The organism is Ekhidna sp., assembly GCF_040220215.1.
Taxonomy (GTDB): Bacteria; Bacteroidota; Bacteroidia; order Cytophagales; family Cyclobacteriaceae; genus Ekhidna.
The window spans coordinates 115,343-173,013 of sequence record NZ_JAVJTR010000009.1 but is presented as its reverse complement, the minus strand read 5'-3'; the positions used below and the strand labels follow the sequence as shown (position 1 = coordinate 173,013).

Here is a 57,671-nt window from a genome sequence, read left to right as displayed (position 1 = left end):
GATTTACGTCACCCGCCTGATGAATCTCAGCTCACCGAATGGCAATTGTCACAATTCCTTGTGGCACTGACGCCTAACTTGGCTTTATATCAAAAAATGTTAGATTATGGAAACGATTAGAACAGTAGAACAGCTTGTAAAAGCTTTAAGCTCATGTGAGGATAGTGGCAGCTATATATTAGATGTAATGAGCAATGTGAAAATTCCCAGATCAGAGTTTGAAAAATACTATTCATGGAGTGACGAGAAACAAGCAAGAAATGTGCTGGCACGAAATGATGATTTTGAGGTGCTACTGGTCTGCTGGGAAAAAGGCCAGTCCTCACCTATTCATGACTTCAATGCACAGGAGGCATGGATTCATCCGATTGAAGGAGTTCTTCGGGAAGAACGATTCAAAATCAATGTAGATGACGATCGCCTGGAAAAAGTAAGTAATATGCTTTTGGGGAACGATGAGTTTTCATACATGAATCAAATCGGTATTCATCGGTATTCCAATGCCAACAAAGCCCGTTCCGTTAGCTTAAACATCTATCGTAAACCAGTCGCTGAGTGGCATGTGTATGACGAAGGGAGTTCTAATAGTACCATGATGGAGACCTGGGAAAACAAGAACTACAATTTACTTGGACAGGAGGCTTAGCAGTCTCCTTTTTTTGCCTCAAAAGTCCTTTCTAAGCGATTTTCGAAGCATGAGCATCACAGGAATAAATACCCAAAGCAGCAGCACACCAACTGAAATGAGCATTCCTGAGCTGGTGCCAAAAAACTTCTGAAACAATGCGCCTGTATATCCAAGAAGTGCTGAGATCTCTAGTTTGAGTAAAATCATAATTCGACTTAAATCAATCGGATTAAAAAGTGATGCACCCAATGCAAATTTATCTAGCGGATAATCCCCAAAGACAATCAATGAGATCATGAAAAGTCCATCATAGATCACGGCAAAGAACAGCCACATCAAAATGGCATAGCCGAATCCTTTGATTTTGTTGGAGTTGCCTAAACCTATATTCAGGGATAAAGCCACGAAAATGAACGTGAGAAATGTGCCAGACGCAAGCAGTGTGATAAAGTTGCCAACCGCATCTGATTGAGTGATCCCATACATTAGAAAGGGTATGCCTAGCCCGATAATTAAACTCATGGAGAGTGAGAGTGACAGGCCCAGGTATTGTCCAAGAAAAATGGTGGAACGCTTCACGGGTTGTGAGAGCAGCAACTCCGTAAACTCACGGGAGTTATAGAAATACATAATACCGAAAATGGTTCCAATCATCGGTGTGAGCACTACAATGATATTCATCAAGGTGATGGTTGCTTTAGACAGGTCTGAATTAAGGAATAGTAATACGAACCCCAACAGCATGTAAAAAGCCAGGTACACGTAGCTCCACCTGCTCCGCATTAAATCGTAAAAGCTGTATTTTAATATTTTGATCATCGTATTCGTATTAAGCTCGAGACGGATAGCATTTAGTTCTAGCCATTTCTTTATCATTCAATTCTCTAATGATTATGTGTGCCATTAGTCACAAGCATTGCTGCGATTGCGTGTTCCAAATCTTTTTCATTCGTCTGCTTCTGCATCTCTTTCAGAGTTCCCTGAAAATGAATCTTCCCATCTAATAGAAAGATGATCTCTTCGGCCACCTCCTCTACCAAACTCATGATGTGCGTAGTGATTAGTATCGTTTTTCCTTTTTCTCGCTCTTCTTCAATCAGCTTCTTTAACTCTATGAGGGCCACCGGATCCAGTCCGGCTGTAGGTTCATCCATGATGCAGATGTTCGCATCGAACATGAAAGCCAGTACAATATTCACCTTCTGTCTCGTACCCCCGGAAAGGTCTGACAGTTTCTTATCCAGAAATTTCTCCAAACCAAATCGTTCAATTAACTCTCCCTCTCTACCCTTTCGATTTCGTATATCCAAAATCATCTTGATAAGTTCGTTGACCGTCAGGTTCTCCGGAAAACGAGCAATCTGTGGTAGATAGGCAATGTCTTTGCGGTATTCCCAGCTTTTGTAAATCGTTTGATCATTTACTTTCAGCTCTCCACTGTTTGGTATCACCATTCCTAATATGGTTTTAAGCATAGTGGTCTTGCCGGATCCATTGTGCCCAAGAACCGCGAAAACACCTGGGCGATTGATTGAAAAGCCCACACCTTTCAATACCTCTAATTTGCCAAAGTTTTTATGTAGATCTGTTACTTGAATCATTTGAATGCTTTCATTGCCGGTACTTGATCCACCAGGTTGTCAGGGGTAAAAACAGGTGAAACCTTTTCGGAAAAATTCATGATATCTACAAAAAGGCTTCTGAGTAAAATGATGGTTTCAGGGGTTTTATTCACAATGTAAGAAAATAGCTTCACCGGTCGATACGGTACATCTCCCACACCATCTTTATCTAGATCGTATCCGGTATAATCTCCCCAGTAATTTCCATCAAACGTGTTATCATTCATCTTAGAGTTATAGGAAACATCAAAAGAGTTTCCTTTGAAATCATTTCCTGTGATCCGATTGGTGTAGCAACCTCCGGATACCTTAATCGCCCACCCATTTTTATTAAATACATTACCGACATAATTAATCCGGCTGGTACCATCAATAAAAACAGCCGTCGTGTTTTCGGTGAATTCATTATTCAGCACTTCAGCATCGTATATTTCTTTTAATAGCAGTCCATAACTCGCCGGTCCCCAGTTGTTAATAAAGACATTGCTTTTCATGATAATAAACTTGGAAAACATGACTGCAACCCCTGCTCCATTGTGTTCAAATCGATTGCTGATGTAATCATCATTATTGGAAAACATGAAGTGTAATCCATATCGAACATTGTCATGAGCGTAGTTTTCCTCAATAATGCTTTGATCCACAAACTCCAGGTAAATGCCATCCCTCATTCTGTAAACTTCATTGTTATGGATTTGAAGGTTGGAGCAATGCCATGCGTGAATGCCATTTCCTGCTTCATCCTCTTTCACATTCTCTCCATACACCAGATTATTTCTGATAATACCTAGACTTGATTTCTCTATTAGCAATCCGAAAAAGGGATCGATTACTGTGCAATTTTCAATGAGAAAGGAATTGGCTCGGTAAGCGTAGATCGCAGCATAGTCTTTCGTGTAGCTTTTACCGGCATTGATAATTTTCAGCCCGGAAATGGTTATGCTGTCAGCTAGTAACTTCAATACATAGCTTTTACTCTGACCATTCAATATGGCACCCTTTTCACCAATCAAGGTTAAGGGCTTTGTTATTTCAAGATCGATTACCGGATAAACACCACTTTTTACTATTAGAGTATCGTGTGGCTCAGCGAGGTTTACTGCTTGTTGCAAATTATTGGTATCGCAGCTCGGACAAACCATTGTTTGTCCGCTAGACTGCAGAAAAATCAAAGTAAAAAATAAAATAAGCAGTAATCTCATCTAACTCAATCAACTTCAAATTCTACTTTTAAAGAATTCCAATCCAGGGCGGTCCCGGATACATCCTGCACCGTCTTGTTTCGTTTATCCTCACTTTCAAATGCCGTTAGGAATTCACCCATAGGACTGGGGATTTCCTGAGATATTAAATAAGCAGCACCCGAGGCATCTGTCAATACGCCGGGATTGGCATAATCAGCAACGAGGTAGTGTTGAACCTCCGGATGTTCCCATTCCTTCAGATCATTGAGCATGCACTCAATGGCATCATACTTAAAAGCCTTACCGGTTTTTGTGACCAATTGTGCTGCATGTTGCTTATCCACAATGGTCATTTTGCAGAAAACACATGCGTCCTGTCCATAATTTATGGGTTTTGGACCCGTACTACAGGATATAATGAAGAGTGACAACAGCATTGCATTTATTAATCTCATAGTGCTCATGTTTTAGAAACTAATCTGGCTTTTCGACCCAGGAAAAAAGATACCAAACTCAGGAACATACCAAGCCCTAGTAATATGCCGCCTGTCCGTGGATATGAAAAGGCATCAAAATTTAATAGCTTTTTATGCCCCAGTAGTGGAGGGTTATACTGCATCGGTGTACCATCCGGATTGACAAGTTTTAGTATTGCATTTGGATCCAAATCGGTTCCATAATCCACCAACCATAAATTAAAATCGTAAATACCAAGTGCCCCAAGTATGCTCATCATTACAAACCATACTAGAAACAAGAACGGAGATATTTTTCCAATTAAACCCAGGATGCCAATAAGGATCCCAAGACCGGCCATTAACCATACTACTTTCGGAAACACGGAGAACTCCCACATATCATCAGGTTTTGGCAGTGTTTTCATGCCGATGTAGTGATTGAGTCCATCAATGTTTTGAATATCGAACTCACTCTCCCCCTTCAATCCATTTACATGAATGTCAATTCCAAGTGGCTCAGGGTATTGAGGAGCTCCAAGCCGGATGTTCCACATCGGGAAAACAAATAATCCCAATAGCATTATGCTACCTATGATCATTATAATACCAGCGCGTTTCATTTGTTTAACATGTTTTAAATGAGAAATTTGAATAAAACTGTAAGACTGAATCAATCATCAGTCTTACAGCTTTCATTTTAGATGTCGTCACCGTCCAGGGTATAACTCAACTCGATGTTTGAGTTTGCAGGTGATACTCTAATGTATCCTTGCATCTCCTGATGAAGTGCAGAGCAGAAGTCTGTGCAGTAGAATGGCCACACTCCAACTCTTTCTGGTTCCCAAAGTGAAGTTTTGGTCTGACCAGGCATTACAAGTATTTCAGATGTCCTCTGTCCAATCATGGAGAATCCATGGGGAACATCGAAATCCTGCTCATGGTTAGTGATATGGAAGTACACTTTGTCACCCACTTTGATACCTTCGATATTATCAGGCGTAAAGTGACTTCTGATGGTGGACATATAGATATGTACTTCTTTACCATCTCTCTCTACCCTGGCTTCTGCCGGACTCTTAATAGCATATGGGTGATTGTTCTCATCGATACGGTAGATTTTCTTAGAGTTCTTAACCAAAAGTTCTGCATCACATCCAGCAGCATAGTGCGGCTCTCCGTGCGTAGGGAAATCGTAAAGCAGCTCCATTTTCTCTCCTGAGATATCATAAATCTGTGCTGAGTGCTCCATTTCAGGACCTGTAGGTAAATAGCGATCCTTCGTGATCTTGTTCATAGCTACCAGGTACTTACCATGCGGTTTTCTTGAGTTACCGCCTGGGATCATCAAGTGACCTACAGAGTAATAAGTTGGCTTTCTATCCACTACTTCCCAGGTTCCAAGCTTCCACTTTACTACCTCTGAGGAGATAAAGAAAGTAGTGTATGCATTCCCTTTTCCATCAAACTCGGTGTGCAATGGGCCTAAGCCACCACTCTGTACGCTACCTGCCAATACATCGTCATAGTTCAAAATCGGAATACCATATGCATCGCCATCAAATTTCTCCGCATCAATAGCAGCCAACATTTTGTCAAATGAATGAACCGTAATGTTTGCTGAAAGCTTGCCAGATCCAATAATATACTCTCCATTTGGATCTACATCACATCCATGAGGTGATTTAGGAGTTGGTAGGAAGTATATAGCTCCTGGCACATCAGTAGGATTAACTGTAAGCACCTCGTTCTTCATCGTAGAAGTAGCTGTATGCGTAGATTCATCGTACACATTGTGGGCAAATTTGGCAGGCATTTTAGTTCCACCTCCATTGTTCACATATTCTTCGATTTTCTTCCAGTTAATCGCAGCAATGAAGTCCTTGTCATTCTGTGATGCATTGACTTCAAGCAGTGAATTTGCCTCTTCAGTGTTGTAAGTGGAGAAGAAGAACCAACCATGTGATTTACCTCTGCCAGGGTGCGACAGGTCATAGTTGAAACCAGGCATCAACAACTGAAACTTGATATCCATATGTCCATGCTCTTGATCAACTGCGATAAATGTCAGTGCTCCTTTGAAATTTGCCTTGTATTCACTGATTGGCATATCCTTTTGAGGTACAGGCACGGAAAAGCGTGTTCCGGCTACTACATATTCAGTGTTTTCAGTAATGAAAGAAGAACTGTGATTACCGGCACTGTTAGGTACTTCGATGATCTCCTCTGTCTCAAAGGTGGTCAAACTGATTCTTGCAATACGCGGAGTATTATTTCCATTAGCAAAAATCCATCTTCCATCCAGTTCACCATTCGTTTGGGAAATATCAGGGTGGTGAAGATCATCCCATGGAATGAAACCAAACGAAGTATTTAACATAGGTTTGGTTTCTTCCGAATAACCATAACCTGACGTTGGGAATTGAGAGAATACAGGTATCTCTTTAAATAATCTTCCAGAAGGAAGGCCATAAACTGTCAAGTTACCGCTGTAACCACCAGAGAGGAAAGCATACTGCTCATCTCTTTCACCTGGTGCCACGTAAACTTTTTCAGCAATGTTGCTGCGAAGCGCACCATTACCTCCTCTATCCCCTGCCTGACCACAAGAAAACAAGAAGGCAAGAGCGCTTATGAATAATGTATTTTTAATAATTGTATTTTTCATTTTAGTTGGTGTTTAAGGTAAAATCACTTTTTCGATGACATGAATAATTCCATTTGATGCTGGTACCGTCCCGACTATTTTGGCACCTCCAACGCTCACATCATCTCCATCAACAGTCACCTCCAGATAATCACCGGTAGCCATATAAATCTTTCTTCCCTTCCTAGCTTCTCTTTTAAGAGCGTCTATATCGTAAGAACCGGGTGCAGCGTGACGAGTGATTATCGTAGCAAGATCTCCCTTGTTTTCAGGCTTCAAAAGGTTGTCTAATGTGCCTTCAGGTAGTGCGTCGAACGCTTCATTGACAGGAGCAAACACGGTTAGTGGTCCGGCATTGACAAGCACATGCTCAATTTGAGCAGCCTGAACTGCCGCGACTAACGTGCTGTGAGGCTCTGAAGATATCGCTACCTGCAGAATATTCGGATCTGATACTTCGTCTACAACAGAAGCTTGCCCCATCGGATGGCTATCGGTCCCCGTAGAAGCCTCCGAAGAAGAATCACCCTCTTTCTGAGGATTACATGACCATATCAGTGCACAAAGCACCAATAGGGTCAAGGAGTTTAAAATTTTAACTTTCATAATATTAAAGGTTTGGTTATAAGGTTCTGAAGTACTCCAGGATATCGCGAGCCTGTTCTTCAGTCATGTTTTGATTAGCCATGGCAGCACCATTAAACTCGACTAAAAGGTCCTTGGCACATCTGTCCTGCTCCACCATTAGTTGAGGATCAAGGATCATATTCATGATCCATTCAGGACTTCTTCGTTGCATGATTCCTTTTGGTGAAGGACCAATAAAGCGCTTATCTACCTTATGGCAGGCGCTGCAGTTGGTATTGAAAAGTGTTTTCCCTCTCTCAACCATTTCCTGATCAATGGTCTCCGGAAGTGGTAAATCCTTAATTGGCCCTACCCCTTTGTTATCTAGCGTGATACGTTCACTGGCCGGGACATTACTTTCAGCTTCAGTAGGCTCCATTTTAGATTGCTCCTTGATCTGATCAATTTTGCTTTTTCCGCCTCCCCCACCGCTACACGCAGTGAACATCAGGGCTGACAGAAATGCGATTGCATATATACCTTTCATAATCTTGTTGGTTTGAAATTTGATTCGAAGGTATTAGGAGTCGATACTGTGTGGTATGATTAGTGTCAGCTCTGAATATGATCTTTGTTTTGATAGTTGCTTTAACAACATTAAACAGCCTTACTGAACTGTGGAGTACGATTTGATCGACATAAACGGGCATCCAATGCACTACAAATTATCCGGATTACTTCTCGCCCCATTGGCAGCACCTTCATGCCTGTTTCACCATATTCAATTAAATCTTCACCCTCCAATTGATCCAGTAAATCGTAGTTTAAGGAGATGCAATATTCCATGAATTCAGACTCATGCCAGGCAGTTTCAAAATCACACATCAGGTTAAGTATATGCTTCCTGAAAAAGAGATCCTGTTTCGTATGAATGTGGCCTTTGATGATCGGCAACTCTCCCTTCTCCAATAGCTCGTAATACTTTGGAATGCTTTTTTCATTTTGTGCAAACCCAGACCAGCTATCGCTGATGGAACTCACCCCTAATCCAATCAACAACTTGCTGGTAAATGGCGTGTATCCCATGAAGTTTCTATGAAGTTCTCCGTTTTTACGTGCCTCCAATAACTCATCCCCGGGCAATACATAGTGATCCATGCCCACTTCTTCATAGCCAGCTCTCGTAAAAGCCTCCTTACCAAGCAGCATAAATTTCCACTTATTGTCCTCGTCGGGCAGATGCTGCTCATACGATTTCTGTGCGGGTCGCATTGCGGGGACATGCGCATAACTGTAATAGGCAATACGTTCCGGCTTCAATGCGATGATTTGATCCAATGTATTTTGGACGGACTCAATGGTCTGCCCAGGCAAACCATAAACCACATCATAGTTTACTGAGGAATATCCTATCTCACGTGCCTTCTCAGTGATCGCTTTTACTTGCTCAAATGACTGCATACGGTTGATTAGCTTCTGTACATTCAGGTCAAAATCCTGTATACCAAAGCTCACCCGATCAAAACCAAGCTGATGTAAGGTCTCCAGATGTTTGGCTGTGGTGTTGGCCGGGTGCCCTTCGAACGACATCTGAAATTCTTTGGAGAGTGTAGCCTTTTCAATGATTCCCGAAAGCAATCGATTGAGGTTTTCCGGAGCGAAGAAAGTTGGTGTCCCGCCACCCAGATGAATTTCTCTAATCAATGGTTTTTCAGGAAGTCTTTCCAAATACAACTCCCACTCCATCAATAAATGATCAATGTATGGTTCTTCTACCTGATGGTTTTTAGTGATCCTGGTATTGCAGGCACAATACGTACACAAGCTCTCACAAAAGGGCAAGTGAATATAGATGCTCACCTCTTTGCTACTCTCCCAGAACGCAGATTGTAGGGTCTTTTCATAGCCTTCAATCGTGAAGCTATCCGGCTCCCAGAATGGCACGGTTGGGTAGCTTGTATATCTCGGAACAGGTTGGTTATATTTCTTCAGGTCTTGCATAAATCAAAATTTGACCCAAAGCTAGAGACGTGAAAAAGGGTTTGGTTTGATGAATGGAAGGGTCGAATATGATTTATATCAGGACCCATCCCTAACCCTTCTCAGAGAGGAGAATTAGAGTCCACAAACCGTAATTAATCCAGCTGCATTGGCTTGAACCATTTGATTGAACTGGGGGAAAGTTGATAAGAGACCTCTCATGATGAGGATAGATCCGGAGATGATGGCAATGACAGGTATGGCCCTAGGTATTAGAGCATTCAATCGCCGCGAAAATACACTTCCAGCAAATGAAAGAGTTATCAGTGCAGGTAGTGTTCCAAGTCCGAATAGCACCATGAACGAAGCTCCTTCAAGAGGGTTTCCTATAGCGACTGCACCCGCAGCAGCGACATAAGTCAATCCACAAGGAAAAAAGCCATTGGCGATTCCACTCAAAAACCAACGCTTTCGCATGGAAAGGTTCTTCGAGAGGAATGACTTCAAAAAATGATAAAATTTTGACTCGTAGTAAAAGCGCTCCAGCTGATGCCGAATTGATGGAATTCCGTAAAGGACAATCAAGCCAAAGCCCAGAACAAATGCTAAAATTTGCTGAAGCTGGAAAAGAGCTACCGTAGCTCCAATGAGTCCTAAAATCAGGCCAATCAAAACATAAGTGAGAATTCTACCCGAATGGTACATCACAAAACCTGTCTTAGATTGCCTGGGGCCCATAAAGGCCATCATCACCGGACCACACATGCTCACACAGTGCAAGCTCCCAAACAAGCCGATGATGAATGCCCCAATCATTGGATGTAAATGCTGGATTGCTGATAAAAATCTTCTTCTCCTGTCTGCCAGGTAATGTTGACTCGATAACTACCGGCTATCAATTCTGACCGATCGATCTTTTGTATCTGACTGTCTGATAAATCAATATCAAACGTACGATCAAACATCTTCCTCGACGGGTGATAGAAATGGATTGTCCCTGTTGTCCCCTTATCAGGGAAAGTCAGGTGTACTTCTCCGCCTTTTTGGCTAACCAATACCTCCTTTCCTTCCTCAGAAGCATTGGAAAGTCTGTTTAGTTTTTGCTGGTAATTGATTTCCTGTGCATAATAGTCTTCGGCGACCAGATCAAAGTCCTCCTGAAATGCCTTGACCACCATGTAGCCAATGAACCCTGCAAAGAGCACAAACGCTACTACTATTTTATTTCCCCAGTTCATATTTTCTTATTTAAAAACCGTCATTCTGAGTCTCAACGAACCGCAGGTTCCTGAGACGAAAGAATCTCCCCGATCAAGGGGACTCTTTCGGTTCCCTCAGAGTGACGATTCGGTTTTTGTATTTGAAATTTTGGTTCAAAACATCCCCCTCCTTCAGCACACCCGGCGCACCCCCGAAACGTCGGACCGTCGAAGCGTCGAACCGCTTCAAAGGGGGAATTGTTCCGATCAAAATCCTCAATTATTCATTATCAATTCTCAATTGTCTAGTTCGTTGGTCCCAAAAATTTAGTCTCAACCGTCTCCACCAGCTCATCACCTGAATACACCCCAATGGTTGCCATAGTGCTCATTTTCTCAATGTCTTTCGGATCCATGATGATGAAAAAAGCGCCCTCACCTATCCCCTGCTCTACTAAATCGATAGCACCTCCGATCATTTCTATTCTACCATTTGGTTCAATAAGCTCAAAGCGCACATCCATAGCGTCATTGGTTTTGTTCACCATTTTCACCTGGTACAGGTTCGTGATCATACCGTCTTCCCTTTCTTGGTATAGGATTCCGGGGGTTCTCAAAATGGTTGTTTCAAAATCAGAACGCACTAGCAATAATGTAATCAGCACACCAACCAAAAGGATAAGAACTCCCGAATAGGCTTTCATCCGCGCTGTGAAATGAAATGGCTTTTTCTCTACTATGTTTTCTTCAGAGGCGTATCGAACCAGCCCTCGTGGCTTGCCTATTCGATCCATGATTGAATCACATGCGTCGATGCATGCCGTACAGTTCACGCATTCCAGCTGTGTGCCGTTGCGAATATCAATGCCAGTCGGGCATACGTACTCACACTGATTGCAATCGATGCAATCACCTTTATCAACTGACTCACGGTCTTCTCCTTTCCTAAACTTACCCCGCTGCTCACCTCGTACATGGTCATAGGCCACTACCACACTTTGCTTGTCCAACAATACGCCCTGCAGTCTTCCGTATGGGCATATAGTCGTACAAACCTGCTCTCGCATCTGACTAAAAACACCATAGAATAGTCCCGTAAATACGAACATTGCGATGAAGCCAGCAGTGTTCTCAGCAGGTCCCTCATCGATAATGTTCCAAACCTCATCCACTCCTACCATATAGGCCATGAAGGTGTGCATAATCAGCACACTAACCATGATGAAAAGTGCGTGTTTTATTGACTTTTTAACAAGCTTCTCTCTATCCCATGGTTGTTTATCCAGTTTTCGCTGAGCCATGTAATCCCCCTCAATCCAGTACTCTATCTTTCGAAAAACTCCCTCCATGAAAATGGTCTGCGGACAAATCCATCCACAGAAAATACGACCGAATACTACAGTGAAGAGAATGATAAATACCAGTGAGGCCAGCATGCCAATCACAAACAGAAAGAAATCCTGCGGCCAGAATACCTGTCCGAAAATGATGAACTTTCTTTCAAAAACATTAAAGAGTAGAAAAGGCTGACCATCTATTTTAATAAATGGTGCACCAAATAGTAGCAATAGCAGGAGATAACTGACTAACGATCGATAGTTGGTGAACTTACCCCGCGGTTTTTTGGGGTACACCCACACACGTTTCCCCTCTTTATCCACCGTGGATAGGTGATCTCGAAACGTTTCCTCAGCGCTCTCCTGCTCCTGATATATGTCTTTAACATTGTCCATCAACAGCACTCACCTTCTTCCAGGTCTGCTTTATCATCTACATAATCCGGATTGGAAGTCGGATCACCTTCTGATTCCAAACCTTCATTGCTTCGTTCAATTAGTTCACCCTGAGGCTCTTTAGGATTATCGGCAGGTTGTCCTTCCATCATATAGATGTAGCTGGCCACTTGTTGCATTTTCTTTGGAGAAAGTTGCGTCTCCCATGCAATCATGCCCTTGGACGGAACACCGTATTTGATAGTTTTGAAGATTGAAGGCATATCCCCTCCATGTAGCCAATATTTATCCGTAAAGTTGGGACCAACACCACCACCACCATCTGCCGCATGGCAGACGGAACAGTTTTGTTCGTAAATAGCCTTACCTGCATCCAGGTCTGCTGATTCAATGGAAAGGGTCACGTTGCTTTCATCAACCAGATTGTCAAGGGAAGCGAGATATGCTTTAAGGTCCTCTTCGGCCTGAATCATTTCAGTTTGAAATTCCTCCTCCTGAGTAGGTCCTGTTCCCAGCACTTCATAATTGATCAAATAAACGACCGCAAAAACGATGGAGATGTAAAAACCATACAACCACCAGGGTGGTAGTTTATTATCCAATTCTCGAATGCCATCGTACTCATGGCTGGTTGCCACTTCGTGTTCTTTGGAGACCGGCACAGAGGCATTCATTCTATTCCAGAACTTTCTCCAGAAACCCACCTGTTCTTCCCCTTCTTTAGCCGGAATTAATTCCTTCTCCTCTTCCACTATGCCCATTTCGGCACGTTTAAGTCGAAGTACAGCCTTTAATGCCATCAGGAGGATGAACATGGCTGAAACCACAACTACGCATATTAAGACAATGAGTGCAAGAATGATCTCCAACTTATATAGCTCAAAAAAGCTTTGCTGCCCAGCATCCTGTCCGAAAGAAAGACCGGGCAGAGCTGCCATTACAGTCATAAGTAAATACTTAAGCACCTTCATGATCGGTATCGTTTGAGTCCAAAGGAATATTTGAAATGTCATTGAAAAGCTTCTTGTCTACTTTCAAAACATAAATTATCAATGCGATAAAAAAGACAAAGAAGATGACGAAGGAGATCACGGGATAGATCTCTATCCCTGCGATGGTCTCCATATGATGTTTGATAAATTTCAGCATAGTTGTACGTTTTTAGTTCCCTTCAGCTACTCCTTCCACATTCTTAATATCAGTGCCCAACCGTTGCAGGTAGGCAATCAGTGCGATGATTTCAGCATCACTGCTCATTTTTATTCCTTCCAGCTCCAGTCCTTTGGAAATCAATGCAGCCTGATTTTCGGCATCTGCCACCGCCTGTTGATCAAAACCCTCTGGATACGGAACTCCAAGTGTCTGCATGGCTCGAATCTTAGCCGGTGTTAGTTCTTTATCCCACTCCTGTTCATAGAGCCATGGATATGGTGGCATGATCGATCCCGGAGACATGCTTGTCGGGTCCAGCATATGGTAGAAGTGCCAGCTATCCGGATATTTTCCTCCTAGTCTATGTAAGTCCGGTCCTGTTCGCTTGGATCCCCATTGAAATGGGTGATCATAGACAAACTCTCCCGCTTTAGAGTATTCTAAATCCACAGGGTCATATCGCATCACCTCCGAGCGGAAGGGGCGAATCATTTGGGAGTGACAGGTATAGCAACCTTCCCTGACATATATGTCTCTTCCATTCAATTCCAGTGCAGTGTATGGTTTCACAGTAGAAATAGTGGGCACATTGCTTTGTATTAAAAAGGTTGGTACGATTTCAATCACCCCTCCAATGGCTACCAGGATCAAACTCCATACAAGCATTCTTACCGGCTTCCATTCAAATATCCTTCTGTGCCAGTGCTCACTCTTTTCAGGTTTGTAGTCTTTCATCAATGGAGCTGCCTGTGCCTCGGTGCTTGGCTGGAATTTGCCCGAGCGAGCTGTTTTCACAAGGTTGAACACCATCACAAACACACCACTGAGATAAAGCAAACCGCCGAATGCTCTGAGCGCATACATCGGGATGATCTGCGTCACAGTTTCAAGGAAATTGCTGTATACAAGCGTACCATCCGGGTTGAACTGTTTCCACATCAAGCTTTGTGTGAACCCTGCCCAGTACATTGGGATCGCATAGAATAAGATACCCATGGTCCCAATCCAGAAATGGACATTTGCCAATTTCTGTGAGTGCAGTTTGGTTCCGTATAGCTTCGGAATGAGGTAATAAAGCATCGCGAACGTCAGAAATCCATTCCATCCTAGACCACCCACGTGCACATGAGCGACAATCCAGTCCGTAAAGTGACCGATGGCATTCACGTTCTTAAGTGATAATAGTGGCCCTTCGAAAGTGGCCATACCATAGCAGGTAATTGCCACCACCATGAATTTCAGAATAGCATCTTCACGTACTTTATCCCATGCTCCTCTTAGCGTCAAGAGACCATTCAGCATACCACCCCAGGATGGAGCGATTAACATCACTGAGAAAACTACACCCAGTGACTGGGCCCAGTCAGGTAAAGCATTATATAACAGGTGGTGTGGACCAGCCCAGATATAAATGAATATCAATGCCCAGAAGTGAATGATTGAAAGACGATATGAGTAGATCGGACGACCGGATGCTTTCGGGATGAAGTAATACATCAAACCCAGGTATGGAGTGGTCAGGAAGAATGCAACCGCATTATGGCCATACCACCACTGCACCAATGCATCCTGCACTCCGGCATACCAGGAGTAACTCTTCATGAAGTCAATTGGCAACTCAAATGAGTTGACAATGTGTAGCATGGCTACCGTTACGAAAGTGGCGATGTAGAACCAAATAGCTACATACAAGTGACGTTCTCTTCGCTTGACGATGGTCATAAACATATTGAGACCGAACACCACCCAAATCAAGGCAAATGCGATATCAATTGGCCATTCTAATTCTGCGTATTCCTTTCCCGAAGTAAAGCCCAAAGGAAGCGTAATAGCTGCCGAAAGAATGATCAACTGCCAGCCCCAGAAATGAATCTTGCTGAGCAGGTCACTATACATCCGTGCTTTGCACAATCGCTGAAGGGAGTAGTACACGCCCGCAAAAATTCCGTTCCCCACAAAAGCAAAAATCACCGCATTGGTGTGCAGTGGTCTTACTCGCCCGAAGGTGGTATATTGTAATCCGAAGTTGGCTTCCGGCCACACAAACTGGCATGCAACAAGAAGTCCCACCGACATACCGATAATTCCGAATACCGTGGTGGCAATTAGGAAGTTTCGAACCGTGGTGTTGTCATAATGGAAGGTCTCCAGACCTACTTTTTGGTTGTTTTCTGACATTGGTCACTAGGTTTATTACTAATACTTTTGGAAGAGACCGAAGGTCCCTCATCCTCAAAAAGGATGCGGACAGAGGGTGTATAGTCATCCTCAAACTGCCCTGAGCGGGAAGCCCAGAGGAATGCTCCGAGGAAGCTGCCTGCCAATAACAGGCTACATGCGATGAGAATAAATATGACACTCATAATCCAGTGACAAGATTAGCAGAGTGATGCAGGGTAGCTAATGAGGGGTGTTAGTGAAGGATATGATTTTTATCAGCCGGACATGGAAATTAAAGCAACCTATCATTTAAAAAACCATTTTATTTAAATTCACATTAACTGTTTAAAGATGCCGATTGATAAAAGAGATTTGCCATTATCCATTCTGAAAGCTATTGAACCAATAGCTAATAAGAAATCTGATCTATTTCGAATTAAAGACAAGGATGGGTTTCTATTTTGTTTTGAAGACAACCATGAGGATCCAAAGCATCACTTCGAGATAAAATCACATAAAAAAAACGGAAACACATTACTCCTTCAGGTTAACATTAAACCAAAAGGTGAAAATGACCCATCAGAATGGAGTGCTGATTTGCAGGTGACTCAAATAGCAGACTATTTTAAAAAATGGATTAGCAATCTGGATGGATACCGGTCAATGACTTTTTTTGATGATCCGTTATTAAATCAATATCAAAAGGAATTTTATAGCGACTTTGAAATTATTGATCCTGACGCTGATGAAAATAGTTATGATCTTAACACACAAATGTGGCTTGATAAGTATCTGGAGCAATCACTTCAATTATTAGAATCTTACCCAAGTAATTCTGAAATTGAATTAATAAAAAGTGATTTGAAAAATATTAAAGAAAACCAAACTAAGCTAACTAAAAGAAAAGTTGTTGAAGCTTTGTCAAAAGTTTACGCCAAAGCGAGGAAGTATGGATTGAAGTTACTTCATGAACTTTATCACGAGGCAAAAAAGGAAATAATTAAGCAACTGGTTTCTGGGAAGATTGAACTACCAGGATAGTTCTTAGTAACTCCTTAGTCCTTTAAAAAATTCTCACTTCATTCGAAATGACTGGATAAAGCCTTCAAATAACTCTTCGCCCTCCTTCAACCTGACTAATATCATGCTTCGATAAGACGATGCTCATTCTTTGATTCTGCCTACCTGCAGATCATTGCAGCATGAAAGCAACCACAATGAATGAGGCGGTGGTGAAGAGCCCGCTACGGATCAGTGTCGTATTCCTTTGGATTGGATTTGTCTGTGCCATCAGCTTCATGGAAGCCTGGCTGAAGTTCCAGGCACCCGGCATTACATTATCGCTGGGATTGGGGATTGGGAGACTGGTTTTTGGAGCGCTCAATAAGGTAGAGATTGTGTTCGCATTTTCTTTACTGATTAGTATCATTTCAGATGAGGAAATCAAGACGACCGCTTCTAAGATTTTGATGCTTCCACTTCTTATCCTGTTTACCCAATCCGTATGGCTGCTCCCGGCACTGGATGCGAGAGCCGAATTATACATGCTCAATCACCCACCCATGTCGTCTAATCTGCATGTTTACTACGTGGTTGCAGAAGTCATCAAAGTTTGCGGATTGTTTGCATACGGACTTCAGCTTTTTAGATCAAGAACTTTATAAATCAAATCAATATGTCAATAACAGCTAAACAAATTATCGGAGAGTTGGTAGCGGAAGATTACCGCACAGCCACTGTATTTAAAGAAAGAAACATAGACTTCTGCTGCAATGGTGATCGCACAATTGGTGAAGCATGCGCACTCAAGAAAATCGATGAGAATGAGGTATTGGGAGCACTTGAAGAAGTGACCCGTGGCAAAGACATCCCGACAGACCACCCGAGGGATATGGCTCCTGATGAGCTGGCGGATTACATTGTGGAAACACATCATACCTATGTTGAGAAAAAACTACCTGAGCTCAAAACCTACCTTAAAAAAGTGGCGGTGGTGCATGGAGAGCACAATCCTGAAGTAGTGAAAATCCACGAGCTATTCGAAGCGTCAGCAGGTGAATTGGCCATGCACATGAAAAAGGAAGAGATGATCTTGTTTCCCTTCATTAAGAAAATGATGAAAGCCAAAGAGACCGGAGAGCGGCTGAATCCCCCACACTTTGGATCGGCTGAAAACCCAATCAACATGATGCGTCATGAACATGCGACTGAAGGGGATCGATTTAGGGAAATTGCTGAGTTGAGCAATAACTACGCACCTCCCGTACATGCATGCAATACCTATCGTGTGAGCTATGCCATGCTACGAGAGTTTGAAGAAGATTTACATCGACATATTCATCTTGAGAATAATATCCTTTTCCCAAAAGCTATCGCGTTGGAAAAAGAGTTGTTGTAAAAGAATGAAAGGTCATGTGAGCACATGACAGAGCTCATATTTTAGATCATTGAGTTTGGTCACTTTAGAGTAACTAAATAAAATGATCATGGAACTATCGATTTTTATAGCCCGTACCTTAGGTGTCATGTATGTCACAGTCGGTATCGGGCTTTTTCTTTTTCGGGAGACTTACATTTTGGCTTTTAGAAAGATATTAGAGAGCCCCGGTTATGCACTACTCGGAGGATTTATGGCAATTGTTGGGGGAATGGCACTGGTCACCTATCACAATCTTTGGGTCAATGATTGGCGAGTGGTTATAACCCTCATAGGGTGGATCGCTTTGATAAAAGGAGTTATTCTAATCATGTTCCCCACCTTCCTTGACATGTTTAAAGGCATATTACAAGTACGTAAAGGGAAAGGACTTACCATTGCGATTGTTCTTTTTGGCTTAGTGTTTATTTACCTGGGCTTTATTAGATAAGTCAAAGAATGAGGGCTAACTAAGATTCCTCTTATATGAACCCTCATTTCCCTACTCAGCCACTTCCAACACCTCAATATTTGGTGTCATGATCACCTCGGATTTAATTGAATTAGAAATCAAACAAGCTTTTTCTGATTTTTCCAAAACCCGCTCTGCTCTACCCCTATCTTTTTCATTCAAAATCACCACCTTAGGTTCCAGGATAATTTGGGTCATCAGGTAACGGCCATCCACTTTTTCCAGCTTCCCTTTAGACTTACAGTTAAAGCTTTCAAATTCCAGGTTTGAATTTTCAGCAATTGCCAGGAAGGTCGTCATCAAACAGCTACTCACAGAAGCTGTAAATAGATGCTCAGGAGACCAGATTCCAGGTATCCCTTTCGGGAACTCCGGCGGAGTAGCTACATCGATGCAGCTATTGGCATCCTTGTTCAACTCCGGCGAACACATCACTCCTTTTCGGTCAGCGTTCCAATTGATATCCACATTGTATATATGAGATTCCATAAAAATAGAGGGTTTAATTTTTATGTACAAAGCACATTCATTTGCTCTGAATCTTGGCTGATTTTAGTCAGTTCAGAAGCGGATTATGATCATGTTTATCTCCTAAAATAGTCTGTTATTATTCACTAACTTCATCCCGTGGATATACGCATAAAGTTTCTGGGTGGGGCCGGATCGGTAACCGGTTCCAAGTTCCTTTTGATGATTGATGATTTCAACCTCCTGATTGATTGTGGGCTTTTTCAGGGACTAAAAGAGCTTAGGCTTAGAAACTGGGATGATCTGCCGATCGATCCTGACTCTATCGATACAGTCCTGCTGACCCACGCTCATATCGACCACTCAGGGTACCTTCCGCTTCTATTTAAAAATGGTTTTGGAGGCAAAATTCATTGCACCGAACCCACCAGGGAATTAGCAGAGATACTTTTAACGGACAGTGCCAAACTTCAGGAAGAAGAAGCAGAGTTTGCTAATAGAAAAGGATACAGTAAACACAATCCGGCCAAACCTCTTTACAAAGTAGAGGATGCACTGGATGTCATGCATTCATTCAAATCACATCCTTTTGAAAAGACATTTCGAATTCATGATCAAATTGAAGTAAGATTCTTCCATGCCGGCCATATACTGGGTGCAGCAAGTATTGAGGTCAAAATCTATACGAGTCAGGGAACAAAAAAATTGGTTTTCTCTGGTGATCTAGGCCCTATGCACAGTCCGCTTCATGTAGCACCTTCAAACCCACCTGATGCCGATATATTGTTCATGGAATCAACCTACGGGGCACGGAATCACAAAGATCAAAACCTGGAAGCTGAACTTCGGCAATTGATCATGGAGAGTGATAAGCTTGGAGGCTGCATACTCATCCCGGCATTCTCACTAGGAAGAACACAGCTTGTCTTGTATTATCTCTGGAAAATCTTCCAGAACATGAGGTCAAGACCGATTTATGTGGATAGTCCAATGGCAATCAGTGTGACACGCCTGTATAAACAGTTCACAAGCTATCATAGACTGGAAAGCGATAGTGAATTTGGTCATCACATTTTTGATGCACCATTCGTACACTATGTAACCGAGCAAAGTAAATCCAAGGTTTTGAACACCATTAAAGATCGGGCAATCATCATTTCAGCAAGTGGGATGGCCACCGGAGGTCGCATCTTACATCATTTATATCATCGGCTTCCAAATAAGCAGGACACGATACTATTCACCGGATTCTTGCCGGAAGGAACCCGGGGAAAAGACATTGCCAATGAAGAACCTAAAGTCAAAATATTTGGAGAAGACGTGGATGTAAGAGCAAGGGTTCATGTGTTGGATGGCCTGTCGGCACATGCAGATCAGGATGAATTAATGGAATGGTCCGGGCACATAAAGAAGGCTCCTAAAATGACCTTTTTGATTCACGGAGAAAAAGAACAATCCTATATCCTGAAACAACGTATTGAGGGGAAAGGCTGGAATGTAACCATTCCGGACTATCTGGAAACTTTTACACTCTATGATCATGTTTAAAGATGAAATCATGAACCATGTCAAAATTCAATGAATTAATTAATGGTGATCAACCTGTGCTGGTTGACTTTCACGCCACTTGGTGCGGACCCTGTCACACAATGGCTCCTATCCTGGAAGAATTGAAATCTGAGAATGGGAGTAAGGCCAGAATCATCAAGGTGGACATTGATAAGAATCAGGCAGCCGCTCAGAAATATAACGTGCGCGGTGTTCCTACATTCATTCTCTTCAAACAAGGAAAGCAAGTTTGGCGTCAGTCTGGAGCCATCCCAAAACATATGCTGGAGCAGGCAATCAATCAGTCAGCTTAATAGGTCAGCTTCCTTCCAATCCAACCTACCATAAGTGTTACAAATCCAACAACTGTGACTGAACTGACAGGCATCAGGATTGCTGAAATCAGTGGAGTTAAATGCCCTGACATAGCAAAAGAAAGTCCGACAATGTTGTAAAGAAATGAGATTGCAAAAGCGATGAATACAACATTTATGACTTGCTTCGAAAATTTCAAAATATTCGGAATGGAGGTCACTTTCTCAGAAGCAAGAATGGCATCACAAGCAGGTGAAAACTGGTGAATATCTTCAGAAATGGCGATACCAACTGATGCCTCATTGAGTGCTCCGGCATCATTTAGCCCGTCTCCTACCATCAGCTGATGCTTATCACTCCTTTTCAGGTATGCCAACTTATCCATTGGTTTTTGATTGAAAAAAACATCATTAAAATATGGCTCAAGATGATCCTTCTCAGCTGAATTATCTCCGGATAACAAACTCAACAGGTACTTGTTTTTCAGGTCTTTGAGCATTTCAAAAACGCCTTTCCGATAATTTGACCTTATGGTGAAAAAACCTTTTTTACATCCCACCAATACATATACTCTTGACTCATTGATGCCGGAATCATTGCTAGCTAAATCCAGGAACTCTGCCGAACCAACCTTGACCATCACCCCATCCACATTCGCCACAAACCCTTTTCCAGTTATTTCTTCAAATTGACTGATTGGACGTTTCTCACTTTGGGGCAATTCTCGATGAATGATTCTGCTCAATGGATGCGCCGAGTTAGCGATTGCCGATTTAAGGCAAACCATTTCTCTCCCATCAATCACATCGCCCGAATAATCAATTCCTGCCTCTGTCATCGTAAGGGTTCCAGTCTTATCAAAAACGATCGCATCTACTTTTGCCATCGATTCAATCACCTCTGCATTTCTAAGGTATAGTCCTAGTTTTCCCAGTTTGCGCATAGCATGACCGTATGAGAATGGCAACACAAGCGCAAGGGCACAAGGGCATGCCACAATCAAAACAGCCGTTACCGAGTTCCAGATGAGCGTCGGATCATTAATCCACCAAAAAACTGCTGTATAGACAGCTAGCAAAATGATGGTCATGGTGAAGTACTTACTGATTTTATCCACCCAGTTATGCAGGTTGGCTTTCACATTTTCACTTGAAGCGTTTGTATTCCAAACACTGGTCAATTCGCTGTTATTGACGGTCTCTCTCAGCTCGATGACCAGCTCACCTCCCTTTTGTCTTCCTCCGGCGAATACCTTTTGTCCAGGCTCCTTGAATTCCGGTCGGGACTCCCCTGTCACAAAACTGTAATCTATGTTTCCTTTACCAGTCCTGATCATTCCATCAGCCGGGATCAACTCATCATTATGAATGACAACTACATCCCCTTTTTTCAAATCTTTCAATGATCGTTGTATCTCCTCTCCGTCAACCGTACAGGTAACTGAAACCGGAAAATAAGAAGTAAAATCACGATCAAAGGAAAGTGCCTGATACGTTTTTCCCTGATACCATTTTCCTATCAACAGAAAGAACACCAGACCAGCCAATGAATCTACATATCCTGTACCTATTCCGGATATAATTTCATAAGCACTCCTCCCAAAGAGTGTAAGAATTCCCAATGCAATTGGCACATCAATATTCAGATTCCCAAATCGAATTCCTTTCCATGCTTTGCTGAAATAGTCGCTAGCTGAATATAATAGAACAGGGAATGAAAGTGCTAAATTGATCCAGTTGAAAACGGATTTAAAATCATTGGTCAATAAAAAATTGCTATCCAGATATTCGGGCATGCTCATAAGCATGGCATTACCAAAACAGAATCCGGCTACAGCGATCTTTGTACCGATGCTGGACTTAATCACCTGTTTCTTGGTCTTATCCAGACTATCAAGTGTAATCCCAGGCGCATAGCCTAATTGTGAAAGGAGTACTGCGAGGTTCTTTAATGACTTTTGATGATGATCAAACGTGATTACTACCTCTCGTTTCACAAAATTCACTTCAGATCGCACAACTGCTCCATCCAGTTTTGGTAAATGCTCAAGCAAATAAATGCATGAGCTACAATGGATGCCCGGAAGAAACCACTTCACTACTGATACCTCATCACTCTTGAATCTCAGTAGCTGACTTTTAAAATCCTCATTATCCAGAAAGGCGAATTTACGTTCGGCTTTTAGCTCAGATAATGATTTGTTTTCCTTTGACGTTTCCGAATAGTGCTGATTTAGGTTGCTTTGATCCAGCAATTCATACACTGCCCTGCAGCCGTAGCAGCAAAAATGATGATCACTAGCTTGTATTGAATCATCACACGGATCCCCACAGTGTTCACACTTGATATCCTCAGCTTGCAATAGCTCCATGCGATGTGCGATTAGGTACGATCATCACCGGCACACCACTTTCCCTGATGACTTTGACGGTATGACTGCCAATTTCATTTGTTGACCCGTTGCTATTAATCCCAACGATCACCAAGTCGAATTTGTGATCTTTGATAAACTGAAGTATGGTTTTCTCCACATTTCCTGTGAGCACTACATTCTGAATTTTGTCATCAGAAAAGTCAATCAAATTTTGAGATAGGTGATTCATTCGTTCTTTGAACTGTTGCAACTGACTTTCTGTAACATTTGGTAATTCCTTTCCTGAGTACCTTGAGGAATCGGGATAAACGTGCAAGAAAGAAATGGAAGCTTCTTTGTAATGCTGATATAGCTCTATTCCTACCTGTGTAGCATTCCAGGAAGCAGGAGAAAAATCTGTAGGGATTAATATACTCGTGATCACTCGCAGTTTATTTGAGATTCAAAACTAGAGAGCTTACAAAACCTTGAAGTTGATATTCGTCAATGCTAACATTGAATTTTGTCACATTGCTACTGATAGGCTTACTTAGCAGGAATGAATAAGATAAAACTCGGTAGTCAGGAGATTGTCTCAAATGAAGGACTAGAGCTTCTCAAGAGCCTGTTTGAGAGTTCTGGTGAAGGCATCATGCTTTTCAATCAAGAGGGAGAAGTTGTCATGGCTAACCCGAGAGCAAGAGAGATGTTCGGATATGATGAAGGAGAAGTGCTAGGCCAAAAAGTGGAAAAATTCGTTCCCAGAAATTCACAGAAAAAACACGTTGAAGACCGAAAAAAGTACATCGATCACCCAGAACCACGCAGAATGGGTGTGGGGAGAGATCTGGCTGGTCTTAGAAAAGATGGCACCATGTTTCCCTTGGAAATAAGTCTCAGCTATATGCAGTATGGAGAGGAGAAGCTTGTTGTTGCATTTATCACCGATATATCAGTTCGAAAAGAAAACGAAAAGAAGTTAGAGGAGCAACGAAAAAAGCTGGAAGAATACACCTCCGAACTTGAACAGAAAGTAAAGGCTAGAACCAGTGAGCTGGAACACATGAACCTTGGACTTCAAAGCCAGATTCAGGAACGGAAGCTAGCTGAAGAAGCCTTGAAGCAAAGCCTGGAAGACCTTAAAAAAGCGGAGCAGGAAATCTTAAAATCTCTTGAGAAAGAAAAAGAACTGGGTGAGCTAAAATCCCGTTTTGTATCAATGGCCAGCCATGAATTTCGAACACCTCTGACAACTGTTCTTTCATCAGCCAACCTGATTGCAAAATACACCGAATCGGACCAGCAGGAAGCAAGGGAAAAACACATCAATCGCATACGAAAAAGCGTCCAAAACCTGACCAACATCCTCAATGATTTCCTCTCGCTGGAAAAGCTGGAAAGTGGTGCGCAAAAAGCCTCTTTCCACGAAGTGGATGTCGATGGACTTCTCAAAGAAGTGATTGAGGAAATGAGTGAGAACCTAAAAAAAGATCAAAAGATTATATTAAACGGAGAAGCTCCAGGCATACAAGCTGATGATCACATATTAAAAAATATACTTTTCAACTTGATCTCCAATGCAAGTAAGTATTCCAATGAAGGAGACGAAATTGAAGTAAATATTGAGTCAGGAGATCAACTTAATGTTCATATAATAGATCATGGCATTGGTATTCCGGAAACAGATCAGTCAAAAATGTTCGATCGCTTTTTCAGAGCTACCAATGCAACCAATATCCAGGGTACTGGTCTTGGATTGAACATTGTAAAGAAATATACGGACCTGTTAAATGGGCAAATTTCATTCAAAAGTTCAGAAGGCGAAGGAAGTACATTTACCCTTTCGCTTCCTTTCCACCAACTTCCACAATAGACCGTTTCCTGAAGAAGTAACTTAATGGTCCAACCAGGGGAAGCAATACGATTATAGCGAACCATAACATTTTTTTATTGTTCGAGGTACGTGCCCTTAGAACATCAATCATACCATACACAGCCACTGCTGCTGCGACTAAAGAAATAAACAACCAGTAATTCATTTTTGTATCTTTTCGTCCAAAGTAATCTGATATTAAAACGGTATCTCATGAGTTAACTTAGCCTTTCCGATGATTATCATCAGCCTTTTAGTAATTTGGAGGTGTTCAGAAATAACCGGAGAATATGAGCAAGCACAGGATACTAGTAATCGAAGATCAGGATGATGTCCGAGAGAATATTGTAGAATTATTGGAACTCTCCAATTACACTGTTTACTCTGCTCCAAATGGAAAAGAAGGCGTAAAATCAGCTTTAGCTTCTCCCCCCGACCTGATTCTCTGTGACATCATGATGCCGGAAATGGATGGTTATGAGGTATTGTATCTCCTTTCCAAAAATCCGGAGACGGCTTCCCTTCCTTTTATTTTCCTGACTGCCAAGGCGGAGAAATCGGACTTCAGAAAGGGAATGAATATGGGGGCTGATGATTACATCACTAAGCCCTTCGAAGAAATGGAGCTTTTAGGAGCCATTGAGCGTAGGCTAAAGAAATATGAAGAACTCTCCAGCATTTCTGGTATGGACCAGTTGGTTGAACATGCAGCTAAGTATCAAAACATTCAAGACCTGGAAAAAGAGCGAAAGGTTCAGACCTTCAAAAGGAAAGAGATTATCTATCGTGAGGGAGATTATGGGAATTTCGTTTACAAAATATTAAAAGGTAAGGTTAAGACCTATCACATAAATAAAGATGGTAAAGAGTTCATCCACGACCTTCGTAAAGAGGGTGATTTTCTGGGGGAGCAATCCATCATACAGGATACTGCCAGAACGGAATTCGCGGAAGCATTGGATGATACGGAAATGATGCTGATCCCTAAAGATGACTTTCAGGAGCTAATCTTCAAAAACCGGGAGGTATCGGGTCAGTTTATCAAGATGCTTTCAAACAACCTGTCCCAACGAGAAAAAGAGCTTATGGAAATGGCTTACAACACGGTTCGTAAGCGCACCGCTGATTCTCTAATGAAACTATACGAAACATATCAAGGAGACCAAAAAAGTGTAACAGTCGATGTTTCGAGGGCAGACCTGGCAGGAATGGTTGGCACAGCTACAGAGTCGGTCATCAGAATACTATCTGAGTTTAAAAAGGATAAATGGATAGAGATAAACGGAAGCGCTATTTCAATTTTGGAGCCGGAGAAGATTAAGGGAGTTAAGTATTAGACCCCCTACATTCCCATTGACATATTTTATAACTAACCATATAGAGATATTAATAGCGACCGCACTGAAACAAAAAATGATCTCGAGCCTTTTTGCAGCCCTTAAGTGAATCGAACATTTCATAGAGAAAGAACCTCTTTGCATGAACATTCAAAAAGTTTCAAGCATGTTTCAAGCAAATCCTGAATTACCATGATTTTTGAACTTTCTCCATTTGCTTAAAAAAGCGTTTTTGATCTGAAAATCAAGCACTTACAGTATAAAGTAAGTGCTTTTTATATTTCCCCATGTTCATATTCTGATAAAAGGCGTAACCTATATGCACAAAAATTTACATGTGCTTCAACGTTTTACTCAACGATATCATAATGACTAAACGTTTTAAAGTCATTATTTAAGCCATTCGAGGTGTTTCGTAAAGAATATTAGCTAATGAAATCCATGGTCCATAGCGCTAAAACGCATTACTAAATAACATGAGTTCGGGATAAAAACCAACAAAAAACCTATCTTAATGTCACTCAGAGCCTTTTTCAGTTGGAAAATGGGAGGGAAAAAGACGTGGAGCCCGCCTTCCGGACGGACAGGTCTTTCCGATTCGAAGAGATTCCACGCCTGTCTGCCGACAAAGGCAGGGCTTCCAGCCCAAAGAGCCTCTGGATGACGGTTTTTTGTTGGTTTTTTTATACTTACATCGAACTCGCGTTAAATAGGCTTCTATAAAAATGAACTTAGAAGGTAAAATAGGGAGGTTTAAAATCACATGTGCTTCTAAAAAAAGGGTGTTTAAAAAGCATCAAAAACTTGTCTTCGCGAGGAAACGAAGCGATCTTGATATCGTTTACGGTACTTTTAACGAGATTGCTTCACTTCGTTCGCAATGACGCCACTCTTTTTGAAGACAACCTCTTTTTAATTATTCTATATATGCCGTCTTACTAACTAGATACCTAGCATTTGATAGCACTATTTTTTGATCACTTTATGGCTATATGTCCTATTTCCGATCTCCATCTGAAGTAGATAGATTCCCACAGGATGTTCATTTAATTCAAGCTCTAGTAAATCATTATTGACTTCCGTACTCCAAGAAGCAACTTCTTGTCCATTCAAATCAATCAAACGAATAATAGGACTACCAACATTAAACTCTGAAGAGAATGAAATAAATAGTTTATCCTGAGTTGGATTAGGATATACATTAATCACCAATTTAGATTGTCCTTCATAAACCACCATCACTACATTAGAGTGTGATTGAGTACCGTCAAAATCTGTTTGCTTTAGACGGTAATAGTTCACTCCCAATAAAGGTTGTTGATCAATGTATCGATAATCGAGTCTCTCGTTACTGTCCCCTGCCCCATTTAGATTATCCAATGCTTCAAAATTCTCACCATCCTTACTTCTTTCAATGGTGAAATAATCATTGTTTGTTTCCGTTGCTGTAGCCCAATCCAGGACTACTTTCTCATTTTTAATCGAAGCTTTAAACTCAATCAATTCAATAGGTAGAGGATCATTCAACCCACTAGGTGTGGTATGAGGAGCAAACGAAGAGAATGATGAGATTCCCATTGTCAATGATTTCCCATTGGTAGAATAATCTTGCACCTCAGGATCAATGTTTATCCGAGTACCACCTGTAATAAACGGATCTAAGCTATTTGCAATTCCGGTAATCTTAGTTACCCTTAAGTGTGCTTCTTCATCAAAAACGAAAGACTCTGCAGAAAGCAATTCATCACTCAAATCGGTATGCTCCTCAGCAAGTGCATAGAATCGTATATAAACATTATTACCATTAGCTGGCTGTGTCGTTGGAGTTATATACCAGTTCCTGTCAAGGACATAATCCACTGAATTGTCACGTACATCATCATCATTTGGATTAACAATACGTACTCCCCAACAAGTGCTGCCTAAATCATTACCTGCCGGATTAATGGAAAATACGATATTTCCTAAATTATCAGTCACATCAATCCACTGATATCCACTCACATTAATACATGATCCTCCAGAAACAACATAATCAGCTAATAAAGATCTTATGCCAGGTGTTCCGGATGCCGCCGGACTTGCAGCATTGAATGGATCTGAGAAGGTTTGAGCTTCTATATAATCAGGGATTCCATCTCCATCTGTATCTGTTGTGATACCTATAGGTGCCGTAGCACTACCGGCCACAAGTTGATCTTCCAATGCATCTGATATACCATCTGCATCACTGTCTGTTCCACCACTAGCAGTTGGACTGTTTACATCGTTTGGATCTGATCCATTGATCACCTCATAATAATCAGGTATACCATCTGCATCAGTATCCGTATCTAATGCTGGGTCGGCTGCTCCTCCTTCGCTTGCAATCAATGCCTCTAATCCATCAGGAATACCATCACTATCCGTATCATTGCTTCCATTTGTTGTAGGAGACCCAGCGGCAAATGGGTTGGTACCATTATCTACCTCGATATGATCAGGTATTCCGTCACCATCTGTATCAGTGAATATAGTCACAGGAGCAGTAGCTCCATTCGTCACTAAAATACTTTCTAAAGCATCACTGATTCCATCATTGAGTACCCCGTTAGTTGTACTGGCATCTGTATTTGGCGATCCACCTGCAACAGGGCTGTCACCGTCTGCTCCATCTGTACCATAGGCCGCTTCAAAGTAATCCGGTATTCCATCTGTGTCGGTATCCAACGTGGTATTTAAAGCTGTTCCAAGACCGAAATTAGTTGCTGTCGTGAAGTCTACTCCCGTAAATGTTAGAACATCTGAAGAAAATGAAGCGGCGCTATATGTGGCCAATATTCCATCTGTAAAATCATTGTTGGTGTCTACGATCAAAGAAAAGTCATCAATTGTGCTTGCACCGAACCCTAATCCAGTCAGATCAAATGCAACAGAAACAGTACCGGGATCTCCTGTCTCAGTTACACCCCAAATTCGGGTCATTCTTTCCGTAATTCCGGTTCCTGTTGGCACACCTGCTGTGGTAGTAGCAGTAGTCCCATTATCATTCCCCCAAATAACAAAATCACCGTCAGACTGGGAAGTAGCTCCACTCATAGTGATGATCGCATCAGAATTATTGCTCGTACTACTTGTTTGAGCCAATCCTAATCCATTATCTGATCCAATACCTGCAATGTCATTTGCATAGGATGTAAGGCTGTAAACTGCACTGCCTCCAACCGTATAATTCTCAGATGAAATATCTAGTGTTATGCCATACTTAATTGCCAGATACGATTCAATGTCTCTTCTGTCTGCTGCAGTTTGTCTCGAACTGAAACTCAATACTTCAGCAATTTTTCCATTAAATGCATCATCCCGATTGATGTTATCACCAATGGAGTAATTTCCTGAGAAGTTGGCGAATGTGCCATTGGTATTAACTGTTAACGCTGTTCCGTTGACAATAATATCCTGATCCGTAGCTCCAGCATTGTTTCTTGCATTGATCACAATTAAGTCACTATAAGTAGTCACTGCACTTTCCTGACCGCTAGCATATCCACCGCTTGTAGAATGAGTTATTACTTCGTTAGTAAGTGTCCCATCATGAGCACCAAAAGCAAGTCCAGCAGATGAGCCTGTATCAAAACCTAAGGGCATTTCATCATCTGATGCGCTGGTGAGGCTATTGTCTGGGGCTAAAACAATGAAATATTCCTGTGTATTGAAACCTGCAGCCCCAGTTAATGATTCAGAAGTAAAATCAAATGCAGGGTTGAGATTAAAATGACTTGTGAGTCTTGTAGGACCGGTTGTGACCGGTGCAGCATCATTTCCATTACCACTTTGATCAGCCCAGGCGGTTACCTCGCTTCCAGACACAGTTACACCAGCATCTGCTTTTAACCACAAAGTATTGCCTGTACCACCCGGACTAGCTACCGGCGGTACTGCCAAAGTGAAGTAAGTTGTTCCACTCAATGAAACGTTTTGGAAGGTGAGCGTGTCTCCGCTGATACTTGAAGCTGTTACTGAAGAGGTAATAGTTGAGAAATCAGATGAGCTATTTAAAAGCAGGTTGTATAGTCCTGCAGTTTGACCCCTTGTGGCATAGTTTGTAATATCCGCAACATAAATTCTAATGTCCACAGTTCCTGGGCTACCAGTAACTACACTCACCCACTCTGTAGCCAGTCTCTCATCAAATGCTGCAGGTAGCTCAGTAGCCTGAATAGTGGTCTTATCAGTACCATCATTACCCCAAATCAGGTATTCACCATTATCAAGGTCGGAAGGATTGGTCATGCTGACTATAGCTCCGGTATTAGTACTTCCACTAGTTGTTTGTTGCAAAGCATTATCTAAATTCTGTCCAATGCCAGCAATATCATTGCTGTATGTCGTTTCATTATAGATTGTAACTCCGCCTTCGGTATATCCTACTGTGCTTATATCTAGTGTCAAACCATATCTAATTGCTAAATATGATGCAACATCTCTCCTATCCGCATCTGATAATCTTGAGCTAAAGCTGATTATTTCTGCAATAGATCCATCAAAGTCATTCGTCTGAATAGAATTCTGACCTATTGTGTATGATGCATCTGTACTATTGGTAAAATTTCCTGCATTAGCTTCAGTCACAGTTGTACTAGCCCCATCGATATATAGTTCTTGTCCTGTGGCTCCAGGATTATTCCTAGGGTTGAATAAGGTGGGAGAATCATATGTTACACTTGTACTTAGCTGTCCGCTGGCATATTCATTTGCAGCACCATCCGTTACAATATGAGTTACTACTTCATCAGTCAAGTTACCTGTCACCGTTCCAAGCGCCAGTCCATTCCCGTCAATATTTGAATATGAGATAATATATCCATGATTCGTAAGGTTATTTGCTGCCACATCCGGAACCGCTACCACAAAGTAATCTTGACTATTAAATCCTCCGAGAGCACCCATATTATCATTGCTGAAATTGACTACATCGTGCGTATTTAGATTTGAAGAAAGTAAGGATGGTTGACTAGCAGCATTTCCTTGAAACGCATTATTGTCATTTCCACTTTTATCGGACCAGTCTGAAACCAATCCCCCGCTAGCGGTTATTCCATCATCTCCTCTGAGCCAAAGGGTTAGCCCGGCAGAAACACCTCCGGGAGCTGATGTTTGAATATCTCCACCGATGGTGAAATACTCCCCAGAACTGAAATCCACATCAGTAAAGGTCACAATATCACGTCCATTCACGGTATTCACTATGCCACCAGTGATTAATGTTGATGTAGCTAAATCAGTTGGCATGGTAGCTGTATTTACAGCTTTAATAAGATTGATAGTTGAATTATTGATATCAATTCCTAAAGGAGTAATATCAAAGGCAATAGTAACTGTGCCCACATCTCCGGTTTCAGTAACACGCCAAATTTTCGTTAAGCGCTCGGTAGCTCCAGAAGGAACGTCACTGGTAACAAAAGTGTTCGCTCCACCATCATTACCCCAGACAAGATACTCACCATTGTCCAGATCAGAAGCTGTTGAAACTTCAACGATTGCTCCGTCATTCACACTCATTGAAGTTGTTTGATTCAATGCCTGAGTAATCTCATTCTTTCCAATACCAGCAATATCTTCCGCGTAAGCCGTGTAATTGTAAATAGATGACCCTCCAACAGTGTAATCCAGACTGGAAATGTCCAAGGTGATACCGTATTTGATCGCTAAATAAGTGGCAACATCACGGCGGTTAGCTTCTGATAAGGTAGTGCTGTAGCTAATTACTTCTGTCATCACTCCATTGAATGGAGCTGATACCGCCGCATTGTATGATTCACCTAATTGAAATGCTTGATCTGCACGCGTATTAAAACTTCCTATATTCAATTCTGTGTCAACGATTTGGGTACCGTTTCGATAAATATCCTCACCCGTTACTCCAGCGTTATGTCGTGGATTAATGATACTTGGATCACCAAAGTTAGATGTGGTACTTACCTGCATCCCTCTATAGCCAGCTCCATCCAAGGCATATGTAATGATTTCATCGTCTTGTAAAACGGTAGTTGGTCCAAGAGCAATACTTGTAAAATCTCCTTGTTCGAAACCAATTATTCGACCTACGGCATTGACATTATTATATATTTCGTTGGGGTCAATAACTAAAAATGATTCTGCTGAATTAAAACCACCTGGTGCTGTCATCGTATTTGAGCCATCAAAATTGAGACCAGCGTTATAATTTAATGCCGCAGATTCTAATACTGGCTGGGAGCTGGATTGACTTTGTGAAGCATTGTTAACGCTCCCACTTTGGTCGATCCATTCAGTGACATTCGATCCACTTGTAGCTACTCCTTTGTCAGCCCTCAACCAGAGTGTGAGTCCAGCACTTACTCCACCAGGTGCTGGTTTATTCAAGTTTCCGGCCAATGTGAAATATTCACCGTCCGCAAAGTCAACTCCGGTAAATGTTACTATCTCGCTTCCATTAACAGTAGAAACCGAGCCAGAACTATTAACGGATGCTGACGAAAGATCCGTTGGCATGGTGGCCCCACTACCTGAAATAATTAATGCAAGGGTTGAGGTGGAACCATCTATACCTAATGCAGTTAGGTCAAAAGAAATATCCGTAGTACCTACATCTCCAGTTTCATCTAGTCTCCATATGCGTGTTAGTCTATTGGTCGTACCAGCTGGAACATCACTTGTAGTGACATCAACTGATCCGCCATCATGACCCCAAATAAATGATTCTCCATCTGCCAAGCCTGAAGCATTGGATACTTCAACAACATTTCCAGTGATGCTTTTTGCTGATGTCTCAGATAATCCCTGGGAATTATCAATGACTATACCTGCAATGTCATTAGAGTAACCAGTATGATTATAAACCGAAGAGCCTCCGATTGTATAGTTTTGACCACTAATATCTAAGGTCATTGCATATTTCAGAGCCAGGTATGTTTCAACGTCTCTGCGCTGAGAGGACGTTAAATCTGTATCAAACATTAAAATTTCAGCCAAATCTCCTTCATAGAGGAATCCACCGCCATCGGTTCTAGCACCAATCGTAACATTTGTGGTTTCACTATTTGTACCTATTGCACCAGCAGTAATATCAGAGGTGCCATCCAAGAAAGAGTTTACATCTGTAGTGCTAACAACTGAGGACATTATTCTCCAAGTGTCATCATTTACAGTTGCGGCCCCTGTGGTCTGCGTTCCGCCAATTATTTGACTGTAATTACCACCGGTAGTGAAAAATTGATACTGTCTGTTACCAGCGGTAGCTCCTGCTCTCGCTATGAAAGTACCAGTTTCAAGTGATTTAAACATCACAAAGACTGTTATGGCGTCAGTGCCCGGTACATAATCCAAAACATCACCCATTGTTAAGAATGTATTGGCCCCATCAAATTCTAAAGCAGCATGTCCGTTCAGTGCATTTGCTTTATAAATTGGCTGATCCGTACTTGTAGTTTGTGTGGCATTCAAACCGCTATTACTCTGGTCTGCCCAATCGGTAACATTAGTCCCGGATGAAGCAATGCCCTTATCAGGATCAAGCCAAAGTACCAGATTAGTAGGTAAATCACCAGGGCCAACTTCAGGCTGAGTTGCCAGGGTAAAGAAATCACCATCGGCAATAGTCACATCCTCAAATGTCACAATGTCATCGCCGGTAGCATCTTGAGTTATAGTGCCATTTAATGCAACAGTGCCAGTAGCTAGATCAGTGGGCATGGTGGAACCACTTGCTGCAGTTATCAAAGCAAAATCTTGACCTGTTAGCGTTAAACCAAGTGTTGTCAGATTGAATGAGATATCAACGGAACCAACATCGCCAGTCTCCTCGACGCTCCAAATCCTATTAAGTCTATTTGTCACTCCTGCAGGTATATCTCCCGTTGTAGTGGTTGTTGCGCCACCGTCATGTCCCCAAACTAGGAATTCTCCATCTGCCAAATCACTGGCATTATCCATAGAGACTACATCTCCGGATGTGCTTATTGATGTGCTTTGCAATAACCCTTGTGAATCATCTTGTCCAATTCCAGCAATATCATTTGAGTAACTTGAAAGATTGAAAATGGTCACGCCTCCCACAGTATAAGCTTCGGAAGTGATGTCTAAAGTCAAGCCGTATTTGATGGCCAAATAGGTTTCAACATCTCTTCTGGCTGCCGCTGACAAGGCATTGTCAAACATGATTATCTCAGAGATTTCACCTGTCAATAGATTATTTGCCCCAGCATTTCTGGCACCTACTAAAACATTTAGCGCTTCAGTAGCCGTTCCAATAGCTCCCCCAGTTATATCGCTTGCTCCCTGAACCCAAGAATCGATTTGAGTTGTACTTACGACTGAATTAACACTTGTCCAGGCGCCAGTAGCAGTGGCAGCTCCATTAACTGCAGTTCCTCCCACACGATTTCTGAATTGATTATTACTAATGTGGTGACGCCACTGATTACCACTCTGAGGATTGGCTCCCGCTCGCGATATGATTGTTCCCGTATTGTTAGTGGCAACATTTACAACAGAAAAGAAAGACCAAGCATCTGTACCAGGAGCGAAATCAAGCACATCTCCTAAGTCCAAGTAGTCTCCACCATCAAAAGATAAAGAAGTGTAACCATTTATAGCATCTGCGGAGGCAGTAGGCTGATTAGCACCTGTTCCTTGAGATCCTGTAATCCCATTTCCTCCTTGATCTGTCCAGGCGAGCACACTCGTTCCGGAAATGGACAAACCTTTATCTGGTTTTAACCAAAGTGCCAAGCCTGAAGCATCTCCAGGAGAAGAAGTAGGGATTTCTACAGTAATTTCAATACTTGCTCCAATAACACAGAGTGGATCTCCACCAGCCGTTTCAGTGGCTCTAATCGTCCATGTGCCTTCGGGATCAATGCCATCAAAACCAGAAAGGGCACTTTCAGGAATGTATGTACCATTGGCAGGAACTCCACCGGGTATAGGCGCACTTGATTCATCATCAAATGTTTGGATTATCCCTGGAGAAATATCTGTAGCACCGGCAAATGTTCCTGTAGAAAAAATAGTTATAATGCCGCCATCCGGAGATTCAATTTCAAAGCCGTGCTCATCATGAAACGAGTTACCAGTGCCCGGCGCTGCGCAGGTGCCGTCAGTTTTATCATAGTGCAGGGTAACATTGATATCAGTTATGATCGCACCAAATCCGAATGAGGTATTAGGCACATCAATAGTTAGTGTTCCTGTTCCTCCATCCACAGTCACAGGCGTAGCACCCGAGTAAGTAAAAGTTGACTGTGAGTATGTCATGTATGTGCACAAGAATAACAGCACATATACTATGAATCGACTATTATTTTTTATCATTTGAAAAGTTGACGGTTTTTACTACGCTCACGAAATTACTATCTTTATATATATTCTCCGATTAATTCCAAAACCTTTAGACCAAATGGTAAAAAGTAATGGATAACCTACGTTTAGAAGAAACAAAATTTAGAAATATTAACATTTTACGCTAAAAAAAACCCTCACATCTCTGCAAGGGTTTCGATTCTATTTTTGAAGAAGTCTTATTTCACAGCATCAACAACAGCTTTAAAAGCCTTAGGTTCATTCATAGCCAGATCAGCTAATGCTTTTCTGTTGATCTCAATTCCAGCGGCATTTAATTTGCCCATGAATACGGAGTAAGACATTCCATGCTCCCGTGCTCCAGCGTTGATACGCTGAATCCACAGTGATCTGAATTCTCTTTTCTTAGCTTTTCTGTCGCGATATGCGTACTGCCATCCTTTTTCAATGGCATTCTTGGACACGGTCCAAACGTTTTTCCTTCTGCCAAAGTATCCTTTGGCGTGCTTCATCATCTTTTTACGACGAGCTCTTGAAGCTACATGATTTACTGATCTCATTTTGTTTTGTTTTTGACGATTGGCGCTCCGCTTGTCACGGAAACTTCAGCCAATAATCGGGTTTTACATTTAACCATCCGCCCATTGACGAATCTTATTAATCGAAATTACAGATTCAAAAGACGCTTAATGTTTGGTACATCTGCCTTGTCCACAATCGACATATATCGAAGATTTCGCTTTTGCTTGGTCTCCTTCTTAGTCAAAATGTGGTTTTTGAATGCATGCTTTCTTTTAATCTTTCCAGTACCTGTTAGCTTAAATCGCTTCTTAGCACTGGAGTTTGTTTTAAGTTTCGGCATTTCTATTTTATTCTATTCTACGTTTAATTACTTTTTAGCCTGCTTTGGTGCCACGAACAAAATCATTCGCTTTCCCTCCATCTTTGGCAGCTGCTCTACCTTCCCATACTCTTCAAGTGCTTGCGCAAACTTCAAAAGCAGGATTTCCCCTCTATCCTTGAAAACAATCGTCCTTCCATAGAAGTGCACGTATGCTTTCACTTTTGCTCCGTCCTTCAAAAATTTGATGGCATGATTCAACTTAAAGTTGAAGTCATGATCATCAGTATTAGGTCCAAAGCGAATTTCCTTGATTACGGTCTTTTGCGCTTTAGCCTTAATCTCTTTTTGCTTTTTCTTTTGTTCGTACTTGAACTTTGAGTAGTCAATCACCTTGCAAACCGGCGGATCAGCGTTTGGTGAAATCTCCACCAAATCCAGATTTTGCTCCTGAGCAATTTTTATGGCCTGATCTATTGGGTAAACATCAACCTTCACATTGTCTCCAACCACTCTTACCTTACGCGCAGTGATTTTCTCATTTACCTTGTAGGGCTCTTCCTTTCTGATTCTGGAAGGGCCTCTTCTTCTTAGTTTAGCGATTGTACTCCTTTATTTTAAGTTGAACATTGAAAACAAAACGCAAATATCGCGATTATTTGCTCTTAACAAAACTCAATTGATAAGTTCAGCCACTTTATTATGGAAATAACTCACAAATTCGTCTTTTTTCATAGATCCGATATCGCCAGCACCATGCTGTCTAACTGAAACAGCGCTATCAGCAGTTTCTTTCTCCCCTACTATCAACATGTACGGAATCTTCTTCACTTCCGCATCCCGGATTTTCTTACCAATCTTTTCATCACGTTCATCCACAAATCCTCGAATATCCTGCTCCTGCATTTCAAGAAAAATCTGCTTGGCATAACCATGATACTTTTCTGAAATAGGAAGTATCGCTATCTGCTCAGGAGCTAACCATAGTGGAAAGTCTCCGGCACAATTTTCTATCAAAATGGCAATGAAACGCTCCATCGATCCAAATGGTGCACGGTGGATCATCACTGGTCTATGCTTTTGGTTATCATTCCCAACATACTCCAATTCAAATCGGTTCGGCAAGCTGTAATCTACCTGGATGGTACCAAGCTGCCACTTCCTCCCCAATGCATCCTTCACCATGAAATCCAGCTTAGGGCCATAGAAGGCCGCCTCACCATATTCTACGACCGTCTGCAGACCTTTTTCATCTGCTACTTCCTGGATTTCTAGCTCTGCCCTGTCCCAGTCTTCATCTTTTCCAATATACTTCTCCGGATTTTCAGGATCTCTCAGTGATACCTGTGCGGTAAAGTCACCAAATCCAAGTGCTCCAAAAACATAAAGTACCAGGTCAATAACTTTTGCAAATTCTTCTTTCACCTGATCCTGACGGCAAAAGATATGTGCATCATCCTGGGTAAATCCACGAACCCTGGTCAAACCGTGTAGCTCACCACTTTGCTCATAGCGATAAACAGTACCAAACTCAGCATACCGAATCGGAAGGTCTTTGTATGATCGTGGACGTGATTTATAAATCTCACAGTGATGAGGGCAATTCATTGGTTTCAGCAAGAACTCCTCATCCTCTGCTGGAGTCTTAATTGGCTGAAATGAATCTTCACCATACTTGGCATAGTGGCCGGAAGTAACATACAGTTCCTTGCTGCCAATATGAGGAGATACCACTTGATCATAGCCTGCCTTAAGCTGTGCTTTTCGCATGAAGTTTTCCAGCCGCTCTCTTAAGACAGCACCTTTTGGTAACCACAATGGCAGCCCTTTGCCTACCTTCTCAGAGAAAGTAAACAGGTCTAGTTCCTTGCCTATTTTCCGGTGATCACGAAGCTTAGCTTGCTCAAGGAGCTCCAAGTATTCTTTCAATTCCTTTTGCTTTGGAAATGAAATAGCATAAAGTCTGGTCAGCTGCTTTCTTTTCTCATCACCTCTCCAATATGCTCCGGCCACATTCAGAATTTTTACCGCTTTGATATATCCGGTATGTGGAATATGTGGTCCTCGACATAAGTCAGTGAAGTTCCCCTGATTATAGAAGGTAATGCTGCCATCCTCCAGCCCGTCAATTAACTCCAATTTATATTCATCGCCTTTCTCTTTGTAAAAAGCAATGGCGTCATCTTTGGAAATTTCCTTACGCGTGAATTCGTTTTTCTCTCTAGCCAACTCGAGCATTTTATTCTCAATGGCTTCCAGATTTTCAGCATCAAATTCGATATCACCAAAGTCTATATCATAATAAAAGCCATTATCAATGGGCGGGCCAATTCCGAGCTTAATACCAGGGTATAATGCCTCCAGGGCTTCTGCCATTAGGTGGGCAGAAGAGTGCCACATGGTTGACTTACCTTCATCATCATTCCATGTAAGTAATTGTAGCTCAGCGTCTTCATTGATCGGACGAAATGAATCTCGCACTTCTCCATTGACTTTAGCTGCCAATACATTCCTGGCCAGCCCTTCACTGATACTCGCTGCAATATCCAACGCAGTGCTATCTTTAGCATAGTTTCGCTTGGATCCATCCGGCAGAGTAATGGTGATTTGATCACTCATTAATTTTCGATTTTTTTAGGTTGTAATTCGATTGTAGGAATCTTGTTTTCCTCAAATTTTAAGCGCTGCAAATATGCAATTTTTCGCTGTATAAGGTCTATTCTTTGTGCAGCTAATGTGTCTGTGGGGTTCATTTCTATGAGATGTTCATAGTAACTCATCGAATAAGAAAACCATCCTCGATCTTCATACAGTCGTGCAGCCTTCCATATAGGCTTCCTTTTGGATGAATCCTTTTCAATCACCTTCTCCAATATTAATCCAGCCGAATCCCACATTTGATCCTTTAAATACCAATCCGCCAGCAAATAAGCTATGGTATCTCGCTCAGAAAATGGCTTTATAGCTGCTCTCGCCTCATGGTTACGGTTCGCTTCTTCCAGTAAGCGAGCATAAGTCAGCTGCATACTTTCATTTGTAGGATTGCTCTTTACAAAATCATCAAGCACTTCAAAACCGAACTCCTGATATCCCAATTCAAAAAGAATATTTCCATACTCCCACATAAGTTCATTTTGCGTACCCTTCTTATAGAGCTTTGAAAGGTTCAATGCTGCAAGTGCTGTATCCTGAAGTCGTAAATATTGAGTTGATGCAAAAACAAAATCGTCAGTCGATTGATGATCAATTAAATATTGACGTAACTCATTAAATGCTCGCTTTCGATTACCTGTTCTGGAAAGACAATCAATATATGTTTTAGTGTATTCCTTCTTTAAACCATATTCCTCATTCCACTTGTCAAATACCTCCAATAAAAGCTGGTAACGCTCATGTCGCTGATAATAAGTAATGTATTGCTTCACAAGCTGATTGGTCATCCCATATAATTGCTTGTAGGTATCGAGTGCTGAAATGCAGGTTGTAGGCCAACCCAACTGTTCACAATAAAATAGCTTTTGATCTACCAAACGAGTATTGTTTGGATCTGATTTAAGCTTGTCATTGATTTGATCCAGTGCATTACTGTAGAAGCCGGCATGTAGCTCAGGTACAATTATTTTATCCTGCTTTGGGGAGGTGCAAGAAAATAGGATTAATAACAAGATCAACTTTGATTCTCTCATGAGAACCCAAAGTTAAATTGAAAGAAGGGGAATTGAGACCTAGTCGGTTGTCTTCTTTAATCGTTCCACATCATTTCTCAGATTACCAATCATCCCCATCAATTGATCCATGGATAAATCATTGGCAGTGTTTGGATCAGGGAACTCAACAGAGATGTAGGCTTTCGCTTCCCATATTTCCATTACTTCTCTTGGATCTAATTCATAGGCACTGAAAGACTTATTATCTGAAACGAGGAATAGCTTACCTTTTTCTTCGATGTAATTGAACACCCTTTTGTAAACTACTCCTTCTGATTGGGTAACAAGTACGTATGTACTTCCATTTCTGATGTGATTTAATTGCTCGATATACTTTCCAATAATGATGCTGCCTGAAACTATGGGCAGCATGGAATCACCGGCAATCTCGAATGCACGATAGGTACCTCCTTTTGGTAAAACCGGAAGATGAAACCTTGGTAAATCTGTTAGGTATTCAGGATCAGCATAACCGTTAGTATAACCGGCAGCAGCTTTAGTTGGTACAAGTTGGATGTATTCTTCGTCTGCATTCTCATCCACTGTAACTGCCAGCACTTTTACATTTTGCTTCGGCACTCGATTTTCTTTCGTCAGATCTTCATTGATCAACTCATCAACAGAAACCTCAAAAAGGTCCGCCATCTTTGATAGTGTGGTAAGACGAGGATCTGCTCTTCCTTCTTCATAAGCGCCGACGGAAGGTCGGTTGATGCCCAAGGCTTGTGCAAAGGTTTCTTGTGTAAAGCCTTTCTTCTTTCTCAGGTACTTGATGTTATTCGGTATTCGTGCCATTATTCAAAGATGATTACGTTGGAAGGTTGGGTTTCCTGCCCAATATTATATAAATGAAAGTGATGATACTCCACACTACTATCCAGCTCTTTCAGCCTTCTCCTTATCCTCTTGATAACTGACTTTAGTGTCTCATCTGCCTCTACTAACACATACCCGTAAAGCTCCTTATCTCTTCTGATTGTTGCAAAAAATTTAACCTGATAACGACCTGAATTAAGTTTCTTAGAAGAAATCTTTAACTTGTAATAATCATCCAATATCAAATCTTTTGCTAACATGCCATAGTATTTGATGTTAAATTTAGTAAAAAATATTAAATACTAAAATTTTTAGAGTTTTAATCTGTGTGGGAATTATAGAATCGCATGTCTCACCTGTAATTCGCTCGCAAGCCTGCCTGTGGTAGGCAGGGGAGTGGGTGTCACGGTTAATTAAAAGTGTTTAACTAAGCTGCTAAAATAAAGTTAACACCTTCGATATAGCCTTTTTGAATAAGAAACGAGCGGATTTCCTCACGAGCTCCCCTGTTGCTAACATATGAAACAATGAAAGTATTTTTTTTCTCAGGGAGGTTTTCATAATGAAGCACTTGATTCCCTGCCTTTACATCTATGTATTCAACCACTTTGATTCCTTCCTTTAACAAAAGATCACTTCTTCTTCGGGATAGTCGGCCTGCACCCCATATGTATATTTCCGGATGAAAAGGGTTATGCATTTTCAGCCATTTGGCAAGGTATTTGGCTTTAATCTTAAAAAATGCCTCCTGAGAATAGCGTTCATCTGTTCGGGTAAGCCTTGTCTCGGAATCTCTCCATTTCAACACAGGTTTATTGACTTTTTCCATCTTCACATCATGAGATTGAAGTCGAAGAAAGAATTCGTAATCTTCTGGAAAATTTCCATCCTTATAGTATCCAAATTGCTCAAACAGTTCTCTTTTAAGCATCATCGAAGGATTGGCCAAAGGAAACTCTACAAACTGATTCTGATTTAATTCCTCATTGGAACGGATGGTATTTAACCAATCTACATAATGAATGAAGCCTTCATTTTCGCTGGAACCAAGATATTCAACCAGTCCGGAAACAACATCCAGAGAAGAGTCATTTAACATAGCTTCAACCTGGTATTTCAATCGATTTGGATCAGCTATATCATCTGCATCCATGCGAGCAATGTAAGTGCCTTTAGCATTACGAATTCCAGTATTTACAGCGTGTACAACTCCCCTTTCTGCTTCATTGATGAGTATAACCTTATCGTAATTAGTGTACGATCTTGCTACTTCCGAAGATGAATCAATGGAAGCATTATTGACAATGATTAATTCGAAGTTTTGGTAGGATTGTTTGAGGATACTTTCAATAGCCTCTTTTAAGAATGGAGCATTGTAAAATGGAAGTACGACTGATACCAATGGTGTATCAATCATTGCCTCCTTCTTCCTCTTCTGTTGCCTCGCCAGTGGACTCTTCCAAAGGAGTTTCCGGTTGTTCTTCCGGAGCAATATCACTTTCCTGCTTATTCTTCTTTTTGAAAAGCCCTTTAAAGAACGGTTCTTTAGTCTGCACAGAGTCAGGCATTACATTGCCCAGCGTATCCAGTGGTGCTGGTGGAGGTTCCGGACGATTGTCAATCAGTTTCTCCCCAAAATATTTATTGTAATAATCCTGCTCCACATTGAAGTTATCTTTTGGATCATAACCATATAAATACTTGGTTTTTGGTTTTTCCTTTAAAGCAGCCACTGGCTGAGCCGTCACAGAATCTGTTGAAAGAGAATCCATCGCAATGGATATCGAATCTACTCCCAGGGAATCACTGAAATCAGAAGCAACAAAATTATTGGTAACAGGATCAGGAGCTAGCACATTCTCCATCGGAGCTGTCCTCATTTGGTAGTTTTTAACCGGATAAATCGGTTGTTTGATTATTCCATATTTTGTTCGCTTTTGCACTCTCCAGGGTACTACTTTTTCACCGGCATAGGCATAATAATCCGTTTTGGGCTGGGCGACCACTCCTAAAGAATCATTAGCATCAGTCCCACTTTGCTGCGCTAAAAACTGTGTACGAGTATTTTCATCCAATTGCCATACGTAGGAGAAATAGGCATTCCGGGTTGAATCGTCTAAAATGTAAGTACTTTGAAAGGCAGGGCATATCACTTTATCCTGGCACGAGATAAGGGAAGCATAACACAAAAGGACGAACAGCCTCTTCATAGAGATGGTTGTGACAAGCAGTGATTTGGATCAAAAATAGGTGTATTTTCTCATATACCTATAAATCAACGACGAAATTGAACTTTTAGTAGATTTATCTGGACGAAAGATTGTTAAACACATGATCATACATTTGATCAACCCACATTTCATACATTTTACCGGATGGATGTAGTCCATCAGAGGCTATTAATGAGGGATCATTTTTGGCTTTTCTGGATCCCGGGGTTATGTCAATGAATTTCACATCTCGTAGTTTTGAAATCTTCTCGGCTATTGCATTATAGTTATCCAATTCTTTAGCTATTTTCTCTTCAAGCAACATTTTCTTTTTTGCAAATGGAGTTACACCATAATCCGGAATAGATACAACCATCACATTATAAGGGTTTCCTCCGGCAAACTCGATCGCCTGGTCAAGGAGTGATTTGAATTCTTTCTCATATTGTTCTACCGGATAGCCTCTATACTGATTGTTGACTCCAATGAGCAGCGAAACAAAATCATAAGTGCCTTCCACATCCGCTTTCACAATTCCGGCTTGCAATTCATCTGTTGTCCAGCCTGTAGTCGCAACAATGACCGGATCAATCTTGATAGAGTCCGCTCTCAATCTGTTTGCCAGCTGAACAGGCCAACGTTCATCAACGTCGACAGCCTCGCCTATCGTATATGAATCTCCCAAAGCAAGGTGGATGAATCCATCTTCATTCATTGTGTCTGTTTTTTGAGTTGCACAAGAGCAGAAAATAAGTATGCATAAAATGATCGATAAACGCATGATTAGGGATTTTATGCAATGTAATTATTTTCAAAGAATCATTTAGTCACTGCAATTAGCGCACTCAAACAATTATCAGGAATATTGAAAGCATCCACTAATGCCACAGCATCCTGTCGTACTTCCCAACACAATTGATTTACCATTTTTCGTATGGCTTTTGTTTTCGAACCTGTCATGTAATCATGCTCCAGATACCAGCCCTTATTCTTTTCAATCTGGGATAAGGCAAAAAGCTGACATAGTTTGGTCAATGCATCTTTGCATTGCTGATCTTCAACCTTAGAAATACCTTCTAAAAATTGTTCCAAGATCAGCCGCTCCACATACGCATGACCCACATTTACCATGTGGTATTGGGTTTGATTGAAAGCATCGAAGGAATCCATTCCGGCATCCAGATGCTTTTTGAATCGTTTTGCAGCAGAGGTAAGGATGTCTTTTTCCCGGTACCGAAATGCGCTGAGGTGAAACTCCGCATCCAGGAGGTGAGCTTCATCTGTATTTCGAATGATCAGCGGATTCATTTCAGTAAATCCGATTTTAGCCTTTTCAGCAACATAATTCATCATTCCGAAGAAGTTGATGTCACTAAATTCCTTTTTGAACTCTGACAGTCTTCCTTTAGCCACCAATTGCATAAGAACAGTATTATCGCCTTCGAAGGTGGTGTACACATCTGTATCATTTTTCAATCGATCAATTCGATTTTCAGATAAGTATCCTTTACCTCCACATGCTTCCCTACACTCCTGTAAAGTGTGTGTCGTGTTCCAGGTAGACCAGGCTTTGAGTCCTGCAGCCATGGCTTCAATCTCCTGCATCTCCTCCTCTTTTCGATTTAGAAACCGCTCTGTAACATACTGCAATGCAAAATGTGAAGCATACGCATTGGATAGCAAAGGCATCAACCTTCGCTGGTGCGTCCGGTAATTAAGTATTGGAACTTCACTGCCACTTTCCGGACCAAATTGCTTTCGCTTATCTCCATGACGAATGGCAATCGTCAATCCTGATTTTGTTGCACTCAATCCCGATCTCGGAATACCTATGCGACCACCAACCAGCGTTCCTAACATAGTGAAAAATCGTCTGTTATCGCTCGTGATTGGGCTTTGGAATTGCCCATTGGCATCTACACTTGCATAGCGGTCTAACATATTCTCAAAGGGAATATTCACCTGATCAAACCAGATCTTGCCATTGTCCACTCCATTCAAACCCATCTTTCTACCACAATCTTCGATGGTTACCCCCTTTTCTGTTTTTCCGTCAGTGTTTCGTAATGGAACAATAAAAGCATTAACCCCATAGTCCACATCATCTATGATCAGCTTCGCAAATACGGTTGCCATTTGACCATGTACCGCTGCGTTTCCGATGTATTCTTTTCCAGCTCTATTATGAGGGGTGTGAATTACAAATGATTTGGAGGAATGCTGATAAGTGGCTGTGGTCTCTACTCCTTTTACATTAGAACCATGACCTGTTTCAGTCATCGCGAAGCATCCGGGAAGCTTAAGCGACCCTATATCCTTGATGTATTTCTTATGATGCTTTTCGGTTCCCAGAAAGAAAACACTCATACCCCATAAACCAAATTGAACACCAAATTTGATGACCGTACTTAAATCATGATATGAAAGCGTTTCCATGATGGCGAAATACTTCTTCATGTCACCTTCACCACCAAACTCTTTGGGAAAAGCCATTGAACCAAATCCCTGGTCTGCCAATAGCTGGCACCATTTAAAAACCTGCTCACGATACTCCGAAAGGTTATCCGTATCCAAGTAGTTGAACTGCGGATCAGCGAGCACCTTTTTTACTTTATCGATAATGGCTTTATTATCACCATCCAGTACCTGAGTCATTTTCTGAACATCAAATGAACGCTTGCTCTCCAGTTGCTGAGTGATTGTTTTACGCTCTTTGGCTCTTAAATTGAAAGCAGATTCATCTGAAACAATTCCCATCATTGCTTCAATCTCCTTCAATGAACTTTTTAGATTTTCGTCCAGATCAGAACCTTTCAGTGCGGATAGTTTTTCTCCAATTGCTGCAAGCTTATCATCCGCTTCTACCGAAGTTTCGTTGATTTTTCGTTTCCAGCTTTTAAGCTCCTGAGGTGATGGAGGATTCTTGGGATTAAGGAAAGACCTCAGAAAGTCACTTTCCTCTTTTGAAAGCCATGACTGTTTTCCAATATAAGATTCAATGGCTGATATCTCGGAAGGCAAAAGCACAGCATCTGCCCAGGCCATGTAAAACAAAGGGAAGAAAGAGTATAGCTTCGGGTTGCTTGCCAGAATAGGGGATTCGATGGAGTGAGTCATTCGCTTTTGTTTATTGAAAATTAGACTAATTATCAATTAATGATATCCGACTAAAATTTGAATACAATAAAAATACATTTAAAGTATCCGAGAAAGATTTTTTAAAGATCGAGGTAAATACTAAAAACCGCCCATTAATTCCCTAAAGGGCACTTCTAATAATTCTCCCTTTAGGGTTGGGGTAGTTTTAAAGCTTGAAGAAAAACCTTTCTCGGGTACCAGTAATTATCAAACAAAATGCGCTGACACATGTTCATTTTTCATATTCCTGTACTTTGTTAAAGCACGTCCCTCAGTTCTTCATTTTTATCAAAAACAGATCGTGCAAACGGGCATAAAGGAACAATGCTGATTTTCTTTTTTCTGGTGTCAGCAACGGCTCTTTCCACCATCTTCTTGCCAAGTCCTGCGCCCCTCATGGAATCGTCGATTTCTGTGTGATCTATAATAATTCGATCGGTTCCTGCTTTGGAGTATGTCATCTCTCCTACTTTCTTCCCTTCCACTTCTACAAAGTATGAACCTTTTGATTCGGTTTCTTCATGTTGTATTTCAATGCTCATTATTCAATTCTTTTAATTCCTCTTTTAGCTTCTTAGGTAACTTATCAACTATCAGATTATAGCTATCATCAATCAATTGTTTAATTAAAACATCTGAAACTTCACCATTGGTGTAAACCGAATTCCATTGCTTTTTATTCATGTGATAGCCTGGCCGGATGGAACCATCATACTTTTCCCTCAGCTCAACAGCATATTCAGGATCACATTTTAGATTGATAAACTCAAATGAATCAAGACCAGTGAGGGCATACATCTTTCCCATCACTTTAAACACCAAAGTATCCGGACCAAATGGTGTATGTTCTGTGGTTCCCGGTTTAGCCAGGCAGTAATCTCGATATTCTTCGATGTTCATTTCACCAAGATAAAGTTAAAATCAAAATCAATTATTTTTTTAGACTAATCTAACTTTTTGTTTTGTTTAAACTAATTTATAGTTTTGTGTGATCGTAATGATATAACACGAATGAAACTTGAATACATCACTTTATTACTCTCTTTTCTTTTTCTAATTGGATGTGAATCCATCATACCACCAGCTCCTGCTGAAAATGAACTCCTGGATGGTCCAGTTGAAGGCTTGAATACAGCTGAGCAAGGTCAATTCCTCGCTGGCGATATCGCTTTCAATGATGAGGTGTTTTCCGCTGAAAATGGATTAGGTCCTTTGTTTGTGGCAACCTCCTGTGGGAGTTGTCATCCCGGGGATGGGAAAGGACATCCGTTTACCACACTTACTCGTTTTGGGCAGTCCTTGCCTAATACTCTTCCCGATTTATCTGTTGGAGGTCCACAACTTCAAAACCGGGCAATTCCGGGATATGAACCGGAAAAAATCCCGGAAGGAATGGCTTCCATGGGTTTTACTCCACCGGCTGTAACCGGATTAGGTTTTTTAGCTGCACTTACTGATGGACAGATTCTTGCGAATGCTGATCCAAATGATCTGGATGGTGACGGCATTTCAGGTGTGCCGAATTACATCACCCCACCCTCTTACTTCATTCCTCGCCTGGACCATCAACCAAATGCAGGACGTTATATTGGACGCTTTGGAAAAAAGGCAGCTGCGATTGACCTGCTTCAACAAACAGTATCAGCATACAATCAGGACATGGGCGTCACCTCCACATTCGAACCCATCGATACCTATTCAGGACTAAGCACAGACCCTGAAGTTTCTGACCAAACAGTGCGGGATGTGGTGTTTTACCTGCAAACATTGAAAGCTCCTATTCCCAGAAATGAAGATGATCCTTCTGTGATTGCAGGTAAAGCTCTTTTTTCAACGATTGAATGTAGTTCATGCCATATCCCAGAGTTTACTACTCCAAACAATGAAGTTTCCGCACTATCCAACAAAACATTTTATCCATACACGGATCTCTTATTGCATGATATGGGTGCAGCCCTGGATGACGGTGTAACAGAAGGTTCTGCAGAAACATTTGAGTGGCGAACGCCTCCACTTTGGGGACTTGGATTGTCGCCTGATTCTCAGGGTGGTGAATTCTTCCTTATGCATGATGGCAGAGCCAAAAGCATTGAAGAGGCTATCCTACTTCATGGTGGGGAAGCTCAAAACAGTCGAGATCAGTTTGTAGAGTTATCTCAGGCTGATAAAAGCGATTTGATTGCTTTTTTAGAAGCACTCTAAAAAAAACTAAATGAATACTAATCACAGTACCATTAAAAAATTTCTCTCTTCCCTTTTTTTCTTGATAAAAAAAGGGACAAAAAAATCAAGAAAATTTGAAAGCTTCTCCGCAATACCCAACGCATGGCTCGCCAAATTTTCATTCCAGCCCTCCTGCAAGGAGAACTTGTATAGTGTAAGTCACCTTCCATTTATTTCATTAAATTAAAATTGATTTATGAAACGGATAGAGTTCATAAAAACGTGTGGAATGGGTTGCTTAGGTGTAATGGCCGGTAGCCTAATACTTTCCAGCTGTGCAGCTACCACTAGAATTAAAGCCTCCATCAATGGATCATTTCTGGAGCTTGACTCACAATCTTTTGAAAACGATGGCGGATTCAGAAAATACATCATTGTGGAAAACGAACAGCTACAATATCCTATCAGTGTGTTCAGGATGGATGAATTCAACTATAAGGCATTATACATGAGATGTACGCATCAGGGAACAGAATTGCAGGTCTTCGGAGATCGTTTGCAATGTCCGGCGCATGGGAGTGAATTCACTAATAATGGAACTGTACAAAATGGACCGGCAGACAAAGACCTCCGTTCGTTTCCGGTAATTGTAGAAAATAACGTGATCAAAATAGATTTATCGTGAAGTCAATCATTAAAAACATAAAACACCCCTTTAACCGATTCGTCGGACCGTCCCTTAATGGGATATTTCTTCTGATGGTATTCTCCGCATCAGCTCAGGTAGATAGCACTTTACTAAAGAGAACTCCTCAGGATACCACCATTCAAGGGGCAATGAATATGGATGCGGTATATAACCGACCATTTCTTCAGGTTGGAAAGTTGCCGGTTTCAGTGGGAGGATATATAGAAGCGGATTATCAATACATTGGTGAAGATGGGATCACGGATGGACATTCATTTCGAGTGCCTCGAATGACCATTTTTATTGCTTCATCCATTCATTCAAAAATCAAGTTTTTGTCAGAGATAGAGCTTGAAGAAGGTGGAGAAGAAATCGCGATTGAGTTTGCTGCGTTGGACTTTAACTTTCATCCACTCTTCAACCTGAGAGGCGGTGTGGTTATGAACCCAATCGGTGCGTTTAATCAAAATCATGATGGCCCGAAATGGGAATTTGTCGATCGGCCAATCTCGGCTACAGAGATGCTTCCTGCTACCTGGAGTAATGTCGGGTTTGGACTATATGGTAAAAACTATAGCGGTGATTGGGCCTATGGATATGAAGCCTATTTAACCAACGGGTTCAATGATGCCATTATCAACAATGGTGAAAACCGAACCTTCCTGCCTGCCTCAAAAGCGAACAAAGAGCGCTTTGAAGAAAGTAGTAACGGGGAGCCTCTTCTCACTGGTAAAGTAGCTTTGCGAAACAATAATTTCGGGGAAATAGGACTATCCTATATGGGTGGAATCTACAACACGTATCAGGATGATGGTCTTCAACTAGACGATAAAAGACGATTGGATGTCTATGCAATTGACTTCAACTCTACACTTCCCTGGACAGACACCTACCTGGTTGGTGAGTTTGCCTGGATCAGTATTGATGTGCCGGAAACATTTACTCAACAATTTGGAAACAGGCAAAAAGGCGGATTCATTGATATTGTACAACCAATCCTAAAGGGTAATATTCTTGATTTCGATAGAGCAACCTTGAATGTTGCCTGTAGGTTAGAATATGTGGATTGGAATGTGGGTACCTTTAGAGAAACTGGAGGTAATATTTCAGACGATATTTGGGCCATTGTTCCGGCAATTAGTTTCAGACCAACAGCTCAGACTGTCATACGTCTGAACTATCGCATGATGCAGCAGCAGGATATCCTGGGAAATCCACCCGCTAAAATTAGAGGAATACAGTTTGGTATTTCCAGCTATTTCTAAAACCCAAATGCAGCACCAAACCCAACGAACGAGTCAGGCGAGATATTCGATAATCCCCAACCGGCAGAAACATCAAATTGAAGTCTGTTTTTGGCCAGGAAGATGATACCCGTATTGAATCTATGATCGGCATTTCCATCATAAAAGAATCCATAAGGTTCAGCAAAGAGTGTCCAACCATCTGCAATGGCGTACCCCAAAACCGCAGTGTAAAAGGATGTGGTTAAATCTTCCGGGAAGTTCATCCCGAAATTGTATCCTAGTGACAATTTATCAGAAAGTGTATTAGCAAAATTCAATCTAATTTCGGGGACCACTCTGGATGGCTTAAAAGCATTGTCTCCGTTAGCCAGAGTTACCTGACCAATCACACTGATTTCCGGAACCGCTCCATTTTCCTCCAGCAAATACACCTTCGTACCAAGGGTCAGTGGACTCAATCCGGATTCTGATGTATCATCTATATTATTCTTGAACCCCACGTAATTTTGAGTCACCCGAATTTCAACACCGTCAATAACTCCATATCTCAAGTGGAAATTGGCATATGTGTTATTGAAAACATCATCAACCAATGTTTCTCTAAGGAAACCATATTCAAGAATAAAATTTCCTTTAGGTACTACGCTTGTAGCTGCTGATTGAGTCGGTCTATCAGTAACTATCGGATCAGAATCCTGCGCCATTGATACACCTGTACCCAGCACAAAAAGGAAGGCAAGTAATTTTTTCATGCAGCTAATTTACGCTCTGGATATCGCTCTTACAATCATTACAATCACAGCTCCTAAAAACATCAGAATAGATATTTTATTGATAGTGTGCATTGCTTTCAGATTGAAGCTCTTTGGTCTATTCGGATCTTTCTTTCGGAAGAAATAAGTCAGGACTTCTGTGAAGTCGAAATAGTTGACTTTTTCCTTTTCGGATTTTTTCTGCTCTGTCATATCTATGCATTAAACTTTCAAAGTTAGAAAAGTGTTCACACTTATAAATGCAAGTGAGTTGCATAAACTATATTTGCAAAATGTCTCAGGAAAATTTGAAATCCATTCTGAAATCACACCAGCTGCGAATCACCGATTGTCGGCTTGATGTCATGCAGTTCTTTTTGAATGAAAAGGGCGCGCTCTCCCAAGGTGATCTTGAAAATCAATTCACCCAATATGATCGGGTGACGCTTTATCGGACACTCAATAGCTTTCTTGATTCCGGCATACTTCACAAAATTCCCAATGAAACCGGTACAGCTACTTACGGCCTTTGTCACGATACCTGTTCCCCGGATCACCATGAACACAACCACATCCATTTTAAGTGCAATAGCTGTGGCCAGATTGAATGTTTGGATGAAAAAGTGGTTCCAAAAGTGACCGTACCGGCGGGGTATCAGGTTGATGGTGTTAACATGATTGTTGATGGGATTTGTGCAACCTGTGGTTAAAATGAAATTACTCTCTCTTATTGCTTCAATTTGGCTGGCAGCCCCTATTCTTGGTCAGGATGCCCCATGCGACAGATTAGTTTCGGGTCAGGTGCTGGATATAGACACCAATGAACCCTTGCCCTTCGCAACAGTGAAGATTCAGGGAACTCAAAACGGAGCTGTATCTGATGAAAATGGCCTATTTAAAATCACAGAAGTATGCAATGACGAAATTGATCTTGAAGTACGATTCGTAGGATACAAAACAGTAGTACATCACCACGATTTCCACCATTCATCACCTGTAATATATATGGCCTCAGACGAAACACTCCTTGAAAGTGTGGTAGTAGAAGAAGAACTCAATGCACATGCTTTAAAAACGATTGAGCCCATTGATATAAAAGTTGAATCGCTTGAAGCTATTGGCGTAAATGCCGGTGATCTGTTTGCTCAAAGTTCAGGGGTCAGCACACTTAAAACCGGTCAAAACATCATCAAGCCTATTGTGCATGGCCTTCATTCCAATCGCGTTTTGCTCATTAACAATGGAGTTCGCCACTCCTATCAGGCCTGGGGCGCAGAGCATGGTGTTGAAATAGATGCTTCACAAATTGATCAAATAGAACTCATAAAAGGAGCTTCAACGGTCAGGTATGGAGCAGACGCACTGGGCGGAGTTATCCTTTTTAATGGCCCGCAACCTAGCTTTTCTACTAAACTAAATGGTGAACTAAACGGCGGATTTCAAACCAATGGCCGATCGGTAAGTGGTGAATTGAGCATCAATGAAGGATATGAACGAGCTGCCTGGAACGCTTCCATCTCAGGAACAAGGCAGGGCGATCTAAAAGCAGCAGATTATCAATTAACTAATACCGGAAAGGAAGAATTTGGTGCAACAGCCGGAGGACGATTTCATTTTCCCATTCTTGATATCAATGTCTATTTAAGTCACTTTGAACAAACGCTTGGCATATTAAGAGGGTCGGTCAGTGATAATTTAGAGGGGCTTGCTGAGGCGATTGGTGCAGAAGTACCATCTAACACCAAACCATTTTCGTACGACATTAATAATCCCAAACAGGAAACAGTTCATGATCTCCTGAAACTCGAGACCTCCCTATTCCTCGGTGAGCAGCAGTTTGATTTTCAATACGCTTTCCAGCGAAACCTGAGAAGTGAGTTTGATGTCAGAAGAGGCACAAACAATGAACGTCCCGCCATTGACTTACGACTCATAACTCATACCATAGATCTGGATTGGGACCACCCAAGTACCGGCGCATGGGCTGGAACGCTGGGCATTCAATTTTTCAACCAGAACAACGATAATCTACCGGGCACCAACACGATTCCCTTCGTGCCTAATTACAACACAAACAATCTGGGATTTTTTGGCATTGAATCCTACACTTCCGATAACACAACCTATGAGGCAGGCATACGCTTCGATCTGATGAACCTCAACGTAAGAGGACGCGATTCTGACAATGATATCTACAGGGATAATCTAAACTACCAGAATTTCACTTTTACGCTTGGTTTCGTAAAGGAGCTGGAGCACCTAACACTTAGATCTAATATCGGAACAGCCTGGCGAGCGCCAAACATCAACGAGCTATATAGCTTCGGTAAGCACCAATCCGTATTTGAATTTGGGCTATGGAGGTATCAGTTATATCCTGAAAATGATAGCATTTCCACCAATATTGTGCTGACAGATCAGGCCAAAGAAGTCAAAAGCGAAAAAGGCTTAAAATGGATCACCACGTTTAGCTATACTAAAAACGGGCTAGGTTTCGAAGTAACCCCATATTTAAACTGGATTCGTAATTACTTTTTCCTCAGACCCTATGGAATCACAGAGACGGTGAGAGGAGCTTTCCCCTACTTCATCCATGATCAAACAGATGCGCTTTACTCAGGTATTGATTTGGATGTAACTAGGCAATGGAGTGATTCATTTACCTCAGAACTGAAGGCGTCTTATGTATATGCGAAAGACACCAAAAACAATCAGCGATTCGTCGGCATCCCTCCTCTCAATATCATGCTAACGCTTGAGAAAAAGATTGGCCTTTTCGCTATGGCGTTAAACCCGGAGTTTGAAGCAAGACAAACACTCACGCCTGATGTAATTGAACCTGATGTGATTGCTCAAGAAGGTGAACTTCCATTCGATCGATCCGGTACATTTGATTTCATGGACTCCCCAGAGGCCTTTTTCTTAATGAATGCATCCATCAACTACCAAAAAAATAGCCTTAGCATTAAGCTGAAAGCAGAGAATTTGTTAAACGCCAGCTATCGAAGATATACAGACAACCTGCGATATTTTGCGGATGATCTTGGTGTCAATGTTGGACTCTTGGCGAGTTACACTTTCTAGTTCTTACAACATTGTTGCATTTAAAAAATATCTTATTATACTTGCAATAGTATTGCAAAAACAAAAAAATCAAATGAACGCATTAAAAAATCACTTTCTAATAGGATTAATTTCCCTAAGCATGGTATCTATCAGCTGTAGCGACGATGATGTCCCACCGGAGGAAAACGAGGAAGAGGTCATTGATAAAGTTAGTCTCATTTTTACTCGAACCGATATTATTGAAGCCCCGTTGAAGTTCGAAGGTATTGACCCAGATGGTGAAGGAACTGATCCATTTGAATTGGATGAGATTGTTCTAAAAGCAGGTGCTCTATATGAATTAGAGATAATTTTAGAGAATACCACTTCAAACGAAAATATTACTGAAGAGGTAAAGGAGGAAGCCGAAGAGCATATGTTCTTCTTTGAATTTACAAACGGATTATTCTCAAACCCATCAGGGAACGGAAATTACGATAATAGAGCAGATGACGTTAATTATGGAGATGAGGACAAAAATGGAAATCCCATTGGGGTCTTCACATTCTGGACAACTTCCTCTAATTCCGCTGAAGGACAATTTCGTTTGGTCTTAAAGCATCAACCAGACATAAAATCAGCTACCTCTACTTCCGGTGATGGTGAAACAGATATCGACATTATCTGGACAATTAATATCAACGAATAGCCAATCTCATCATAATATTAGGTTAAATATTTTAGGTTGGTTAGAATCCACTCTTTTCAGAGTGGATTTTTTTGTTTTAGAAACTCACCTTCTTTACAGAAATAACAATATCCTTATTCCTCCCCCGATCATCGCTGCATGAAATTTTAACTTTGCCATCCGGAGGTGTGAAATATAACTCCTCATTCCGAGTTGCCGATTTGTAAAACACATCATTCACATACCAGTAAAACTTCGTAGCGTTGGAAGGAGCTTGTGCTTGTAGTCTGATTTGTTTATCGTCATTCGTATCCACAAAGTATTCGAGCTTGTCAACTGGCGAAACAATCTGTAATCCCTGATCCGGATATACACGTTCACAAAATTGATAATGACCCGGCTCCTTGATATATGTAATTTTCTCAGACTGGAAGTAATCCAGCATCTCAGCGGTATAGCTTGGATAAAACGCCTCCACATGTTTATCAATATCTTTAATACACGTGGTACAGTAACTTTCAGAAGAGTCCGGGGCAATCAAAACCGGCTTCATGTGCTGGCACAGCTGTGGAATTGTCGCTCCCTTGACGACCTGATCCACCACCTGATTTTCACAAAAGGAATTGGGCAATAGTCCGGTTTCGTCACACACCCAAATACGATTCACCCCATTCGGCCGGGAATACCAATCATTGCTGAAGGCATCTGAAATTACATTAAATACATCAAATAAAAGCGGAGCAGCCACACCCACACCGGAAAGTTCGGGAGCGCCTTCTCCTGAGAAATTTCCTGCCCAAACACCTACTGTGTACTCCTTATTATAGCCAATGCTCCAAGCATCTCTTCGACCAAACGATGTTCCGGTCTTCCAGGCGATTTTCGGGCGGTTGGGATTATCCTTCCAACTATCAGGCAGATCGGGACGGGTTACTTCGGTCAGAATCTCAGTTAAAATATAAGTAGCCTGCTCCGAGAGAACTAGGTTCTCGGTTGAAATGCTGTCCTTAACTCCTTCTGACAACTTCAGATCAATAAACCTTCCTCCATTTGCAAAAGCAGCATACAGACCAGTCAGCTCCTCGAGTGTAGTGCCGCAACCACCTAATATCATTGAAAGACCCAGACGATCCTTTGAGCGCTCTATTGATTCAAAGTCTGACCGAATAAGAAACTGAATGAAATCAGGAATTCCGTAATCATTGAGCAACTTCACGGCTGGAACATTTAAGGATTGCTTTAGTGCTTCTTCAGATGAGACCCATCCATGAAAAGCATTATCATAATTTTCGGGCTCATAGCCTCCAAAATTCATACGAACATCTGCAAGTCGAGTCTTTGGAGAAAGCGAGCCCTGATCGTAATGCAACGCATATAATAATGGCTTCAGGGTGCTCCCCGGTGACCGAATCGCCTTGATGCCATCTACCTGTCCTGCGTCCATTGTACTGTAGAAATCAGCAGAACCAACATAATTCACCACTCTTCCTGTGGTATTTTCAACTACGAGCACCGACGCATTCGTGACATTTAAATACCGAAGGCGATCAATGTGTGAACGGGTCAGCTCCTCAATTTGCTTTTGCTTTTCCAAGGCAATGAATGACTTGATAATCTTATCATTCTTCTGGATTTTTAGTCGCTGTGAAAGATGAGGTGCATGGTTCGGTAGATTTCTTCTTTTCGGCTCCAAATCTTCAGATAAGGCAATCTCAATGATATGATCCTGAAATGCTTTCCCACTCCGAAATCTTAGGAGCCACTCATTTTTAGCTTGATTGATTGGTTTGTGATCTTTATTGATAGATAGCGAACTGGGACGATTGGGTATTGCAACTATTCCGGCAATTTCTGAAAGACTGAGCAGCTTGGGATCCTTTCCAAAGTAAATATGTGAGGCAGACTTTACCCCTTCAATGTTTCCCCCGTAAGGAAGTAAATTCAGATATAAACGCAAGATTTCATCTTTTTCATAATGAAATTCAAGTTGTAGTGCATTGAACATTTCAACCACTTTGTTGCCGTATGTACGCTCCTTTGGATTTAAGAGTCTGGCAAGTTGCATGGTAATGGTAGATGCACCTGACTTACGCTTGCCACTCATGATATTTTGAAAAAGTGCACGGATGATGGAAACAGGATTCACTCCCGGGTGAGAGAAAAAATATTGATCCTCCTTGAAGAGAATGGCTTTCTCCAGATCTGGAGTGATCTCCTCTGACTCCAAATACAATCTCCACTTGTCATCCTCCGATAAATAAGCATTCAAAATCTTTCCCTGATCATCCAGTACAAGCGTTGAATAATCCACATCTACCGGAAAAGGAAATAGCCTATCCAGTATCAGAAAAGTGGAAAAGAGCACAATCAAACTCACTATAGTCACCAAACCTATCCTTATGATATGGCGGGGCTGTGTGATGGATGTAGTATTGATGCGACTAAACTTCATGTTAGGTTCATAACGATTCCAAAAATATTATTTAGTTTGCTCATACCTAACCTTATAGATATATGTCTTCAAATAAATTACCTTTCCCAGGATATTTAAAAAGTATCCTTTTTACCGCTGTTGTCTTTGCAGGGCTTTATTCCTGTAGCAATAAAGAAAAGATTGAAATTACGTTCAGAAACTTTGGCGAGGAAGTAACTACTACTCAAAACCTGACAATTGAATTCAATCAAACTTTAGCCACTGAGGAAGCCTTAAATCGGTGGGATAGTACAGAATACATCAAGTTTGAGCCACCAATAGATGGAGTATTCAATTGGGAAACTCCCAGCAGGCTTACGTTCTCTCCTTCTGAAAAACTTCCACCAGCTACCACTATCAAAGGAACTGTTACAGACAAAGTAATCCCTGAAGATCAGCCGCTAAAATTAGGTGAAGACATTTCATTCACTTTTAAAACCACTCCGTTGAGTGTGTACAAAATCTCATCCTAT

53 protein-coding genes (1 of these 53 cut by a window edge) are annotated in these 57,671 nt (G+C 41.5%); 16 read left to right on the top strand and 37 right to left on the bottom strand.

The window, feature by feature from the left end; all coding sequences use genetic code 11:
* The first annotated feature begins 106 nt into the window (after positions 1 to 106).
* The gene (locus tag RIC88_RS02555; protein WP_350215863.1) at positions 107 to 646 is read left to right on the top strand and encodes a cysteine dioxygenase; all 540 of its coding nucleotides are present in this window, start codon (positions 107 to 109) and stop codon (positions 644 to 646) included.
* A gap of 18 nt (positions 647 to 664) precedes the next feature.
* Here RIC88_RS02555 and RIC88_RS02550 read toward each other — a convergent pair whose 3' ends face one another.
* From RIC88_RS02550 to ccoS, 16 genes are all read right to left on the bottom strand, one after another.
* On the bottom strand, positions 665 to 1,447 hold the full coding sequence (locus RIC88_RS02550) for an ABC transporter permease (protein ID WP_350215862.1): 783 nt from the start codon (positions 1,445 to 1,447) through the stop codon (positions 665 to 667).
* A gap of 65 nt (positions 1,448 to 1,512) precedes the next feature.
* Complete coding sequence (locus tag RIC88_RS02545) at positions 1,513 to 2,229, bottom strand: ABC transporter ATP-binding protein (protein ID WP_350215861.1); 717 nt, start codon at positions 2,227 to 2,229, stop codon at positions 1,513 to 1,515.
* Positions 2,226 to 3,362, bottom strand: a complete 1,137-nt coding sequence (locus RIC88_RS02540; RefSeq protein ID WP_350215860.1) for a nitrous oxide reductase family maturation protein NosD — start codon at positions 3,360 to 3,362, stop codon at positions 2,226 to 2,228. Before RIC88_RS02540 ends, RIC88_RS02545 begins: the two co-directional genes overlap by 4 nt.
* A 95-nt stretch (positions 3,363 to 3,457) precedes the next feature.
* Positions 3,458 to 3,889 carry a nitrous oxide reductase accessory protein NosL gene (locus RIC88_RS02535; RefSeq protein ID WP_350215859.1) on the bottom strand — a complete coding sequence of 144 codons (432 nt, stop codon included), beginning with the start codon at positions 3,887 to 3,889 and terminating at the stop codon, positions 3,458 to 3,460.
* A 5-nt stretch (positions 3,890 to 3,894) separates the two neighbouring features.
* Positions 3,895 to 4,512 (bottom strand): hypothetical protein, encoded by a 618-nt coding sequence (locus RIC88_RS02530; protein ID WP_350215858.1) that lies wholly within the window; start codon positions 4,510 to 4,512, stop codon positions 3,895 to 3,897.
* A gap of 77 nt (positions 4,513 to 4,589) precedes the next feature.
* Positions 4,590 to 6,557: a Sec-dependent nitrous-oxide reductase gene (gene nosZ, locus RIC88_RS02525; RefSeq protein WP_350215857.1), complete on the bottom strand. Its 1,968-nt coding sequence runs from the start codon at positions 6,555 to 6,557 to the stop codon at positions 4,590 to 4,592.
* Between the two features lie 12 nt (positions 6,558 to 6,569).
* Positions 6,570 to 7,142, bottom strand: a complete 573-nt coding sequence (locus tag RIC88_RS02520) for a fasciclin domain-containing protein (protein ID WP_350215856.1) — start codon at positions 7,140 to 7,142, stop codon at positions 6,570 to 6,572.
* 16 nt (positions 7,143 to 7,158) lie between these two features.
* A complete protein-coding gene (locus tag RIC88_RS02515; protein WP_350215855.1) occupies positions 7,159 to 7,650 on the bottom strand; it encodes a c-type cytochrome in 492 nt (163 codons plus the stop codon).
* A gap of 110 nt (positions 7,651 to 7,760) precedes the next feature.
* Positions 7,761 to 9,104, bottom strand: coding sequence for an oxygen-independent coproporphyrinogen III oxidase (hemN, locus tag RIC88_RS02510; RefSeq protein WP_350215854.1), 1,344 nt, complete (start codon positions 9,102 to 9,104; stop codon positions 7,761 to 7,763).
* 114 nt (positions 9,105 to 9,218) lie between these two features.
* Positions 9,219 to 9,899 (bottom strand): sulfite exporter TauE/SafE family protein, encoded by a 681-nt coding sequence (locus tag RIC88_RS02505; RefSeq protein ID WP_350215853.1) that lies wholly within the window; start codon positions 9,897 to 9,899, stop codon positions 9,219 to 9,221.
* The gene (locus tag RIC88_RS02500) at positions 9,896 to 10,321 is read right to left on the bottom strand and encodes a FixH family protein (RefSeq protein WP_350215852.1); all 426 of its coding nucleotides are present in this window, start codon (positions 10,319 to 10,321) and stop codon (positions 9,896 to 9,898) included. The genes RIC88_RS02505 and RIC88_RS02500 overlap by 4 nt, the downstream gene beginning before the upstream one ends.
* A gap of 266 nt (positions 10,322 to 10,587) precedes the next feature.
* The gene (gene ccoG, locus RIC88_RS02495) at positions 10,588 to 12,015 is read right to left on the bottom strand and encodes a cytochrome c oxidase accessory protein CcoG (protein ID WP_350215851.1); all 1,428 of its coding nucleotides are present in this window, start codon (positions 12,013 to 12,015) and stop codon (positions 10,588 to 10,590) included.
* Positions 12,015 to 12,986 (bottom strand): cbb3-type cytochrome c oxidase N-terminal domain-containing protein, encoded by a 972-nt coding sequence (locus tag RIC88_RS02490; RefSeq protein ID WP_350215850.1) that lies wholly within the window; start codon positions 12,984 to 12,986, stop codon positions 12,015 to 12,017. The genes ccoG and RIC88_RS02490 overlap by 1 nt, the downstream gene beginning before the upstream one ends.
* A complete protein-coding gene (locus tag RIC88_RS02485; RefSeq protein ID WP_350215849.1) occupies positions 12,973 to 13,164 on the bottom strand; it encodes a CcoQ/FixQ family Cbb3-type cytochrome c oxidase assembly chaperone in 192 nt (63 codons plus the stop codon). Before RIC88_RS02485 ends, RIC88_RS02490 begins: the two co-directional genes overlap by 14 nt.
* Before the next feature lie 12 nt (positions 13,165 to 13,176).
* On the bottom strand, positions 13,177 to 15,345 hold the full coding sequence (ccoN, locus tag RIC88_RS02480; protein WP_350215848.1) for a cytochrome-c oxidase, cbb3-type subunit I: 2,169 nt from the start codon (positions 15,343 to 15,345) through the stop codon (positions 13,177 to 13,179).
* On the bottom strand, positions 15,321 to 15,530 hold the full coding sequence (gene ccoS / locus RIC88_RS02475) for a cbb3-type cytochrome oxidase assembly protein CcoS (RefSeq protein WP_350215847.1): 210 nt from the start codon (positions 15,528 to 15,530) through the stop codon (positions 15,321 to 15,323). Before ccoS ends, ccoN begins: the two co-directional genes overlap by 25 nt.
* 148 nt (positions 15,531 to 15,678) lie before the next feature.
* Between ccoS and RIC88_RS02470 the strand changes: the two genes are divergently transcribed.
* The 4 genes from RIC88_RS02470 to RIC88_RS02455 all read left to right on the top strand — a co-directional run bounded on the left by RIC88_RS02470 (position 15,679) and on the right by RIC88_RS02455 (position 18,194).
* Positions 15,679 to 16,368 (top strand): hypothetical protein, encoded by a 690-nt coding sequence (locus tag RIC88_RS02470; protein ID WP_350215846.1) that lies wholly within the window; start codon positions 15,679 to 15,681, stop codon positions 16,366 to 16,368.
* A gap of 161 nt (positions 16,369 to 16,529) precedes the next feature.
* The gene (locus RIC88_RS02465; RefSeq protein WP_350215845.1) at positions 16,530 to 16,991 is read left to right on the top strand and encodes a hypothetical protein; all 462 of its coding nucleotides are present in this window, start codon (positions 16,530 to 16,532) and stop codon (positions 16,989 to 16,991) included.
* A gap of 11 nt (positions 16,992 to 17,002) precedes the next feature.
* Positions 17,003 to 17,725, top strand: coding sequence for an iron-sulfur cluster repair di-iron protein (ric, locus tag RIC88_RS02460; protein ID WP_350215844.1), 723 nt, complete (start codon positions 17,003 to 17,005; stop codon positions 17,723 to 17,725).
* An 88-nt stretch (positions 17,726 to 17,813) separates the two neighbouring features.
* Complete coding sequence (locus tag RIC88_RS02455) at positions 17,814 to 18,194, top strand: hypothetical protein (protein ID WP_350215843.1); 381 nt, start codon at positions 17,814 to 17,816, stop codon at positions 18,192 to 18,194.
* 51 nt (positions 18,195 to 18,245) lie between these two features.
* Here the strand turns inward: RIC88_RS02455 and RIC88_RS02450 are convergent, their stop codons facing one another.
* Positions 18,246 to 18,704, bottom strand: coding sequence for an OsmC family protein (locus RIC88_RS02450; protein WP_350215842.1), 459 nt, complete (start codon positions 18,702 to 18,704; stop codon positions 18,246 to 18,248).
* Positions 18,705 to 18,842: 138 nt separating this feature from the next.
* Here RIC88_RS02450 and RIC88_RS02445 point away from each other — a divergent pair, with 138 nt between their 5' ends.
* Both RIC88_RS02445 and trxA read left to right on the top strand, forming a co-directional pair.
* Complete coding sequence (locus RIC88_RS02445; RefSeq protein WP_350215841.1) at positions 18,843 to 20,231, top strand: MBL fold metallo-hydrolase RNA specificity domain-containing protein; 1,389 nt, start codon at positions 18,843 to 18,845, stop codon at positions 20,229 to 20,231.
* A gap of 17 nt (positions 20,232 to 20,248) precedes the next feature.
* Positions 20,249 to 20,545, top strand: a complete 297-nt coding sequence (gene trxA, locus RIC88_RS02440) for a thioredoxin (RefSeq protein WP_350215840.1) — start codon at positions 20,249 to 20,251, stop codon at positions 20,543 to 20,545.
* On the opposite strand, the gene RIC88_RS02435 is transcribed toward trxA, so the two are convergent.
* Both RIC88_RS02435 and RIC88_RS02430 read right to left on the bottom strand, forming a co-directional pair.
* Positions 20,542 to 22,917, bottom strand: a complete 2,376-nt coding sequence (locus RIC88_RS02435) for a heavy metal translocating P-type ATPase (protein ID WP_350215839.1) — start codon at positions 22,915 to 22,917, stop codon at positions 20,542 to 20,544. The two genes, trxA and RIC88_RS02435, sit on opposite strands and share 4 nt — an antisense overlap.
* Complete coding sequence (locus RIC88_RS02430) at positions 22,898 to 23,344, bottom strand: universal stress protein (RefSeq protein ID WP_350215838.1); 447 nt, start codon at positions 23,342 to 23,344, stop codon at positions 22,898 to 22,900. The genes RIC88_RS02435 and RIC88_RS02430 overlap by 20 nt, the downstream gene beginning before the upstream one ends.
* A gap of 114 nt (positions 23,345 to 23,458) precedes the next feature.
* On the opposite strand from RIC88_RS02430, the gene RIC88_RS02425 reads away from it, so the two are divergent.
* Positions 23,459 to 24,772, top strand: a complete 1,314-nt coding sequence (locus tag RIC88_RS02425; RefSeq protein WP_350215837.1) for a PAS domain-containing sensor histidine kinase — start codon at positions 23,459 to 23,461, stop codon at positions 24,770 to 24,772.
* Here RIC88_RS02425 and RIC88_RS02420 read toward each other — a convergent pair.
* Positions 24,735 to 24,938: a PLD nuclease N-terminal domain-containing protein gene (locus RIC88_RS02420; protein WP_350215836.1), complete on the bottom strand. Its 204-nt coding sequence runs from the start codon at positions 24,936 to 24,938 to the stop codon at positions 24,735 to 24,737. The two genes, RIC88_RS02425 and RIC88_RS02420, sit on opposite strands and share 38 nt — an antisense overlap.
* Before the next feature lie 124 nt (positions 24,939 to 25,062).
* On the opposite strand from RIC88_RS02420, the gene RIC88_RS02415 reads away from it, so the two are divergent.
* Positions 25,063 to 26,109 (top strand): response regulator, encoded by a 1,047-nt coding sequence (locus tag RIC88_RS02415; RefSeq protein WP_350215835.1) that lies wholly within the window; start codon positions 25,063 to 25,065, stop codon positions 26,107 to 26,109.
* A 966-nt stretch (positions 26,110 to 27,075) separates the two neighbouring features.
* Here RIC88_RS02415 and RIC88_RS02410 read toward each other — a convergent pair.
* From RIC88_RS02410 to RIC88_RS02345, 14 genes are all read right to left on the bottom strand, one after another.
* Positions 27,076 to 35,385, bottom strand: coding sequence for a T9SS type A sorting domain-containing protein (locus tag RIC88_RS02410; RefSeq protein WP_350215834.1), 8,310 nt, complete (start codon positions 35,383 to 35,385; stop codon positions 27,076 to 27,078).
* Positions 35,386 to 35,648: 263 nt separating this feature from the next.
* Positions 35,649 to 35,990, bottom strand: a complete 342-nt coding sequence (gene rplT, locus RIC88_RS02405) for a 50S ribosomal protein L20 (protein WP_350215833.1) — start codon at positions 35,988 to 35,990, stop codon at positions 35,649 to 35,651.
* A 107-nt stretch (positions 35,991 to 36,097) separates the two neighbouring features.
* On the bottom strand, positions 36,098 to 36,292 hold the full coding sequence (gene rpmI / locus RIC88_RS02400; RefSeq protein ID WP_350215832.1) for a 50S ribosomal protein L35: 195 nt from the start codon (positions 36,290 to 36,292) through the stop codon (positions 36,098 to 36,100).
* Between the two features lie 27 nt (positions 36,293 to 36,319).
* Positions 36,320 to 36,874 (bottom strand): translation initiation factor IF-3, encoded by a 555-nt coding sequence (gene infC, locus RIC88_RS02395; RefSeq protein WP_350215999.1) that lies wholly within the window; start codon positions 36,872 to 36,874, stop codon positions 36,320 to 36,322.
* Between the two features lie 72 nt (positions 36,875 to 36,946).
* The gene (gene thrS / locus RIC88_RS02390) at positions 36,947 to 38,890 is read right to left on the bottom strand and encodes a threonine--tRNA ligase (RefSeq protein ID WP_350215831.1); all 1,944 of its coding nucleotides are present in this window, start codon (positions 38,888 to 38,890) and stop codon (positions 36,947 to 36,949) included.
* Positions 38,890 to 39,957 (bottom strand): tetratricopeptide repeat protein, encoded by a 1,068-nt coding sequence (locus RIC88_RS02385; RefSeq protein WP_350215830.1) that lies wholly within the window; start codon positions 39,955 to 39,957, stop codon positions 38,890 to 38,892. Before RIC88_RS02385 ends, thrS begins: the two co-directional genes overlap by 1 nt.
* 39 nt (positions 39,958 to 39,996) lie before the next feature.
* A complete protein-coding gene (locus tag RIC88_RS02380; protein ID WP_350215829.1) occupies positions 39,997 to 40,773 on the bottom strand; it encodes a helix-turn-helix domain-containing protein in 777 nt (258 codons plus the stop codon).
* Entirely contained in the window at positions 40,773 to 41,054 is a 282-nt protein-coding gene (locus RIC88_RS02375) for a hypothetical protein (protein ID WP_350215828.1), read from the bottom strand. The genes RIC88_RS02380 and RIC88_RS02375 overlap by 1 nt, the downstream gene beginning before the upstream one ends.
* Positions 41,055 to 41,221: 167 nt before the next feature.
* Entirely contained in the window at positions 41,222 to 42,211 is a 990-nt protein-coding gene (locus tag RIC88_RS02370) for a glycosyltransferase family 2 protein (protein WP_350215827.1), read from the bottom strand.
* On the bottom strand, positions 42,204 to 43,004 hold the full coding sequence (locus RIC88_RS02365) for a hypothetical protein (RefSeq protein WP_350215826.1): 801 nt from the start codon (positions 43,002 to 43,004) through the stop codon (positions 42,204 to 42,206). The genes RIC88_RS02370 and RIC88_RS02365 overlap by 8 nt, the downstream gene beginning before the upstream one ends.
* A 94-nt stretch (positions 43,005 to 43,098) precedes the next feature.
* Positions 43,099 to 43,719, bottom strand: a complete 621-nt coding sequence (locus RIC88_RS02360) for an SGNH/GDSL hydrolase family protein (RefSeq protein ID WP_350215825.1) — start codon at positions 43,717 to 43,719, stop codon at positions 43,099 to 43,101.
* A gap of 104 nt (positions 43,720 to 43,823) precedes the next feature.
* The gene (locus tag RIC88_RS02355; RefSeq protein ID WP_350215824.1) at positions 43,824 to 46,121 is read right to left on the bottom strand and encodes an acyl-CoA dehydrogenase family protein; all 2,298 of its coding nucleotides are present in this window, start codon (positions 46,119 to 46,121) and stop codon (positions 43,824 to 43,826) included.
* 278 nt (positions 46,122 to 46,399) lie between these two features.
* The gene (locus RIC88_RS02350) at positions 46,400 to 46,684 is read right to left on the bottom strand and encodes a GNAT family N-acetyltransferase (RefSeq protein WP_350215823.1); all 285 of its coding nucleotides are present in this window, start codon (positions 46,682 to 46,684) and stop codon (positions 46,400 to 46,402) included.
* Positions 46,674 to 47,042, bottom strand: a complete 369-nt coding sequence (locus RIC88_RS02345) for an MmcQ/YjbR family DNA-binding protein (protein WP_350215822.1) — start codon at positions 47,040 to 47,042, stop codon at positions 46,674 to 46,676. Before RIC88_RS02345 ends, RIC88_RS02350 begins: the two co-directional genes overlap by 11 nt.
* A gap of 111 nt (positions 47,043 to 47,153) precedes the next feature.
* Here RIC88_RS02345 and RIC88_RS02340 point away from each other — a divergent pair, with 111 nt between their 5' ends.
* The 3 genes from RIC88_RS02340 to RIC88_RS02330 all read left to right on the top strand — a co-directional run bounded on the left by RIC88_RS02340 (position 47,154) and on the right by RIC88_RS02330 (position 50,258).
* Complete coding sequence (locus RIC88_RS02340) at positions 47,154 to 48,344, top strand: di-heme oxidoredictase family protein (RefSeq protein ID WP_350215821.1); 1,191 nt, start codon at positions 47,154 to 47,156, stop codon at positions 48,342 to 48,344.
* 217 nt (positions 48,345 to 48,561) lie between these two features.
* Positions 48,562 to 48,990, top strand: coding sequence for a Rieske (2Fe-2S) protein (locus RIC88_RS02335; protein ID WP_350215820.1), 429 nt, complete (start codon positions 48,562 to 48,564; stop codon positions 48,988 to 48,990).
* A complete protein-coding gene (locus RIC88_RS02330; RefSeq protein ID WP_350215819.1) occupies positions 48,987 to 50,258 on the top strand; it encodes a hypothetical protein in 1,272 nt (423 codons plus the stop codon). The genes RIC88_RS02335 and RIC88_RS02330 overlap by 4 nt, the downstream gene beginning before the upstream one ends.
* Here RIC88_RS02330 and RIC88_RS02325 read toward each other — a convergent pair.
* Positions 50,255 to 50,992 (bottom strand): transporter, encoded by a 738-nt coding sequence (locus RIC88_RS02325; RefSeq protein WP_350215818.1) that lies wholly within the window; start codon positions 50,990 to 50,992, stop codon positions 50,255 to 50,257. The two genes, RIC88_RS02330 and RIC88_RS02325, sit on opposite strands and share 4 nt — an antisense overlap.
* A gap of 9 nt (positions 50,993 to 51,001) precedes the next feature.
* On the bottom strand, positions 51,002 to 51,205 hold the full coding sequence (locus RIC88_RS02320) for a DUF6728 family protein (protein ID WP_350215817.1): 204 nt from the start codon (positions 51,203 to 51,205) through the stop codon (positions 51,002 to 51,004).
* 80 nt (positions 51,206 to 51,285) lie between these two features.
* On the opposite strand from RIC88_RS02320, the gene RIC88_RS02315 reads away from it, so the two are divergent.
* The 3 genes from RIC88_RS02315 (at position 51,286) to RIC88_RS02305 (ending at position 54,746) form a co-directional block, all read left to right on the top strand.
* Positions 51,286 to 51,702: a Fur family transcriptional regulator gene (locus RIC88_RS02315; RefSeq protein ID WP_350215816.1), complete on the top strand. Its 417-nt coding sequence runs from the start codon at positions 51,286 to 51,288 to the stop codon at positions 51,700 to 51,702.
* Position 51,703: 1 nt separating this feature from the next.
* Positions 51,704 to 54,076 carry a TonB-dependent receptor gene (locus tag RIC88_RS02310; protein ID WP_350215815.1) on the top strand — a complete coding sequence of 791 codons (2,373 nt, stop codon included), beginning with the start codon at positions 51,704 to 51,706 and terminating at the stop codon, positions 54,074 to 54,076.
* Positions 54,077 to 54,149: 73 nt separating this feature from the next.
* Positions 54,150 to 54,746 carry a hypothetical protein gene (locus RIC88_RS02305; protein WP_350215814.1) on the top strand — a complete coding sequence of 199 codons (597 nt, stop codon included), beginning with the start codon at positions 54,150 to 54,152 and terminating at the stop codon, positions 54,744 to 54,746.
* A gap of 76 nt (positions 54,747 to 54,822) precedes the next feature.
* Here RIC88_RS02305 and pbpC read toward each other — a convergent pair whose 3' ends face one another.
* Positions 54,823 to 57,177: a penicillin-binding protein 1C gene (gene pbpC, locus RIC88_RS02300; protein WP_350215813.1), complete on the bottom strand. Its 2,355-nt coding sequence runs from the start codon at positions 57,175 to 57,177 to the stop codon at positions 54,823 to 54,825.
* Between the two features lie 62 nt (positions 57,178 to 57,239).
* Between pbpC and RIC88_RS02295 the strand changes: the two genes are divergently transcribed.
* Positions 57,240 to 57,671, top strand: partial view of an alpha-2-macroglobulin family protein gene (locus RIC88_RS02295; protein ID WP_350215812.1) — the start only. It continues 4,995 nt past the right edge of the window; only the first 432 of its 5,427 coding nucleotides appear in the window; its start codon is at positions 57,240 to 57,242; its stop codon lies off the right edge, out of view.

Coding starts and splice junctions, on each gene's coding strand:
- RIC88_RS02350 (WP_350215823.1), bottom strand. CDS start 46,684: ATGAGCATTGAAATACAACATGAAGAAACCGAATCAAAAGGTTCATAC.
- thrS (WP_350215831.1), bottom strand. CDS start 38,890: ATGAGTGATCAAATCACCATTACTCTGCCGGATGGATCCAAGCGAAAC.
- RIC88_RS02370 (WP_350215827.1), bottom strand. CDS start 42,211: ATGATTGATACACCATTGGTATCAGTCGTACTTCCATTTTACAATGCT.
- RIC88_RS02360 (WP_350215825.1), bottom strand. CDS start 43,719: ATGAATGAAGATGGATTCATCCACCTTGCTTTGGGAGATTCATATACG.
- RIC88_RS02415 (WP_350215835.1), top strand. CDS start 25,063: ATGAGCAAGCACAGGATACTAGTAATCGAAGATCAGGATGATGTCCGA.
- ccoG (WP_350215851.1), bottom strand. CDS start 12,015: ATGGACAATGTTAAAGACATATATCAGGAGCAGGAGAGCGCTGAGGAA.
- RIC88_RS02530 (WP_350215858.1), bottom strand. CDS start 4,512: ATGAAACGCGCTGGTATTATAATGATCATAGGTAGCATAATGCTATTG.
- RIC88_RS02455 (WP_350215843.1), top strand. CDS start 17,814: ATGGAACTATCGATTTTTATAGCCCGTACCTTAGGTGTCATGTATGTC.
- RIC88_RS02505 (WP_350215853.1), bottom strand. CDS start 9,899: ATGATTGGGGCATTCATCATCGGCTTGTTTGGGAGCTTGCACTGTGTG.
- RIC88_RS02485 (WP_350215849.1), bottom strand. CDS start 13,164: ATGCTGAAATTTATCAAACATCATATGGAGACCATCGCAGGGATAGAG.
- RIC88_RS02420 (WP_350215836.1), bottom strand. CDS start 24,938: ATGAATTACTGGTTGTTTATTTCTTTAGTCGCAGCAGCAGTGGCTGTG.
- ccoN (WP_350215848.1), bottom strand. CDS start 15,345: ATGTCAGAAAACAACCAAAAAGTAGGTCTGGAGACCTTCCATTATGAC.
- RIC88_RS02500 (WP_350215852.1), bottom strand. CDS start 10,321: ATGAACTGGGGAAATAAAATAGTAGTAGCGTTTGTGCTCTTTGCAGGG.
- pbpC (WP_350215813.1), bottom strand. CDS start 57,177: ATGAAGTTTAGTCGCATCAATACTACATCCATCACACAGCCCCGCCAT.
- hemN (WP_350215854.1), bottom strand. CDS start 9,104: ATGCAAGACCTGAAGAAATATAACCAACCTGTTCCGAGATATACAAGC.
- ric (WP_350215844.1), top strand. CDS start 17,003: ATGTCAATAACAGCTAAACAAATTATCGGAGAGTTGGTAGCGGAAGAT.
- RIC88_RS02345 (WP_350215822.1), bottom strand. CDS start 47,042: ATGAACATCGAAGAATATCGAGATTACTGCCTGGCTAAACCGGGAACC.
- RIC88_RS02315 (WP_350215816.1), top strand. CDS start 51,286: ATGTCTCAGGAAAATTTGAAATCCATTCTGAAATCACACCAGCTGCGA.
- trxA (WP_350215840.1), top strand. CDS start 20,249: ATGTCAAAATTCAATGAATTAATTAATGGTGATCAACCTGTGCTGGTT.
- RIC88_RS02305 (WP_350215814.1), top strand. CDS start 54,150: ATGAACGCATTAAAAAATCACTTTCTAATAGGATTAATTTCCCTAAGC.
- rplT (WP_350215833.1), bottom strand. CDS start 35,990: ATGAGATCAGTAAATCATGTAGCTTCAAGAGCTCGTCGTAAAAAGATG.
- RIC88_RS02535 (WP_350215859.1), bottom strand. CDS start 3,889: ATGAGATTAATAAATGCAATGCTGTTGTCACTCTTCATTATATCCTGT.
- rpmI (WP_350215832.1), bottom strand. CDS start 36,292: ATGCCGAAACTTAAAACAAACTCCAGTGCTAAGAAGCGATTTAAGCTA.
- RIC88_RS02435 (WP_350215839.1), bottom strand. CDS start 22,917: ATGGAGCTATTGCAAGCTGAGGATATCAAGTGTGAACACTGTGGGGAT.
- RIC88_RS02340 (WP_350215821.1), top strand. CDS start 47,154: ATGAAACTTGAATACATCACTTTATTACTCTCTTTTCTTTTTCTAATT.
- RIC88_RS02365 (WP_350215826.1), bottom strand. CDS start 43,004: ATGAAGAGGCTGTTCGTCCTTTTGTGTTATGCTTCCCTTATCTCGTGC.
- RIC88_RS02555 (WP_350215863.1), top strand. CDS start 107: ATGGAAACGATTAGAACAGTAGAACAGCTTGTAAAAGCTTTAAGCTCA.
- RIC88_RS02450 (WP_350215842.1), bottom strand. CDS start 18,704: ATGGAATCTCATATATACAATGTGGATATCAATTGGAACGCTGACCGA.
- RIC88_RS02520 (WP_350215856.1), bottom strand. CDS start 7,142: ATGAAAGTTAAAATTTTAAACTCCTTGACCCTATTGGTGCTTTGTGCA.
- RIC88_RS02320 (WP_350215817.1), bottom strand. CDS start 51,205: ATGACAGAGCAGAAAAAATCCGAAAAGGAAAAAGTCAACTATTTCGAC.
- ccoS (WP_350215847.1), bottom strand. CDS start 15,530: ATGAGTGTCATATTTATTCTCATCGCATGTAGCCTGTTATTGGCAGGC.
- RIC88_RS02425 (WP_350215837.1), top strand. CDS start 23,459: ATGAATAAGATAAAACTCGGTAGTCAGGAGATTGTCTCAAATGAAGGA.
- RIC88_RS02335 (WP_350215820.1), top strand. CDS start 48,562: ATGAAACGGATAGAGTTCATAAAAACGTGTGGAATGGGTTGCTTAGGT.
- RIC88_RS02375 (WP_350215828.1), bottom strand. CDS start 41,054: ATGTTAGCAAAAGATTTGATATTGGATGATTATTACAAGTTAAAGATT.
- RIC88_RS02470 (WP_350215846.1), top strand. CDS start 15,679: ATGCCGATTGATAAAAGAGATTTGCCATTATCCATTCTGAAAGCTATT.
- RIC88_RS02515 (WP_350215855.1), bottom strand. CDS start 7,650: ATGAAAGGTATATATGCAATCGCATTTCTGTCAGCCCTGATGTTCACT.
- RIC88_RS02310 (WP_350215815.1), top strand. CDS start 51,704: ATGAAATTACTCTCTCTTATTGCTTCAATTTGGCTGGCAGCCCCTATT.
- RIC88_RS02380 (WP_350215829.1), bottom strand. CDS start 40,773: ATGGCACGAATACCGAATAACATCAAGTACCTGAGAAAGAAGAAAGGC.
- RIC88_RS02355 (WP_350215824.1), bottom strand. CDS start 46,121: ATGACTCACTCCATCGAATCCCCTATTCTGGCAAGCAACCCGAAGCTA.
- nosZ (WP_350215857.1), bottom strand. CDS start 6,557: ATGAAAAATACAATTATTAAAAATACATTATTCATAAGCGCTCTTGCC.
- RIC88_RS02325 (WP_350215818.1), bottom strand. CDS start 50,992: ATGAAAAAATTACTTGCCTTCCTTTTTGTGCTGGGTACAGGTGTATCA.
- RIC88_RS02545 (WP_350215861.1), bottom strand. CDS start 2,229: ATGATTCAAGTAACAGATCTACATAAAAACTTTGGCAAATTAGAGGTA.
- RIC88_RS02550 (WP_350215862.1), bottom strand. CDS start 1,447: ATGATCAAAATATTAAAATACAGCTTTTACGATTTAATGCGGAGCAGG.
- RIC88_RS02410 (WP_350215834.1), bottom strand. CDS start 35,385: ATGACATACTCACAGTCAACTTTTACTTACTCGGGTGCTACGCCTGTG.
- RIC88_RS02385 (WP_350215830.1), bottom strand. CDS start 39,957: ATGAGAGAATCAAAGTTGATCTTGTTATTAATCCTATTTTCTTGCACC.
- RIC88_RS02465 (WP_350215845.1), top strand. CDS start 16,530: ATGAAAGCAACCACAATGAATGAGGCGGTGGTGAAGAGCCCGCTACGG.
- RIC88_RS02490 (WP_350215850.1), bottom strand. CDS start 12,986: ATGAAGGTGCTTAAGTATTTACTTATGACTGTAATGGCAGCTCTGCCC.